This window comes from Kitasatospora sp. NPDC001309 (genome assembly GCF_042896295.1).
Classification (GTDB): Bacteria; Actinomycetota; Actinomycetes; order Streptomycetales; family Streptomycetaceae; genus Kitasatospora.
Genome location: NZ_JBIAXC010000056.1, coordinates 1 through 55,342 on the forward strand (window position 1 = coordinate 1; position 55,342 = coordinate 55,342).

Annotated in this window: 57 protein-coding genes (1 of these 57 cut by a window edge); 19 read left to right on the plus strand and 38 right to left on the minus strand. The window is 72.8% G+C overall.

What is annotated here, in order from left to right; all coding sequences use genetic code 11:
- Window positions 1–180 precede the first annotated feature (180 nt).
- Both ACFY2K_RS37370 and ACFY2K_RS37375 read right to left on the minus strand, forming a co-directional pair.
- Window positions 181–1,167 (minus strand): carbohydrate-binding protein, encoded by a 987-nt coding sequence (locus ACFY2K_RS37370; protein WP_375888717.1) that lies wholly within the window; start codon window positions 1,165–1,167, stop codon window positions 181–183.
- Window positions 1,168–1,365: 198 nt separating this feature from the next.
- Window positions 1,366–3,162: a diguanylate cyclase domain-containing protein gene (locus ACFY2K_RS37375; protein WP_375888720.1), complete on the minus strand. Its 1,797-nt coding sequence runs from the start codon at window positions 3,160–3,162 to the stop codon at window positions 1,366–1,368.
- Between the two features lie 368 nt (window positions 3,163–3,530).
- On the opposite strand from ACFY2K_RS37375, the gene ACFY2K_RS37380 reads away from it, so the two are divergent.
- Window positions 3,531–4,058, plus strand: a complete 528-nt coding sequence (locus tag ACFY2K_RS37380) for a flavin reductase family protein (protein ID WP_387717138.1) — start codon at window positions 3,531–3,533, stop codon at window positions 4,056–4,058.
- A gap of 36 nt (window positions 4,059–4,094) precedes the next feature.
- On the opposite strand, the gene arfB is transcribed toward ACFY2K_RS37380, so the two are convergent.
- A complete protein-coding gene (gene arfB, locus ACFY2K_RS37385) occupies window positions 4,095–4,526 on the minus strand; it encodes an alternative ribosome rescue aminoacyl-tRNA hydrolase ArfB (RefSeq protein ID WP_375888725.1) in 432 nt (143 codons plus the stop codon).
- Window positions 4,527–4,594: 68 nt separating this feature from the next.
- On the opposite strand from arfB, the gene ACFY2K_RS37390 reads away from it, so the two are divergent.
- Entirely contained in the window at window positions 4,595–5,092 is a 498-nt protein-coding gene (locus tag ACFY2K_RS37390; RefSeq protein WP_375888726.1) for a hypothetical protein, read from the plus strand.
- Between the two features lie 145 nt (window positions 5,093–5,237).
- Window positions 5,238–5,813, plus strand: a complete 576-nt coding sequence (locus ACFY2K_RS37395) for a TerD family protein (RefSeq protein ID WP_375888729.1) — start codon at window positions 5,238–5,240, stop codon at window positions 5,811–5,813.
- Between the two features lie 100 nt (window positions 5,814–5,913).
- Here the strand turns inward: ACFY2K_RS37395 and ACFY2K_RS37400 are convergent, their stop codons facing one another.
- The 7 genes from ACFY2K_RS37400 to ACFY2K_RS37430 form a co-directional block, all read right to left on the minus strand.
- A complete protein-coding gene (locus ACFY2K_RS37400) occupies window positions 5,914–7,143 on the minus strand; it encodes a hypothetical protein (RefSeq protein ID WP_387717141.1) in 1,230 nt (409 codons plus the stop codon).
- Between the two features lie 154 nt (window positions 7,144–7,297).
- Entirely contained in the window at window positions 7,298–7,786 is a 489-nt protein-coding gene (locus ACFY2K_RS37405) for a DUF3180 domain-containing protein (RefSeq protein ID WP_375888734.1), read from the minus strand.
- 190 nt (window positions 7,787–7,976) lie between these two features.
- Complete coding sequence (gene folK / locus ACFY2K_RS37410) at window positions 7,977–8,576, minus strand: 2-amino-4-hydroxy-6-hydroxymethyldihydropteridine diphosphokinase (RefSeq protein ID WP_375888736.1); 600 nt, start codon at window positions 8,574–8,576, stop codon at window positions 7,977–7,979.
- A 43-nt stretch (window positions 8,577–8,619) separates the two neighbouring features.
- Complete coding sequence (folB, locus tag ACFY2K_RS37415; protein WP_030288941.1) at window positions 8,620–8,979, minus strand: dihydroneopterin aldolase; 360 nt, start codon at window positions 8,977–8,979, stop codon at window positions 8,620–8,622.
- 248 nt (window positions 8,980–9,227) lie between these two features.
- On the minus strand, window positions 9,228–9,707 hold the full coding sequence (locus tag ACFY2K_RS37420; RefSeq protein ID WP_188309659.1) for a nuclear transport factor 2 family protein: 480 nt from the start codon (window positions 9,705–9,707) through the stop codon (window positions 9,228–9,230).
- 28 nt (window positions 9,708–9,735) lie between these two features.
- Complete coding sequence (gene folP, locus ACFY2K_RS37425) at window positions 9,736–10,623, minus strand: dihydropteroate synthase (protein WP_375888738.1); 888 nt, start codon at window positions 10,621–10,623, stop codon at window positions 9,736–9,738.
- 68 nt (window positions 10,624–10,691) lie between these two features.
- Window positions 10,692–12,533, minus strand: a complete 1,842-nt coding sequence (locus tag ACFY2K_RS37430; RefSeq protein ID WP_380525366.1) for a phosphatidylglycerol lysyltransferase domain-containing protein — start codon at window positions 12,531–12,533, stop codon at window positions 10,692–10,694.
- Between the two features lie 379 nt (window positions 12,534–12,912).
- Between ACFY2K_RS37430 and ACFY2K_RS37435 the strand changes: the two genes are divergently transcribed.
- Together ACFY2K_RS37435 and ACFY2K_RS37440 are read left to right on the plus strand one after the other, a co-directional pair.
- The gene (locus ACFY2K_RS37435; protein WP_375888743.1) at window positions 12,913–14,067 is read left to right on the plus strand and encodes an alpha/beta hydrolase; all 1,155 of its coding nucleotides are present in this window, start codon (window positions 12,913–12,915) and stop codon (window positions 14,065–14,067) included.
- 116 nt (window positions 14,068–14,183) lie between these two features.
- Entirely contained in the window at window positions 14,184–14,972 is a 789-nt protein-coding gene (locus ACFY2K_RS37440) for a ferritin-like domain-containing protein (protein WP_380525367.1), read from the plus strand.
- Between the two features lie 47 nt (window positions 14,973–15,019).
- On the opposite strand, the gene folE is transcribed toward ACFY2K_RS37440, so the two are convergent.
- From folE to dacB, 6 genes are all read right to left on the minus strand, one after another.
- Window positions 15,020–15,625 carry a GTP cyclohydrolase I FolE gene (gene folE / locus ACFY2K_RS37445; protein ID WP_350509225.1) on the minus strand — a complete coding sequence of 202 codons (606 nt, stop codon included), beginning with the start codon at window positions 15,623–15,625 and terminating at the stop codon, window positions 15,020–15,022.
- Between the two features lie 106 nt (window positions 15,626–15,731).
- Entirely contained in the window at window positions 15,732–17,786 is a 2,055-nt protein-coding gene (gene ftsH / locus ACFY2K_RS37450) for an ATP-dependent zinc metalloprotease FtsH (RefSeq protein ID WP_375888747.1), read from the minus strand.
- A gap of 227 nt (window positions 17,787–18,013) precedes the next feature.
- Window positions 18,014–18,568, minus strand: a complete 555-nt coding sequence (gene hpt / locus ACFY2K_RS37455) for a hypoxanthine phosphoribosyltransferase (RefSeq protein WP_363441651.1) — start codon at window positions 18,566–18,568, stop codon at window positions 18,014–18,016.
- 70 nt (window positions 18,569–18,638) lie between these two features.
- Window positions 18,639–19,766 (minus strand): tRNA lysidine(34) synthetase TilS, encoded by a 1,128-nt coding sequence (gene tilS / locus ACFY2K_RS37460; RefSeq protein WP_375888749.1) that lies wholly within the window; start codon window positions 19,764–19,766, stop codon window positions 18,639–18,641.
- Window positions 19,767–20,078: 312 nt separating this feature from the next.
- A complete protein-coding gene (locus ACFY2K_RS37465; protein WP_387717146.1) occupies window positions 20,079–21,263 on the minus strand; it encodes a zinc-dependent metalloprotease in 1,185 nt (394 codons plus the stop codon).
- Between the two features lie 194 nt (window positions 21,264–21,457).
- Window positions 21,458–22,741 (minus strand): D-alanyl-D-alanine carboxypeptidase/D-alanyl-D-alanine-endopeptidase, encoded by a 1,284-nt coding sequence (gene dacB / locus ACFY2K_RS37470; RefSeq protein ID WP_380642499.1) that lies wholly within the window; start codon window positions 22,739–22,741, stop codon window positions 21,458–21,460.
- Window positions 22,742–22,997: 256 nt separating this feature from the next.
- Between dacB and ACFY2K_RS37475 the strand changes: the two genes are divergently transcribed.
- Window positions 22,998–23,489, plus strand: coding sequence for an inorganic diphosphatase (locus ACFY2K_RS37475; protein WP_350517236.1), 492 nt, complete (start codon window positions 22,998–23,000; stop codon window positions 23,487–23,489).
- A 112-nt stretch (window positions 23,490–23,601) separates the two neighbouring features.
- Here ACFY2K_RS37475 and ACFY2K_RS37480 read toward each other — a convergent pair whose 3' ends face one another.
- From ACFY2K_RS37480 to ACFY2K_RS37490, 3 genes are all read right to left on the minus strand, one after another.
- On the minus strand, window positions 23,602–23,811 hold the full coding sequence (locus ACFY2K_RS37480) for a dodecin (protein ID WP_375888757.1): 210 nt from the start codon (window positions 23,809–23,811) through the stop codon (window positions 23,602–23,604).
- Window positions 23,812–24,103: 292 nt separating this feature from the next.
- A complete protein-coding gene (locus tag ACFY2K_RS37485; RefSeq protein ID WP_387717149.1) occupies window positions 24,104–25,063 on the minus strand; it encodes an asparaginase in 960 nt (319 codons plus the stop codon).
- 74 nt (window positions 25,064–25,137) lie between these two features.
- On the minus strand, window positions 25,138–25,755 hold the full coding sequence (locus ACFY2K_RS37490; RefSeq protein WP_375888762.1) for an ABC transporter substrate-binding protein: 618 nt from the start codon (window positions 25,753–25,755) through the stop codon (window positions 25,138–25,140).
- A gap of 482 nt (window positions 25,756–26,237) precedes the next feature.
- Between ACFY2K_RS37490 and dtd the strand changes: the two genes are divergently transcribed.
- Complete coding sequence (gene dtd, locus ACFY2K_RS37495) at window positions 26,238–26,678, plus strand: D-aminoacyl-tRNA deacylase (protein WP_375888765.1); 441 nt, start codon at window positions 26,238–26,240, stop codon at window positions 26,676–26,678.
- Window positions 26,679–26,760: 82 nt separating this feature from the next.
- Here dtd and ACFY2K_RS37500 read toward each other — a convergent pair whose 3' ends face one another.
- The 3 genes from ACFY2K_RS37500 to ACFY2K_RS37510 form a co-directional block, all read right to left on the minus strand.
- Entirely contained in the window at window positions 26,761–27,723 is a 963-nt protein-coding gene (locus ACFY2K_RS37500; protein WP_375888864.1) for a YgfZ/GcvT domain-containing protein, read from the minus strand.
- A gap of 19 nt (window positions 27,724–27,742) precedes the next feature.
- A complete protein-coding gene (locus tag ACFY2K_RS37505; RefSeq protein ID WP_375888768.1) occupies window positions 27,743–28,225 on the minus strand; it encodes a Fur family transcriptional regulator in 483 nt (160 codons plus the stop codon).
- Between the two features lie 79 nt (window positions 28,226–28,304).
- A complete protein-coding gene (locus ACFY2K_RS37510; RefSeq protein ID WP_380525370.1) occupies window positions 28,305–28,889 on the minus strand; it encodes an FABP family protein in 585 nt (194 codons plus the stop codon).
- Between the two features lie 370 nt (window positions 28,890–29,259).
- Here ACFY2K_RS37510 and ACFY2K_RS37515 point away from each other — a divergent pair, with 370 nt between their 5' ends.
- Window positions 29,260–29,622 (plus strand): DsrE family protein, encoded by a 363-nt coding sequence (locus ACFY2K_RS37515; protein ID WP_375888771.1) that lies wholly within the window; start codon window positions 29,260–29,262, stop codon window positions 29,620–29,622.
- Window positions 29,623–29,626: 4 nt separating this feature from the next.
- On the opposite strand, the gene ACFY2K_RS37520 is transcribed toward ACFY2K_RS37515, so the two are convergent.
- The 7 genes from ACFY2K_RS37520 to ACFY2K_RS37550 form a co-directional block, all read right to left on the minus strand.
- Window positions 29,627–29,878: a hypothetical protein gene (locus tag ACFY2K_RS37520; RefSeq protein WP_380592331.1), complete on the minus strand. Its 252-nt coding sequence runs from the start codon at window positions 29,876–29,878 to the stop codon at window positions 29,627–29,629.
- A 101-nt stretch (window positions 29,879–29,979) separates the two neighbouring features.
- The gene (locus ACFY2K_RS37525) at window positions 29,980–30,270 is read right to left on the minus strand and encodes a DUF1416 domain-containing protein (protein WP_030288989.1); all 291 of its coding nucleotides are present in this window, start codon (window positions 30,268–30,270) and stop codon (window positions 29,980–29,982) included.
- A gap of 38 nt (window positions 30,271–30,308) precedes the next feature.
- Entirely contained in the window at window positions 30,309–31,145 is an 837-nt protein-coding gene (locus tag ACFY2K_RS37530) for a sulfurtransferase (protein WP_375888776.1), read from the minus strand.
- Window positions 31,146–31,398: 253 nt separating this feature from the next.
- Window positions 31,399–31,479: an Ms5788A family Cys-rich leader peptide gene (locus tag ACFY2K_RS37535; RefSeq protein WP_350517234.1), complete on the minus strand. Its 81-nt coding sequence runs from the start codon at window positions 31,477–31,479 to the stop codon at window positions 31,399–31,401.
- A 257-nt stretch (window positions 31,480–31,736) separates the two neighbouring features.
- Entirely contained in the window at window positions 31,737–32,459 is a 723-nt protein-coding gene (locus tag ACFY2K_RS37540) for a DUF2993 domain-containing protein (RefSeq protein WP_387717151.1), read from the minus strand.
- A 132-nt stretch (window positions 32,460–32,591) separates the two neighbouring features.
- On the minus strand, window positions 32,592–34,070 hold the full coding sequence (locus tag ACFY2K_RS37545) for a hypothetical protein (RefSeq protein WP_387717153.1): 1,479 nt from the start codon (window positions 34,068–34,070) through the stop codon (window positions 32,592–32,594).
- 5 nt (window positions 34,071–34,075) lie between these two features.
- Entirely contained in the window at window positions 34,076–34,369 is a 294-nt protein-coding gene (locus ACFY2K_RS37550) for a MoaD/ThiS family protein (protein WP_375888782.1), read from the minus strand.
- Between the two features lie 655 nt (window positions 34,370–35,024).
- Between ACFY2K_RS37550 and ACFY2K_RS37555 the strand changes: the two genes are divergently transcribed.
- The 5 genes from ACFY2K_RS37555 (at window position 35,025) to ACFY2K_RS37575 (ending at window position 40,639) form a co-directional block, all read left to right on the plus strand.
- On the plus strand, window positions 35,025–35,756 hold the full coding sequence (locus tag ACFY2K_RS37555; RefSeq protein ID WP_375888784.1) for a winged-helix domain-containing protein: 732 nt from the start codon (window positions 35,025–35,027) through the stop codon (window positions 35,754–35,756).
- 137 nt (window positions 35,757–35,893) lie between these two features.
- A complete protein-coding gene (locus tag ACFY2K_RS37560; RefSeq protein WP_360241551.1) occupies window positions 35,894–36,952 on the plus strand; it encodes a LacI family DNA-binding transcriptional regulator in 1,059 nt (352 codons plus the stop codon).
- 129 nt (window positions 36,953–37,081) lie between these two features.
- Window positions 37,082–38,275, plus strand: a complete 1,194-nt coding sequence (locus tag ACFY2K_RS37565; RefSeq protein ID WP_380642497.1) for a S1C family serine protease — start codon at window positions 37,082–37,084, stop codon at window positions 38,273–38,275.
- Window positions 38,276–38,387: 112 nt separating this feature from the next.
- On the plus strand, window positions 38,388–39,158 hold the full coding sequence (locus ACFY2K_RS37570) for a response regulator transcription factor (RefSeq protein ID WP_375888789.1): 771 nt from the start codon (window positions 38,388–38,390) through the stop codon (window positions 39,156–39,158).
- A 59-nt stretch (window positions 39,159–39,217) separates the two neighbouring features.
- Window positions 39,218–40,639 carry an ATP-binding protein gene (locus ACFY2K_RS37575; RefSeq protein ID WP_375888791.1) on the plus strand — a complete coding sequence of 474 codons (1,422 nt, stop codon included), beginning with the start codon at window positions 39,218–39,220 and terminating at the stop codon, window positions 40,637–40,639.
- Window positions 40,640–40,728: 89 nt separating this feature from the next.
- Here the strand turns inward: ACFY2K_RS37575 and ACFY2K_RS37580 are convergent, their stop codons facing one another.
- From ACFY2K_RS37580 to ACFY2K_RS37605, 6 genes are all read right to left on the minus strand, one after another.
- Window positions 40,729–42,528 (minus strand): bifunctional metallophosphatase/5'-nucleotidase, encoded by a 1,800-nt coding sequence (locus ACFY2K_RS37580; protein WP_375888793.1) that lies wholly within the window; start codon window positions 42,526–42,528, stop codon window positions 40,729–40,731.
- A gap of 245 nt (window positions 42,529–42,773) precedes the next feature.
- Window positions 42,774–44,123, minus strand: a complete 1,350-nt coding sequence (locus ACFY2K_RS37585; RefSeq protein ID WP_375888796.1) for an ATP-binding protein — start codon at window positions 44,121–44,123, stop codon at window positions 42,774–42,776.
- Between the two features lie 117 nt (window positions 44,124–44,240).
- Window positions 44,241–45,815 carry an SCO6880 family protein gene (locus ACFY2K_RS37590; RefSeq protein ID WP_375888799.1) on the minus strand — a complete coding sequence of 525 codons (1,575 nt, stop codon included), beginning with the start codon at window positions 45,813–45,815 and terminating at the stop codon, window positions 44,241–44,243.
- Window positions 45,816–45,822: 7 nt separating this feature from the next.
- Entirely contained in the window at window positions 45,823–47,118 is a 1,296-nt protein-coding gene (locus tag ACFY2K_RS37595) for a hypothetical protein (protein ID WP_387717158.1), read from the minus strand.
- Window positions 47,108–47,923 (minus strand): hypothetical protein, encoded by an 816-nt coding sequence (locus ACFY2K_RS37600; protein WP_387717159.1) that lies wholly within the window; start codon window positions 47,921–47,923, stop codon window positions 47,108–47,110. The genes ACFY2K_RS37595 and ACFY2K_RS37600 overlap by 11 nt, the downstream gene beginning before the upstream one ends.
- A gap of 167 nt (window positions 47,924–48,090) precedes the next feature.
- A complete protein-coding gene (locus ACFY2K_RS37605) occupies window positions 48,091–48,441 on the minus strand; it encodes a hypothetical protein (RefSeq protein WP_375888806.1) in 351 nt (116 codons plus the stop codon).
- A 248-nt stretch (window positions 48,442–48,689) separates the two neighbouring features.
- Here ACFY2K_RS37605 and ACFY2K_RS37610 point away from each other — a divergent pair, with 248 nt between their 5' ends.
- Together ACFY2K_RS37610 and ACFY2K_RS37615 are read left to right on the plus strand one after the other, a co-directional pair.
- Entirely contained in the window at window positions 48,690–49,847 is a 1,158-nt protein-coding gene (locus ACFY2K_RS37610; RefSeq protein WP_380642490.1) for an NlpC/P60 family protein, read from the plus strand.
- Window positions 49,848–50,026: 179 nt separating this feature from the next.
- Entirely contained in the window at window positions 50,027–50,749 is a 723-nt protein-coding gene (locus ACFY2K_RS37615; protein ID WP_375888808.1) for a phosphatase PAP2 family protein, read from the plus strand.
- Between the two features lie 100 nt (window positions 50,750–50,849).
- On the opposite strand, the gene ACFY2K_RS37620 is transcribed toward ACFY2K_RS37615, so the two are convergent.
- Window positions 50,850–51,041, minus strand: a complete 192-nt coding sequence (locus ACFY2K_RS37620; RefSeq protein WP_375888811.1) for a hypothetical protein — start codon at window positions 51,039–51,041, stop codon at window positions 50,850–50,852.
- Between the two features lie 177 nt (window positions 51,042–51,218).
- Between ACFY2K_RS37620 and ACFY2K_RS37625 the strand changes: the two genes are divergently transcribed.
- Window positions 51,219–52,118, plus strand: a complete 900-nt coding sequence (locus ACFY2K_RS37625; protein ID WP_380525376.1) for a hypothetical protein — start codon at window positions 51,219–51,221, stop codon at window positions 52,116–52,118.
- Window positions 52,119–52,301: 183 nt separating this feature from the next.
- Window positions 52,302–52,490, plus strand: coding sequence for a hypothetical protein (locus ACFY2K_RS37630; RefSeq protein WP_375888817.1), 189 nt, complete (start codon window positions 52,302–52,304; stop codon window positions 52,488–52,490).
- A 13-nt stretch (window positions 52,491–52,503) separates the two neighbouring features.
- Here ACFY2K_RS37630 and ACFY2K_RS37635 read toward each other — a convergent pair whose 3' ends face one another.
- Window positions 52,504–52,920 carry a metal-sensitive transcriptional regulator gene (locus ACFY2K_RS37635; RefSeq protein WP_380642488.1) on the minus strand — a complete coding sequence of 139 codons (417 nt, stop codon included), beginning with the start codon at window positions 52,918–52,920 and terminating at the stop codon, window positions 52,504–52,506.
- 358 nt (window positions 52,921–53,278) lie between these two features.
- Here ACFY2K_RS37635 and ACFY2K_RS37640 point away from each other — a divergent pair, with 358 nt between their 5' ends.
- Together ACFY2K_RS37640 and ACFY2K_RS37645 are read left to right on the plus strand one after the other, a co-directional pair.
- On the plus strand, window positions 53,279–53,899 hold the full coding sequence (locus ACFY2K_RS37640) for a DUF47 family protein (protein WP_359914173.1): 621 nt from the start codon (window positions 53,279–53,281) through the stop codon (window positions 53,897–53,899).
- Window positions 53,900–53,904: 5 nt separating this feature from the next.
- Window positions 53,905–54,900, plus strand: a complete 996-nt coding sequence (locus tag ACFY2K_RS37645; protein ID WP_375888824.1) for an anion permease — start codon at window positions 53,905–53,907, stop codon at window positions 54,898–54,900.
- Between the two features lie 121 nt (window positions 54,901–55,021).
- Here the strand turns inward: ACFY2K_RS37645 and pstB are convergent, their stop codons facing one another.
- Window positions 55,022–55,342 carry the end of a phosphate ABC transporter ATP-binding protein PstB gene (gene pstB, locus ACFY2K_RS37650; RefSeq protein ID WP_375888826.1) on the minus strand. Its footprint extends 456 nt past the window's final position, so the window shows 321 of its 777 coding nt (coding positions 457–777); the start codon falls outside the window, past its right edge; it ends in the stop codon at window positions 55,022–55,024.

Consider the following 55,342-nt stretch of genomic DNA (forward strand, 5'->3'; position numbering starts at 1 on the left):
GGCAAGCTCGCCGACCTCGTCGTCCTCGACTCCGACACCTACGACCTGGTCGCCGTGATGCGCCGCGGCCGCTGGGCCGTCGGCGGCGACCGCTTCCCCACCGTCAGGTCGGCCTGAGCAACGGCGACGGCCGCCCTCCCCCGGCGGGGGAGGGCGGCCGTCCGCGTTCTCGACCGGGCCTCAGCTGCTCGGTTCGACGGTGATCTGGTCGATCAGGATCGGCCCGGAGGGCACCGTGAAGCTGACCGAGTTCGCCCCGGCCTGGAACTGCGGCAGTATCCAGGTGGTGTACCAGGACGACGCCGGGTCCTTGCCGGGCGAGTAGTTCCGGTACGTCAGCCCGTTCGGCCAGTCCTTGCCGTTGACCGCGGCCGCGCCCTTCACGTCCCCGCCGGCGTTGTTGTAGTGCACGGTGAGCTTGTACGTGCCGGCCGCGGCGATCTGGCCGTTCCAGGTGACGGTGCCGCCCTGCTGGAGCGTCAGGTAGCTGCCGTCGGCGGACTTGGCGCCCTTGACGCTGTTGCCGGACGGCGCGTTCTGCCCCTGCAACTGGCCGGCGTCCACGGTCGCCGGGCCGGCCGAGACCGTGGCGCTCGCCGAGGGCGAGGCCGAGCCGGTCCCGCTCGGCGTCGCGGCACCGCTGGGCGCCGGCGGGGCGGCGCTGGTGGTGCCGCCCTTGGCGGTCTTGTCCGCGTCCGGGTCACCGGTGGAGAGCGCGATCCCGGCACCGATCGCTATCGCCGCGACCACGGCGACCGCACCGATCACGGCGCCCTTGCTCCGGCCGCTGCTCGGCCGCTCGTCCCCCGGCTGCGGCCGGGAGTGCTCGGCGTAGCGGGTCTGCTGGGCGGGCGCGCCGTACTCGGCCTGCGGCGGCACACCGGGCTGGCCGTACTGGCCCTGCGGGGGCATCCCCTGCTGGCCGTAGGGCGGCTGCGCGGGACCGGGCTGGCCGTACGGCGGCTGCTGGGCGCGCGGCGCACCGTACTGCGCCCGGCCGACCTCCATCGGGCGGCTGTACGACGTCCGGGGAACCCCCTGCTGCGGCTCGGCCGGCTGCCCGGTGGAGCCGTCGGCCGGCCGGTAGAGGTAGCCGAACGGGTCGTCGTCCTGTGGGGCACCGCCCCCCTGGCCCTCGGGCAATCCGTTGTCGCCGGCGGTCGTCACGGTGGTCTGTTCCCCCATCCGGTGTGCGCCGCGCGCGGGCGGCGCAGATCATGGACGCTGTCGTACCGGGCACCCTACCTGCCGTACCTGACAGCAGGAAAAGAACCCTTGACAACCCGTGGGTAACCTGCGCGTTCCCGGGCGCCCGGCGCCCACCCCCTCCCGCCGGCCGCTGAGCAGGCGCCGCGAGCCCCGTCGTCAGCCCGCGCGCCGGTGCGAGCGCTCGCCGCGCGCGCCCCGCACGGCCCCGCCCCGGGCCCGCTTCTCGTCGTACATCCGCTCGTCCGCGGTGTGCAGCACCTCTTCGATGCTCATCCCGCAGCCGGCCCAGCCCACTCCGAGGCTCACCCCGACCCGCATCGCCCGGCCGTCGATCCGCATCGGCGGGATGATCGCGTTGCGCAGCCGGTGGGCCAGGTCCTTGGCCTCCTCGCGGCCGATGCCGTCGGCCAGCACCACGAACTCGTCGCCGCCCAGCCGGGCCACCGTGTCGCCGTCCCGGACCGCCCCGCTCAGCCGCCGGGCGACCTCGACCAGCACCGAGTCGCCCGCGTTGTGGCCGAACCGGTCGTTGATCGACTTGAAGCCGTCCAGGTCGCAGAAGAGTACCGCGAGCCCCTTGTCGGCCGGGGCCGCCGGGCCGGAGCGGAACGGCACCGACCAGGCCTCGCCGCTCGGCCCGTACTCGGCCGGCACCACGGCGTGCACGTGCTCCCCGTACCCCGCGCCGAGCCCGGGCGCCGGCCCGCCCTCCAGCGCGCCGTAGCCGTGCACCGGCCCCGGGTAAGGGTCCACGCCCTCCAGGCCCTCGTACGCCGCGTGCGCGCTGTAGGTGTCGGCCGGGTAGGCGTACGGCTGCGGGTAGCCGACCTCGGCGGTCAGCGCGGGGGCGGCGGCGCCGACCGGCTGCGGCTCGGCGCAGAGCCGGCGGGCCAGCCGGGCCTTGAGCTCGGCGCCGTTGGGCAGGCCGGTGAGCGCGTCGTGGCTGGCCCGGTGGGCGAGCTGGAGTTCGTGGCGCTTGCGGTCCTCGATGTCCTCGACGTGGGTGAGCAGGAAGCTCGGGCCCTCGGCCGCGTCCGCCACGATCGAGTTGCGCAGGCAGACCCACTGGTAGCCGCCGTCCCGCCGGGACAGCCTCAGCTCCGCCCGGCCGCTCTCGGCGCTGGTGCGTTCCAACAGGGCCCGGTCCTCGGGGTGCACGAGGTCGGCGAAGCTCTGCTGGCGCAGCACCGCGCGGGGGCGGCCGAGCAGTCGACAGAGCGCGTCGTTGACCCTGGTCAGCTGGCCGCGCCCGGCGCCGTGGAGTTCGGTGATGGCCATCCCGCTGGGCGCGTACTCGAAGGCCTGCCGGAAGCTCTCCTCGCTGGCCCGCAGGGCCTGCTGCTCCTTCTCCAGCCGGGCCAGCGCGCGCTGCATCTCGGCCCGCAGCCGGGCGTTGCCGATCGCGATGGAGGCCTGCAGCGAGAACATCTCCAGGGCCTCGCGGGTCCACGCCCCGGGCCGCTTGCCGCTGCGCGGGCGGTCCACCGAGAGCACGCCGAGCAGGTCCCCGCCCGCGCTGTACATCGGGGCGAGCAGTCCGTCGGCGGGGTGCCAGTCGTTGGCGTAGACGGGCAGCGGTCCGTCGCCGATCCAGCGCGGGATGTCGCTGGCGACGGCCCAGCCGCGGTCGTACGGCAGGAAGCGCAGGGTGCCCCAGTGGTCGCTGACCCCGAGCAGCCGGTCCCAGGACTCCCGCGAGCCGACCTGGCCGAGCAGCACCGAGGGCCCGCCCATCGGGCTCTCCTCCAGCTCCCAGACTGCTGCCACCACCAGGTCGCCGTCCGGCCGGACCAGGCTGACCGCGGCGGCGTCGAAGCCGAGTCCGTGCACCGCGCCCTCGACGACGGCCTGCAGCGTGCCCGCCAGGCTGCGGGCAGCGTTGAGGTCCGCCACGACCCGGTGCAAGGTGCGGAGGGTCGCGAGACGGACGTACGGCTCCGACTCGGCTTCCATGCGGGGGCTCCCCGGCTGCTTCGGATAGTTCTTGATTGGTTATCGTCCGATTGCCAGAAGAACTGAATCACAGGGAGCACAGCGTTCGGCACGCTCGGTCAGCAATAGGCCACCACTTGTGACTTAAATCACACAAGACTAATGCGCCCTTAATCAGTTCATCCGCCCCATAGCGGGACATAAACCGCCATCGGAACATTCCTGGTGGTCGACCACGGGGGCCGCGGACTCAAGCGGACTGCACCCGCCGGTACCCGCGCTTCACCCCTGGGAGTGACCGCGGCCCGCGGCGGGCACCACCCCCCGGCCGTGGTCCTACGACCACGGCCCGATGCCGTCACCCGGGAGCGACGACTACCGTGCGGTACGTGTATCCGTCCCCGCAGCCCGAAGCTGCCCCCCACGCCACGCCCGACGAGTTCCGGGCAGCCCTCTCCCAGCTCGCCGCCGGCGTGAGCCTGGTGACCGTCCACGACGAGGAGGACGGCGAGGACGTCGGCATGACCGCCACGTCCTTCCTCTCGGTGTCCCTGGACCCGCCGCTGGTGCTGGTCTCGGTCCGCGAGGACTCCCGGATGGACGAGGTGCTCTCCCGGAACGACACCTGGGCGGTCTCGGTGCTCACCGAGGGGCAGAAGACGCTCGGCTCCCGCTTCGCCATGAAGGGCCGGCTCAGCGACCGGCTGCTGTTCGCGGACACCCCGCACCACCGCGGCGCCCGCACCGGGGCCCCGCTGATCGAGGGCGCGCTGGCCACCGTCGAGTGCCGCACCGAACAGCGGATACCCGCGGGCGACCACACCCTGCTGATCGGCCGCGTGCTGGAAGCCGTGGTCCCCACCCCCGGCGGCCGCCCGCTGCTCTACTTCCGCGGCGGCTACCGCACGCTGGGCTGAAACGGTTCGGCAGGCGGCACCACCCGGCGGTCCGCCCTACTCGCCGCGCGGCGACCGCCGGCCCTGCTTGAGGTCGGAACGGTGCCGCTTGTTCTCCAGCCGCCGCTCCACCATCCCCCGGCTCGGCCTGGTCGCCCGGCGGGCCTTCGGCGGCGGCGCGCACGCCTCGCTCAGCACCACCCCCAGCCGCACCGCGGCCGCCTCCCGGTTGCGCCACTGCGAGCGGAACTCCGAGGCCTGGATCACCAGCACCCGGCCGTCCACCAGGCGGTGCGCCAGCCGCTCCAGGGCGCGCGTGCGCCACACCTCGGGCAGCGCCTTCGAGGCGACCAGGTCGAACCGCAGCTCCGCCTTGGAGTCGGAGGTGTTGACGTGCTGGCCACCGGGGCCGGAGGAACGCGAGAAGCGCCAGACGAGCTCGGCGTCGGGGACGACCACCGACCCCCGTACGCGGATGGGCTCGGACATGCGCCCATCATCCCGCGCGACCCCCGCCGAGGTCACCCGGTTATCGGTTACCCGCCCACTCCCCGACAATGGCCTACGTGATCGAGCTCGGCTACTCCCTCTCCAACCGCTTCCCCGACCCCCCGCAGACCGACTACCGCACCGCCCCCGTGCGCGCCCTGCGGTACGACCTGTTCTGCGGCGACGTCTACCTGGACGCCGAGGGCGCCGAACTCTCCACCCGCTGGGCCTGGGTCCCGGTGCTGGACTTCGCCTGGGCGCTGTGCGACATCGTCGAGCAGCTCGACCGCGACCCGGACGGCTCCCGGGCCGCCCGGGTGCAGACCGCCGACCTCGACTTCACCCAGAACACCGAGCTGCTGCGCTTCGCCCGCCGGTTCAACTGGGTCGAGGTCACCGCGACCTGGCTGCGCGACGAGCCCCCGGCCGTGGTCCGGCACAGCGAGCTGCGGCGTGAGGCCCGGGACTTCCTCCAGGACACCCTCGCCGACCTGTTCGACATGCACCCCGACCTGGCCGACAACCCGAACATCTGGACGCTGCAGGGCCGCTTCCCCCGGGTCTGACATCCGGACCCGACCGACCCTGCCAAGGCTTTGCCCGTCCTTTGCCCGGCTTTGACGCCCACGAAGAATTCACGGGTTCCCCGGAACCAAGGCGACCGAGTACCGCGTTGTCCCGGGAAAAGCGAACGAAGGGACTGCAATCGCCATGCCAGTGAGCCTCTCCAAGGGTGGCAACGTCTCGCTGACCAAGGAGGCCCCCGGCCTGTCCGCGGTCAGCATCGGCCTGGGCTGGGACACCCGCACCACCACCGGCGCCGAATTCGACCTCGACGCCAGCGCGATCGTCCTGAACGCGGACGGCAAGGTGCTGTCCAACGCGCACTTCGTGTTCTTCAACAACACCAGCACGCCGGACAACACCGTCGTGCACACCGGCGACAACCGGACCGGCGAGGGCGCGGGCGACGACGAGTCGATCAACGTCAACCTGGCCGGCCTGCCCGCCGAGGCCGTCAAGATCACCTTCCCGGTCACCATCTACGACGGCACCGCCCGCGGCCAGAACTTCGGCCAGGTCCGGAACGCCTACATCCGCGTGGTGAACGCGGCCGGCGGCGCCGAGATCGCCCGGTACGACCTCTCCGAGGACGCCGCCACCGAGACCGCGATGATCTTCGGCGAGCTCTACCGCAACGGCGGCGAGTGGAAGTTCCGCGCGGTCGGCCAGGGCTACGCCTCCGGCCTGGCCGGCATCGCCCAGGACTTCGGCGTCCAGATCTGACGCAGCAGGGGCGGCAACGCCGAGGGGCGGGAAGTCGGTCGACTTCCCGCCCCTCGGCGTCGGTGTCCTTCGGCGTCGGTGTCCTTCGGCGGCGGGCCGCTCAGCGCGAGGCGCGCAGCTCCGGGAGCTCGATCAGTTCGGTCTCGTCCTCGGGCGTCAGGTCCACCACGGTCACCCCGCCCGGCTCGGCGCCCCCGGCGCGCACCGGCTGCGCCAGGTGCTCCGGGTGCTCGACCGACACCTCTGGAACAGCCTCCCGGGCCTCCTGCGCCTCGGCCTTCGCCTTCGCGGCGACCGCCTCGTCGCCCACCACGTCCGCCAGGTCCGCCCGCTCCCCCAGCTCGGCGACGCTGCCCACCGCCGGCGCCGGAACGGCCGCCCGGACCGCCGCGCCCTGGCCGCGGCCGAAGAAGCTGAACCCCTGCCCGCGCACCTGCCCGGACTGGACCGGACGCGGCCGTTGCCGCTCCGCCGGCGCGGGCGCCGACCCGACGGCCGGGGCGCCGGGCGCCCCGCCCAGCTGACCGACCGTCGCGGTCAGCGCCGGGCGCAGCGGCGTGGGCTGCACCGGGGTCCGCCCGGCCGGCGCCTGCGCCGGGGTCGGCACCGAGGGCGCCACCGGGGCGGGCACGGACACCGCACCCGGAACCGGAGCGGCCTCCACGGCCGGACGGGCCTGAGCGGCCCGAGCGGACGGCGCGGCCTGGACCGACGAAGCGGCCGGAGCGGCCGGAGCCGTCCGCGCCCGCAGCGCGACCTCCGCGCCCGCCGTGCGCTCCCGCTCGGCCTCCTGCTCGGCGGCGCGCCGCTCCAGCAGCCGCAGCACGGACGCGGCGCGCACGAACGCGGCCGGACTGGCCGGGTACTTGGGGCGGCTCGCGGCGAGCGCCCGCTGGGCCGCCTCGGCCTCCTTGAGCGCCTGCTCGGCGACCGCCACGGCCCGCTCCCGGAGCAGCCGGGCGATCTCGGTCTCGGCCTTGGCCAGCCGCGACTTCTCCGCCGTCAGCCGCCGGCCGAAGCGGGTGGCCCGCTCCTCGGCGACCTCGGCCGCGTACTCGGCCTCGGCGAGCTGCTCCTCGAAGCGCTCCTCGGCCCGCAGCCGCTGCGCCGCGGACATCTCGGCGGCCGCCCGGGCCGCCTTGTCGCGCTGACGCAGCAGCACCGCGAAGCCGAGGGTGGCGATCAGTGCGGCGACACCCACCGAGCGCACCAGGACGGTGTCCTGACTGAAGACCAGAGCGGCCAGTGCGGCGACCAGCAGCACGCCGGCGGCGGTGGGGGGAAAGACCCGGCCGAGGACGGAGGAATGACGGTGGCGTCCGCGAGACATGCCAAGAAACTAGCGTGCGAATTGGGGCCGTGTCAGCCCAGGGTCCCCTTCCACCCTTGACAGTGGGCATTTTTTACCGCATGTGCCCGGCTTTTCACTCAAGATCACGAAAAAGGGCCTGCTCAGCGCCGTCCGACCGGATCCGGCCGATCCGTCAGCGGTGCGAGGCCGCCGGACCGCCCGGGTCGTCGTGGTCCTCCGGCAGCTTGCACACGTGCTGCAGCCAGAGCGCCGCCGCGATCACCGCGGCGCCCGCCAGCACGGCGAGCCCGGCGGTCACCGCCTGGTCCTTGCGCGCCGACACGTCCAGTTCGCCGAGCAGGTAGATCCCGGCCCCGGCGTAGATGCCGGTGACCACCGCGGAGACCAGCGCGCTGGCCTGGCCGAGCACCACCGCCCGGGCCGCCAGCAGCGGGTCGACCCCCTTCGCGCCGGGCTGCCGCTCGCGCACCGCCTTCAACCGGGCCCGCAGCGAGAGCGCGGTCGCCAGCAGGACCACCGCCACCGCCGCCAGCACCACCGGGGCCGCCGCCGGTACGGCCGGCAGCGTGTCCAGGGACGCCCACAGCTTGGACCCGGCCCAGGACAGCGCCGTCGTCGCGGCGGTGATGCCGATCAGCAGACGGAGGCGAAGCAGCTTCACTCGGAGGTGGTCCTTCCCGGGGTTGCCAGAGCCGACCGCCCGCCCGGTGGCCCGGTGCGGCGGCGTCAGGCCACCGTACCGGGACGGGACGGGCGGACATCTACTCGTACGGCCGGGCCCGGTCGCCGAGTTCCCGGCCGATCCGGCGGCCCCGGCCGACCCGGCCGCGGGGGCCGGGTCCTGCGCGGTGCTACTCCGGCAGCGTCAGCCGGATGTCGTCGCGGCGCTTCACGCCCTGCGCGTCCGGGCCGCCGAGCGCCTCCAGCAGCGCGCCGACCAGCCCGTGCCCCGGCACCTCGGCCTCGGGCTGGGCGTCCAGCCAGGGGGCGAGCACGAAGGCACGCTCGTGCGAGCGCGGGTGCGGCAGCAGCAGCTGCGGGTCCTCGCTGACCACGCCCTCGTAGGCCAGGATGTCGACGTCCAGGGTGCGCGGGCCCCAGCGGACCTCCCGGACCCGTCCGAAGGCGTCCTCGATCGCGTTGCCGCGCTCCAGCAGGTCCCGCGGGGGCAGCGAGGTGCGCAGCACCACGACCGCGTTGTAGTAGTTGGGCTGTTCCTCCGGGCCGCCGACGGCCTCGGTCTCGTAGATCGCCGAAACGGCCTTGATCCTCAGCCCGGGGGTGTCCGCGAGCGCGTCGACGGCACCCTGGAGGGTGTCCAGCCGGTTGCCCAGGTTGCTGCCGAGCGCGATCACCGCACACCGCTGGCTGTGCAGCGTGGTGTCGGCGGAGTCCACCCGGCTCTCCAGGTCGAACGCGTTCGGCTCGGCGATCGGGTCACTGCTGTTCATCGAAGAAATCCCTCTGCATCGGAAACCAGGCGCGCGGTGGGGGTCATGCGCGGCCCCGGTGGATGGTCACGGTCACGTCGTCGAACGGCACGGTGATCGGGGCGTCCGGCTTGTGCACGGTGACCTCGACCTCCTCGACCGCGTCGTGCTTGAGGCACTGGTCGGCGATCCGCTGCGCCAGGGTCTCGATCAGGTCGACCGGCTCGCCGGCGATGATCGCGGTGACCTCCTCGGCCACGATGCCGTAGTGCGCCGTGCGGGTGAGGTCGTCTCCGGACGCGGCGGGGCGGGTGTCCAGGTACAGCACGAGATCGACCACGAAGGTCTGGCCCTCGACGCGCTCGCGCTCGAAGACGCCGTGGTGGCCCCGGGCTCGCAGCCCCCGCAGGGTGACGCGGTCCAGCAAACGAATCACTGCTCCCAGTCGGACGGGCCCCGCCCTGGGGGAAGGCATGGACGGGCAGGGCGAAGACGGGCATCACGCCCGCCACTCCGTTTCGAATCTACCCGCGAGCGCGGACAACGCCTGACCGTCCTACCCGGCACGAACCGTCGCCACGCGCACCGAAATGGCGATTGACGTGAACGTTCGGTGACCACCCGGAAATTCCCCGGCGACCGCCCGGCACCGAATTCCCGCGACCCCCGGAATCAGTCCTCGTCGTCCTCGTCACCGCTGGTCAGAACGGGTGAACCGTGGTGCGACCAGAGCTTCCACCCGGCCGGGGTGCGACGGAACAGATTGCTCGACACGACCTTTCCGCCGACCAGCGGCCCGAGTTCCCCCTCCTCCTCGGCCTCGCCCCCGGAGAGGATGTTCTCGGTGCACGTGACAAGGGCCACATCCCCGTGCACCTCGGCCTCGACATCGGTCAGGAAGAACTGGATGTACTCCGTGTTCATCATGATCAGCATGTACGAGCGGGTCACCTGCGCCCGCCCGCGCAGCACCGGCCAGCCGGGGTGGACGCAGACCACGCCGCCCTTGTCGTCGGCGTGCTCGGGCCCCAGCCAGGCCTCCTCGACCGCCTCGACGTCCCCCCGCTCCAGCGCCTCGTAGAACGCCCGGTTCGCCGCGAGCACCGCCTCCAGGTCCACCTCCCGGGCCTTCCCGGCCGTCCCGCCGCTCACCCTGCCGTCACCTGTCACAGACCCTCCCTCACCCCAGCCGCGCCGCGCGCTGCCAGGCCGCGACCACGCGGACGGCGTCCGCCGTACCGGACACGTCGTGCACCCGGACCGCCCAGGCGCCGGCCCGGGCCGACAGCACCGACACCGCGGCGGTCGCGTCGTCCCGCTCGCGGGCCGGGCGCAGTTCCCCGGTTTCCGGGTCGGCGAGCAGCGTACCCAGGAACCGCTTGCGCGAAGCCGCGACGAGGACGGGACGGCCGAGCGCGGTCAGCGCGTCCAGCCGGCCGAGCAGCGCCCAGTTGTGCTCGGCGGTCTTGGCGAAGCCCAGCCCCGGGTCGAGGACCAGCTGGTCCTCCTTGACCCCGGCAGCCAGCAGCGCGTCCATCCGCCCGGTCAGTTCCCCGACCACGTCCCGCACGACGTCCCGGTAGACGGCCAGCCGCTCCATGTCGGCGGACTGCCCGCGCCAGTGCATGACCACGAAGGGCGCGCCGGTCTCGGCGACCACCCGGGCCATCGCCGGGTCGGCGAGCCCGCCGGAGACGTCGTTGACGATCGCGGCACCGGCCTCCACGGCCCGCTCGGCGACCGAGGCCCGCATGGTGTCGACCGACACCACCACCCCGGCGGCGGCCAGCTCGCGCACCACCGGCAGCACCCGGCGCAGCTCCTCGTCCTCGGGCACCCGCTGGGTGCCCGGCCGGGTGGACTCGCCGCCGACGTCCACCAGGTCCGCGCCGCGGGCCCGCAGGGCCAGCCCGTGCGCGATCGCCTTGGCGGCGTCGAACCAGAGCCCGCCGTCCGAGAAGGAGTCGGGCGTGACGTTGACCACGCCCATCACGGCGCAGCGGTCGAGCCGCGGCAGTCCGGCCGGCAACGAGAAGGACGGCATATCGCTGGTGGGCCCATTGCTCATGCCCCCATTATCGAACGGGGCCCCCGCCGGTGGTTCCCGGCGGGGGCCCCGAAGGGTGCGGGCCGGCCTCAGGCCGCCTCGCCGACCTCGCGGGTCGACGGGACGGGCATCAGGCCCTCGCGCTGGCGCTTGCGGCCGAAGCGCGGCATCCCGAGGGTGATGAAGGCCTCCGCCTGCATCGCGGCGAAGCCGATCCGCGGCAGGTCCCGGGTGCTCGGGAAGACCAGGAAGCGCGGCTCCCACTCGGGCTGGAACTTGGCGTTGAACTTGTACAGCGACTCGATCTGGAACCAGCGCGACAGGAACACCAGCAGTCCGCGCCAGGCGCGCAGCACCGGGCCCGCGCCGATCCGCTCGCCGCGGGCGAGCGCGGAGCGGAACATCGCGAAGTTGAGCGACACCCGGCGGATGCCCAGGGCACCCACCTCCTGGAGGGCGGCGACGATCAGCAGCTCGTTCAGGCCCGGGTCGGCGGCGCGGTCGCGGCGCATCAGCTCCAGCGAGATGCCGTCCGGCCCCCAGGGCACGAAGTGCAGCACGGCCTTGAGGTCGTCGCCGCTCTCGCCCTCCTCGGGGGCCTTGTGGGCGGTGACCACCACGCAGTCGTCGTCCAGCGGGTCGCCGAAGCGCCCCAGGGCCATCGAGAAGCCGCGCTCGGTGTCGGTGCCGCGCCAGCGGGCGGCGGCGTCGGCGATCCGGTACTTCTCCTCGACGGTGAGGTCGGAGACCCGGCGCACCTTGCAGGAGTAGCCGTTGCGCTCGATCCGCTTGACCATCTGGCGGACGTTGCGCATGGCCCGGCCGGCGAGCGAGAAGGTCGCGGTGTCGACGATCGCCTCGTCGCCCAGCTCCAGCGCGTCCAGGCCCGCCTCGCGGGTCCAGACCTCGCCGCCGACCTCGCTGCAGCCCATCACGGCCGGCACCCAGGCGTGCTCGCGGGCCTCGGCCATGAACACCTTGATCGCGCCCGGCCAGGCCTCCACGTCGCCGACCGGGTCCCCGGAGGCGAGCATCACGCCGGAGACCACCCGGTAGGAGATCGCGGCCTTGCCGGTGGGCGAGAACAGCACGCTCTTGTCGCGGCGCAGCGCGAAGTAGCCGAGCGAGTCGCGCTCGCCGTGCCGCTTGAGCAGCTCGCGGACCTTCTCCTCGTCCTCGGCGGTGAGCTCCGGCTTGGGCTTGCCCGGGCGCAGCGCCAGGTAGGCGGTGGTGAAGGCGGTCAGCAGGCCGAGGCCGCCGAGCAGGTAGGCGACCAGGTCGGACATCCGCGCGTTGTTGTAGCGGACCGGGCCCTCGAAGCCGAACAGCCCGTACCCGACGTGCTGCAGCCGCTCCAGCAGGGCGGGGTGCCCGACCTCGTACTTGGTGCGGGTGCTCACGATCAGCAGGCCGAGCAGCACGCTGAGGACGCCCATGACGACCAGGTTGACCACCGCGCCCCAGCGGGTGCGCGGGTCGGCCTTGGCGTAGAACTCGCGCTGGTGCACCAGCATCACGGCGAGGACCACCAGCGAGACGACCGCCGGGCCGATCTGGTGCCAGCGCACGATGTGCAGCGAGGCGCTGAGCGGCAGCAGCACGCAGACCGCCCGCCAGGCCCGCCGCTTGCGCCGGCGCAGCGCGTGCGCCAGCGGCACCAGCAGGATGCCGACCATCAGCGTGCCGACCGCGGCCAGGCTGGTGGTGCCGCCCGGCAGCTGCCCGGCGAAGGTGTGCATCTTGGTGTGCCGGAGCTTGGGGAACACCGCGCTGGCGATGTCCACCAGCCCGATCAGCAGACAGGCGTAGCCGACGGCACCGGGGAGCCAGGCCCTCGGGACGGCGGCCGCCTGGTTGCGCAGCGTCTGCAGGCCGCGCCGACGGCGCGGCGGCTGCTCGGGGCTCGGCTCAACGGACACGGGAACGCTCATGGAAGCTCAGCGTAGAGGCTGCGGGGCGGTGTCCGTTCACTCCGGGGGAGCACGTGTGATGGACCTTCATGCGTATTCCTTCATCGGGCAATGCGCATACCAAGGATCCGGAAACGGACGGTAATCCGGTGCCGTGGGCGCGCTGCGGGTTGAGCCGGGGGTGGGAGCCGTGGGTCCGCCGCCGCGTGGCGGGGCAGGGCCCTCCGGTACGTCGTACGTACGGTGGACGCCGCATTCTAGGGCGCCGGTTGCCCCGGACCTCCCCCCACCCTCCCGACCCAGCCGGGACGTCCGGACAGCCTAGCTGCGGTGGCCCGGCCTGACGGCCCGCCAGACGATGAAGCCTGCATCGACAGTGTCCCACCGGAAGGCCGACGGCATGGAACTGACCAGCAACGTGCTGGTGAACGCGCTGCTCGCACTCGGGGCCGCGGCCCTGCTCACCACTTTGTGGATCTGGCCCCGGCTGGCCCGGCAGCGCCCGCTCCCGGTGCTCGGCAGGATCGGGCTGCTGACCGTCGTTCAGGTTTCGATCCTCGCGGTGCTGGCGCTGTCGGTGAACAACTCCTTCGGCTTCTACACCTCCTGGGACGACCTGCTCAGCCCCGGCGGCGCCAAGCTCGCGCTGGCCGGCAACGAGAACCACAAGGGCGGCACCCCGGTCTCCGACCAGCTGGTCCGGCCGACCAACGAGGGCGGCATGGAGAGCGCCCCCAACCTCCCCAAGGGCCCGCCGGAGGAGGTCGGGAAGATCGAGTCGGTCCGGGTCAACGGCAAGGAGACCGGTTTCTCCGACCAGATGTTCGTCTACCTGCCGCCCGAGTACTTCGACCCGAAGTTCGCCCTGGTCCGCTTCCCCGCCGTGGTGGCCCTGGCCGGCTTCCCGGGCACCACCCTGAACCTGCTCAAGGAGCTGCCGCTGGTGCAGACCGCGGTGGAGCTGCAGCGCTCCGGCAAGATGCCGCCGACCGTCCTGGTGCTGGCCCGCCCGTCGGTGGTCCCGGCCCGGGACACCGAGTGCGTGGACGTCCCCGGCGGGCCGCGCAGCGAGACCTGGTTCGTCAAGGACGTGCCCGAGGCCCTGCAGAGCGCGTACCGGCTCGGCCGCTCGGCCGCCTCCTGGGGCCTGTTCGGCTACTCCACCGGCGGCAGCTGCGCGATGCGGCTGTCGATGCGCTTCCCGAACGTCTACGGCAGCGCCGCGGGCCTGCACGGCGACTTCGCGGTGCGCCAGGACCAGTACACCGGCGGCGACCTCTTCAACGGCGACAAGGCCCTGACCCAGCAGCACGACCTCGGCTGGCGGCTGCAGAACCTCCCGGCCCCGCCGCTCAACCTGCTGGTGGTCTCCACCCGCAAGGAGTCGGACTACCCGCAGACCGTCCAGTTCGTCGACCAGGCCACCCAGGTCGCGGCGGCCAATCCGCAGTTCAAGGTGGAGTCGCTGTACCTGGACGACGGCGGCCACAACTTCGACAGCTGGACGCGGGAGCTGCCGGCCTCGCTGGAGTGGCTGGGCTCCCACCTCGGCTGAGGCGTGCGGGTGATTACCCGCCGGTCGGCCCGGCCGGCCGGCGGTTCGGGGGGACGTATCGCGGCCGCCCGCCCGACCACCGGCGGGCGCCGCCCCGGATCCGCGCAGGAGGCGCCGTGCTGAGCACCAGATCGCTCTTCAACGAGATCTACCGGAACGACCAGGCCTACCAGCTGTTCTGCAGCATCGCGGCCGGCGGCGAGGACCAGGGCGGCTGGGAGAACGAGCGGATCACCGCCCTCACCCCGGACCCGGTGCTCGCCCCGAAGGTCGCCCGGCACGGCGCGGACGAGCGCAAGCACGGCCGGATCTTCACCCAGCTGCTGAACAAGCGCGGACTGCCCAAGGTGCCCGTCCCGGACGAGGCCGACTACTGCATGCTGCTGGAGCGCCAGGGCGTCGGCCTGTCCCACGAGCGGCTGCTCGGCGACGCCCCGCTGACCGACCGCGAGATCATCACCTACCTCGCGCACAGCCGGGTCACCGAGCAGCGCGCCGCCGAGCAGATGCGCCAGCTGGTCAAGGTGTACGGGGACAACCCCGACCTCGGCCGGGCGATGCGGATGATCTCCGCCGACGAGGACAACCACCTCGCCTACTGCCACGAGGAGCTGCTGCGGCTGGTCGCCGACGGCCACGGACCGTACGTCCGGCACACCCTGGAGACCTGCGCCCGCGGCGAGATCCGCACCCACCGGGACGTCGGCCTCGCCGTCACCGCCCGGATGGCGCGGATCCTGCGCTGGCCCCGCTGGCAGCTGGCCGTGGTCACCCTCGGGGTGCACGCCCTCTACCTGTACGACCGGGCCTTCGGCTGGCGCCGGATGGTCACGCTGCGGATGCCGGAGCGCCGCAACGCACTGGGCACCCCGGCCCCGCCGCACGCGGAGCCCGAGGTGCCCTGAGCCGGGACCGGTCGCCGCCTGGCGACCGATGCCCCTACTGCCTGCCGCTACCTGCCGATGATGAGGCTCATCGCCTCGGCCCGGGTGGCCGGGTCGCGCAGCTGGCCGCGCACGCAGGAGGTGATGGTCTTGGCGCCGGGCTTGCGGATGCCGCGCATCGACATGCACATGTGCTCGCACTCGACCACGACGATCGCCCCGCGCGGCTCCAGGATCCGCATCAGCGCGTCGGCCACCTGGCTGGTCAGCCGCTCCTGCACCTGCGGCCGGCGGGCGTAGACGTCGACCAGCCGGGCCAGCTTGGACAGCCCGGTGATCTTGCCGCTGGGGGACGGGATGTACCCGACGTGCGCGACGCCGCGGAACGGCACCAGGTGGTGCTCGCAGACCGAGGTCAGCTCGATGTCCTTGACCAGCACCATCTCGTCGTGGCCGAGGTCGAAGGTGGTGGTCAGGACGTCCTCGGGCTCCTGCCACAGGCCCGCGAATATCTCCTTGTAGGCCCGCGCGACCCGGGCCGGCGTCTCCAGCAGGCCCTCGCGGTCGGGATCCTCCCCGACCGCGAGCAACAGCTCACGGATGGCGTTCTCGGCCCGCTTCTGGTCGAAGGCACCGACGGCGGGCGGACCGTCGAGCGTCACCGGGTCGATCATGCGGGCCTCGCTTACTCGTGGGAAGACTCTGGCTGAACAGCACGGATGCCGCGCCTCCAGGGTACAAACCCTGGTGACGCGGCATCCATTCCTACCGGAGTGCGGCTCAGCCCTCGGTCGGCGGCTCGGCCGCCGGCAGCGGCGGGAGCTTCACGATGTCGACCGGAGCGGTGTCGGAGGCGGCGGCGCCGTTGGTGAGCGCCAGCTCCTTCGGCGACTGCACCGGCGGCCGGGTGGACGGCGTGCGACGGGCGGAGCCCGTCCAGGCCGGCCGGGCCGGGCGCTTGACGATCGGGGCGAAGATCTCGGCGATCTGCTCCTTGTTCAGGGTCTCCTTCTCCAGGAGCTCCAGAACCAGGTTGTCGAGCACGTCGCGGTTCTCGACCAGGATCTCCCAGGCCTCGTTGTGCGCGCTCTCGATGAGCTTCTTGACCTCTTCGTCGACCAGCCCGGCGACCTCTTCCGAGTAGTCGCGCTGGTGGCCCATCTCACGGCCGAGGAAGGGCTCCGAAGCGTCGTTGCCGAACTTGATCGCGCCCAGGCGCTCGGTCATGCCGTACTGGGTGACCATGGCCCGCGCCGTGGCGGTGGCCTTCTCGATGTCGTTCGAGGCACCGGTGGTCGGGTCGTGGAAGACCAGCTCCTCCGCCGCGCGCCCGCCCAGCATGTAGGCCAGCTGGTCGAGCATCTCGTTGCGGGTGGTGGAGTACTTGTCCTCCTCCGGCAGCACCATGGTGTAGCCGAGGGCCCGACCGCGGGACAGGATCGTGATCTTGTGCACCGGGTCGCTGTACTGGCAGGCCGCCGCGACCAGGGCGTGACCGCCCTCGTGGTACGCGGTGATCTTCTTCTCCTTGTCGGACATGATCCGCGTGCGCTTCTGCGGACCGGCCACGACGCGGTCGATCGCCTCGTCCAGGATGCCGTTGTCGATCAGCTTCTTGTCCGAGCGGGCGGTCAGCAGCGCGGCCTCGTTGAGCACGTTCGAGAGGTCGGCGCCGGTGAAGCCGGGGGTGCGCTTGGCGACGGCCGACATGTCGACGTCGGGCGCGATCGGCTTGCCCTTCTGGTGCACCTTGAGGATGTCCAGACGGCCCTGGAGGTCGGGACGCTCGACCGCGATCTGCCGGTCGAAGCGGCCCGGGCGCAGCAGCGCCGGGTCCAGGATGTCGGGGCGGTTGGTCGCCGCGATCAGGATCACGCCGCCCTTGACGTCGAAGCCGTCCATCTCGACCAGCAGCTGGTTGAGGGTCTGCTCGCGCTCGTCGTGGCCGCCGCCGAGACCCGCACCGCGGTGCCGGCCGACGGCGTCGATCTCGTCGACGAAGATGATCGCCGGAGCGTTCGCCTTGGCCTGCTCGAAGAGGTCGCGGACGCGGCTGGCGCCGACACCCACGAACATCTCGACGAAGTCGGAGCCGGAGATCGAGTAGAACGGCACCCCGGCCTCGCCCGCGACGGCACGCGCCAGCAGGGTCTTGCCGGTCCCGGGCGGGCCGTAGAGCAGCACACCCTTGGGGATCTTGGCGCCGACGGCCTGGAACTTGGCCGGCTCCTGGAGGAACTCCTTGATCTCGTGGAGCTCCTCGACCGCCTCGTCGGCACCCGCGACGTCCGAGAAGGTGGTCTTCGGGGTGTCCTTGGTGAGCAGCTTGGCCTTGGACTTGCCGAACTGCATGACGCGCGAGCCGCCGCCCTGCATCTGGTTCATCAGGAACAGGAAGACCAGGACGATGATCACGATCGGCAGCATCGACAGCAGCAGGCTGACGAAGGTGCTCTGCTTCTCGGGACTGACCGTGTAGCCCTCGGCGAGGGTGTTCGGGTCCTTGTCGTTGATCTGGGCCTGCAGCTTGTCGGCGATCGCCACACCCTGGTCACCGATGTACGAGGCCTGGAACTTGTTGCCGGACGGGACCTTGCCCGTACCGGCGTTGGACAGCGTGGCGCCGTCCTTCAACTGGATCTTGATCGTGTTCGAGTCACCGGTGGTGATCTGCGCCGACTTGACGTTGTGCGCATCGATCGCTGCGACGACCTGCCCGGTGTCCACCGTCTTGTAGCCGTTCGAGTCCGAAACGACCTGCATCAGTACGATGACGGCGAGGACAGCCAGCACGATCCACATGATCGGCGCACGGAAGTATCGCTTGACGTCCATCCATGCGGAGCGTTGCCGCCCCGTCCCTCCTGCCACTCAGCGGCGCCGGGAGGCTTTGGGCCGCGGCGCAATCCGAATCGATGCTCATGTGAAGAGCGGTTTATTGGACCGTACCGCAGTCGCACCCACCCATGGCGGGAGCACGGCGACACGGCTCAGCTTCTTTGTCCCCCGGTCCAACGGGCGGGAACAACCCTCTGTTCCCGCCCATAGCCCGAACGGAGCCCTCAACCGCCGTAGACGTGCGGGGCGAGGGTCCCGATGAAGGGGAGGTTACGCAGCTTCTCCGCGTAGTCCAGGCCGTAGCCGACCACGAACTCGTTGGGAATGTCGAAGCCGACGTACTTCACGTCGATCTCGACCTTGGCCGCGTCCGGCTTGCGCAGCAGGGTGCAGACCTCCAGCGAGGCCGGGCCGCGCGAGCCCAGGTTGCCCAGCAGCCAGGACAGCGTCAGACCGGAGTCGATGATGTCCTCGACGATCAGGACGTCCCGACCGGCGATGTCGGTGTCCAGGTCCTTCAGGATGCGCACCACACCGGAGGACTTGGTCCCCATGCCGTACGAGGAGACGGCCATCCAGTCCATCGTGACCTGCGAGTGCAGGGTCCGGGCCAGATCGGCCATCACCATGACGGCCCCCTTGAGGACGCCGACGATCAGCAGGTCCTTGCCTGCGTAGTCCCGGTCGATTCGCTCGGCCAGCTCCTGGAGCTTGGCGTCGATCTCGTCCTTGCTGATGAGCACCTTCGCGAGGTCAGCGCCCATGTCGTTCTGGTCCACCGGGGATACGTCCTCAAACGTTCGGGGTCTGTGTGGCCGGCGGCCGGCTCCCCCGGGACGTGCCTCGCCCTCAGTCGCCCTGCCGCCGAAAGACCAGCGTGCCACACCTACGGGTGGCCTCGACGCCCCCGGGTAGGTGCAGCGGCCCCTGGCCGCGCCATCCGGTGACCAGCAGGTCCACCGTCTCCAGGTGCCGGGCGAAGAGGTCCCCGGCCGGACAGCCCGCCCGCAGCGCCGCCCGCCGCAGCACCCGGCGCCGGACGGCGGGCGGCAGTTCGGCCAGTTTCACGGCGTCCAGGGTGCCTTCGCCCGTACGGAGGTCGCGCTCGGCCAGCGAGGCCCACTGGTCGAGGGCGTCGGCGTCGTCCCGGAACAGCCGGGCGGTGCGGGCCAGCGCCTCGACCACGCCGCCGCCGAGGTGCTTCTCCAGCACCGGCAGCACCTCGTGGCGGACCCGGGAGCGGGTGTAGGCGGGATCACAGTTGTGCGGGTCGTCCCAGACCGGGATCGCCTGGGCGGAGCAGGCCTGCAGGGTGGCCGCCCGGTCCAGCTCCAGCAGCGGGCGGCGGTAGCGGCCCTTCTGGGCCGGCATCCCGGCCAACGAGCGGGAGCCGGAGCCGCGGGCCAGGCCCAGCAGCACGGTCTCGGCCTGGTCGTCCCGGGTGTGGCCGAGCAGCACCGCGATCGCGCCGTGGCGCTCGGCGGCCTCGTCCAGGGCGGCGTAGCGGGCGTCCCGGGCGGCGGCCTCGGGGCCGCCGGCCCGGCCGACCCGCACCGGGACGGCCTCGACCGGGTCCAGGCCCAGCGAGCGCAGGCGCTCGGCGACCTGGGCGGCGCGGTCGGCGGAGCCGTCCTGGAGGCCGTGGTCGACGGTGACGGCGCCGACCCGCAGACCGATCTTGGGGGCCTCGAAGGCGGTAGCGATGGCCAGCGCCATCGAGTCCGCGCCGCCGCTGACGGCGACCAGGACCAGCGGCGAGCCGGGGGCGGCCGGGGTGCGCGGCAGCCCGGAGGGGTGGCGGGCGGCGTTGCCGATCAGGGTGGTGCCGACGGCGGCACCGACCAGCGGCGCCCCGGCGGGGCGCCCGCGGGGTTCGCGCACGGGCGCGGTGAAGGTGGTACCGGCCTCGGCGGCGAGGTCGGTGAGCGTACGGCGAACGGCCAGGCGTATCGCGGCGACGGCGGGGTGAGGGCCCACGGCGGACGACTCCTCGACGGAGGGGACAGGGCTGCGGCGGGCGGCCGGAACCGCGCACCAGGATAGCGCCGCGTTACCGGGCGCTCACAGATGGTGGCAGAAAGTGGCGGGCCGCTACGCCACCCGCGCCACCGGTACGACCACCGTCCCACGTACGGGTGAATGGAGAAACGTATCTTCACCCATCATCTGCCCGATTGGACCACTCGTACGAGCGGGTTTGACCGCCGCCGACCGACGGCGGTCTCCCGGTACTCCGGGAATGCCCGATCGGGGCCTCCCGAGGGCCTCCCGAGGGCCTCCCCGAGGGCCTCAGCGGCCGACCCGGGCGACCCAGGCGGCCGGGTCGTGGATCTCGTCCTTGGTCGGCAGGGTGTTCGGGGACGTCCACACCCGGTTGAAGCCCTCCATGCCGACCTGCTCCACCACCGCCCGGACGAACACCGCGCCGTCCTGGTACTGCCGCAGCTTGGCGTCCATGCCCAGCAGCCGGCGCAGCATCAGGTCCAGCCGGTTCGCCCCCCGGTCACGGCGCTGCTGGAACTTCTCCCGGATCTCCGCCACCGTCGGCACCACGGCCGGGCCGACGCCGTCCATCACCACGTCCGCGTGACCCTCCAGCAGCGACATCACCGCCGTCAGCCGGCCGAGGATCTCGCGCTGCGCGGGCGACTGGACGATCTCCAGCAGGTTCCCGCCGGAGGCGCTGTCCCGGCCCTCCCGGGCGCCGGTGCCCGGCAGGCCCGCGCCGAGCGAGCCCGCCGCGTCGCGCAGCCGCTCCAGCAGCGCGCCCGGGTCCACGTCCGTCTCGGCCAGGAAGGACTGCACCTCGGACTGGATGTGGTCGCGCAGCCACGGCACCGCGGTGAACTGGGTGCGGTGGGTCTCCTCGTGCAGGCAGACCCAGAGCCGGAAGTCGGACGGGTCGACGTCCAGCTCGCGCTCGACGTGCACGATGTTCGGCGCCACCAGCAGCAGCCGGCCCGGCCCCGGGCCCTCCGGGCCCAGCCGCGGCTTGTCGAACAGCGCCGCCGGGCTGTCCGGCGCCTCCAGCGAGGGCCCGGCCGGGGCGAAGGTCTCGTACTGGCCCAGCACCTTGGTGGACAGGAACGCCAGCAGCGCGCCGACCTCGATCCCGGTGGCCTTCTCCCCCACCGCCCCGAAGACGCCCGCCGCCGCGCCGGTGGCCCGCCGCGCCTGGAGCTTCTCCACCAGCGGCTGGACCACCGTGCGGAAGCCCGCCACGTTCGCCCGGACCCAGCCCGGGCGGTCCACCACCAGCACCGGCGTCGCGGCGGCCGCGGCCAGACTGCTCGACCGCATCCCGGTGAACACCCGCACGTGCTCCTCGGCCTCCAGCGCGTGCCGGCGCAGCTCGGCGACGACCGCCGCCGCCTCGGCCCGGCTCACCTCCGGCCCCGGCCGCACCAACCTGGTCGCAGTAGCGACCGCGAGATTCCAGTCGACCATGTCAGCCCCGCCGCTCGCGCTCGTCATGCCCTCACCGTACGTGCTCCCCACCATCAACGGCAGCCACCCGCCACGAACACCCTGCCCGCCTCCGGGCCCGCTCGAACCCGCCCTCCACGGGCCCCCTACGGCCCGGCGGGCGCCGCCCCGGCCGCCCCTCCGGCCGACCTCCGCCGGGCGGTCGGCCGGGCGGCGGACGGGGGGAACGGAACCGGGGTCGGTCAGTGGCAGCCGCAGGAGGCGAGGCGGGCGGCGATCCGGTCCATCGCGGCGCGGGCGGTGTCCGCCGGCGCGGTGGTGCGGGTCATCACGGCGAAGGCCAGCAGGCGGCCGTCGGCGTCCACCACGGTGCCCGCGAGGGTGTTGACCCCGCTGAGGCTGCCGGTCTTGGCGCGGATCAGGCCGGCCGCGTCGGCGGCGCCGGAGCCCGAGCCGTAGCGCTTGGCCAGGGTGCCGGTGAAACCGGCCACCGGGAGGCCGGTGAGGACCGGGCGCAGCGCGGGGTGCTGGTCGGAGGAGGCCAACGCGAGGATCCGGACCAGGACGGCGGGCGGGATCCGGTTGTCCGTGTTCAGGCCGCTGCCGTCGTTGAGGACCACGCCGGTCATCGGCACGCCGAGCCTGCCGAGTTCCTTGACGACGGCGGTCGCCGCGCCCTCGTAGCCGGCCGGCTGGTGCCCGGCGAGGGCGACCTGACGGGCGATCGCCTCGGCGAGCTGGTTGTCCGAGGTGGTGAGCAGGCGCTCGACCAGCCGGGCGACGGTCGGTGAGTCGACCTTGCCGAGGACGGGGGCGTCCGCGGCGGCCGGGGAGGCGGCCGGCTTGGCCCTGCCCTCGACGGTGACGCCCTGGGCGGCGAGCATCGTGGCGAAGGCCGTGGCGGCCGCGCCCGCCGGGTCGGCGACCCGGAGCGGGGCCTCGTCCTTGCTCTTCGGGTCGACCTTGGCCTCGTCCGCCATCAGCGGGACGACCAGGGCGAGGTTCTCGTTGTCGGGCTTCCGCTGCTGGGTGCTGTCGGGGTACAGCGACAGGTCGTAGCCCAGCCGGACCGTCGTGGTCCCGGCCGCCTTGAGGGCGGTGGCGGTCTGTCGGGCGAGCTCCTCCAGCGAGGCGGGCGCGGTGTCGGCGTCGACGGGCCGGCCGCCGACCTGCACCTGGTCGGCGGGCAGCGCGGTGAGCGTCGGGTCCCCGCCGCCGACCAGGGTGATGCTGCCCGGGTCCGCGCCGCGGACCACCCGGGTGGTGAGCCGGGTGTCGGCGGGGATCAGCGACAGGGCCGCGACCGAGGTGGCCAGCTTGGTGGTGGAGGCCGGGGTGACCGGGGTGTTCTCGTCGGAGCCGTACAGGAGTTGCCCGCCGGCGGCGTCCGCGACGGCGAGGGTCACGGTGCCCAGGCTCCTGTCGGCGAGTGCGGGGGCCAGCGCCTGCTGGAGGCCCTGCGCGGTGGGGACGGCGGCCTCCGGGCCGTCCCCGGCGACGGCCAGCACGGCGCCCGCGGCGGGCACCGGGCGCGCGACCGGCGTACCGCTGACACCGCCGGCACCATCGCCACCGCCCGGCGAGGGGGACGGCTGCGCGTACGCACCGCCCCCGCCCAGCACCGCCCCGGCGACCAGAAGGGCCGCTCCGCACAGCCCCGCGGCCGTCCCCCCGCGGCGCCGCGCCGCCCCCGCCCCAGCTCCCACCGACCGGCCCCTTTCCCCAGCACTCACTCCCGTAGGAGACACTTGGATTCTGTCAGTCCCTACCTTGGAGGAACCGTTGGAATTCGACGTCCTTATCGAAATCCCGAAGGGCTCTCGTAACAAGTACGAGGTCGACCACGAGACCGGCCGTCTGCGGCTCGACCGGATGCTCTTCACGTCGACCCGTTACCCGGCCGACTACGGCTACGTCGAGGGCACGCTCGGCGAGGACGGCGACCCGCTGGACGCCCTGGTCATCCTGGACGAGCCGACCTTCCCCGGCTGCCTCATCAAGTGCCGTGCCATCGGCATGTTCCACATGACCGACGAGGCCGGCGGCGACGACAAGCTGCTGTGCGTCCCGGCCACCGACCCGCGCTGGGAGCACCTGCGCGACATCCACCACGTGTCGGAGTTCGACCGCCTGGAGATCCAGCACTTCTTCGAGGTCTACAAGGACCTGGAGCCGGGCAAGTCGGTCGAGGGCGCCAACTGGGTCGGCCGTGTCGAGGCCGAGGCCGAGGTCACCGCTTCGGTCAAGCGTCTCGCGGAGCAGGGCGGCCACTGATCCGTCGTTCCGATCTAGGTCGGGACAGCCAGGGGGCCGGGGCCCGCGGACCGATCCGCGGGCCCCGGCCCCTGCCGTTCCGGGAGGCGTTCGAGGAGACGTTCGGGGAGGCTCAGTCCTCCAGCCGGAAGCCGACCTTCAACCCGACCTGGTAGTGCTTCACCTGGCCCTCCTCGATGTGGCCGCGGATCTCCGTGACTTCGAACCAGTCGAGGTTGCGCAGCGTCCGGGAGGCCCGCTCCACCCCGTTGCGGATGGCCGAGGCGACGCTCTCGGTCGAGGACCCGACGATCTCGGTCACCCGGTACACGTGGTCGGTCATGGCGGACTCCCTCAGCTGTGCGACGGCCCCCGTCCACCGTGCACCGCCCCCGCCCCGCCCGCACCCCGACGACGGCCGACCGAAGGCCGGCCGGAAGCCGGCCGGAAGCCGGAGCCGCCGAGGCGCTTCCCAGGGCGTGTCTGACAATTCCCGCCGGGCGTGCGACGCCGGGGCACGCACCTCGCCGCGTTGTCGTCGGTCGCCAATGCGCTGCATTGGGCTCCCTCCTCCGCCTTGCGATGCACGCACCCCAACGCCGCGCGCTGATCCGACGCGAATGGTCAGACACGCCCTAGAAGGCCGCGCGGACCTCGCCGACCGGGGCGCCGCCGCCGAACAGCGGGGCCGCGCCGATCCGCTCGACCGCGTCGTCCGCGCCGGTCACCCCGAGCCGGCGCAGCGCCGCCGCCAGCACCGGGCCGCGGGCCCGCTCGGAGCCGTCGTCGATCTTGAAGGCGAGGGCCCGGCCGTCCGCCAGCGCGACCACCTGGACGGCCTCGGCGCCCATCTTGGAGAGCGCGCCCGGAACGGACCGCATCAGCAGGGTGTCGGGCCGGCGGGTGCCGGCCACGTACTCGGGGTGGGCGCGCATCGCGTCGGCCACCCGCCGCTGCGCGGTGCCCTCCCCGGCCAGCACCAGGCGGCGGTAGCCGCGGGCCAGGCCGGTCAGCGTGACGGCGAGCAGCGGGGCGCCGCAGCCGTCCACCCCGGTGTGCGCCGGGGTCTCGCCGGTGCCCTCGGCGAGGGCCTCGCGGGCCAGCTCCTGGATCGGGTGCGCCGGGTCGAGGTACGTCTCGGTGTCCCAGCCGTTGGCGACGCACGCGGCCAGCCAGCCGGCGTGCTTGCCGGAGCAGTCCATCAGGATCGGGGCGCGCCGTCCGCCGGCGGCGAGCAGCAGCTCCGCCTCGGTCTCGTCCAGGGGCAGGTCGGCCGGGGTGCGCAGGGCGGACTCGTCGAGGCCGGCGGAGCTCAGGATGGCCCGTACGCCGTCGAGGTGAAACGATTCCGCGGAATGGCTGGAGGCCGCCAGGGCCAGCAGCTCGCCCTCGATCGCCAGCCCGGCCCGCAGGGTCGCCATCGCCTGGAACGGCTTGGCCGTCGAGCGGGGGAAGACCGGCGCGTCGGGGTCGCCGAGTGCGAACTCCACCGAACCGTCGGCGGCCAGCAGGACCAGGGAGCCGTGGTGCCGGCCCTCGGTGAAGCCCGAGCGTATGACCTCGGCGAGCACGGGCGGGGTGGCGGACTGGGACATCGCGGAGCCTTCCGGGGGCGAGGGTGGGCCGGGAGGAAGCCGGACCCCACCCACCCCGCGACGACTCACCCGGTCTAGAGCGGCCTCTCCGAGAGCAGGTCGTCGACCCGTGCTTCCCCATCACGGTACCTGCGGGTGATCTCGGCGTTGCAACCGTCCGCCGTCCGCAGCAACCGCTGGCGGCGGCCGGACACCTCGCGCTCGTGGGCGCGCAGCCGCTCCAGGGCGGCCAGCAGCTCCTCCGCCGGGTGGGCCGCCAGGTCGGCGAGCTGGACGTCGCCCATCAGCGCGTCCGCCTCCAGCTGGGACTCCTGGGTGCGCGGCGGGCCGAGGGTGACGTGCCGGGCCGAGCGCCGCACCGTGGAGGGCGCGTCGGTCAGGATGGCCGGCAGCCGGTCCAGCAGGTCGCCGCCGGGCTCCTCGCCGGCCGCCGGGGACGGGTGGGCGGGGCCGCCGCCGGGGCGCCGGTCGAGCTCGGCGCGCAGGATGTCCATCCGCCCGTGCAGCAGCCGCCGCAGGTAGGACAGGTCGGCCTCCTGCGCCAGGGTCTCCCGGCGCAGGATCCGCAGCTGGTCCAGGCCCAGCGCCTCCAGGTCCGGCTCGCCGTCCCGGACGGCCGTCCAGGACCGGTCCCCGGCGGCCTGCGCCACCGGTCCGGAACGGCTCCACGCCGCGCTGCTCGCGTCCATCATCCAGCCCACCTGCCGTCGTCCGATCCCGCCCGCTCGCGGCACCCCGTCCCTGCCGCCGGCCCGGCCCGTCCCCCGACGGGCTCGTGCGTCCCGTCCGTTGGCACGCCCGGGGGCCCCGAAGGGTTCCACTCCCCGGCCGAGACCACCCGCCGGGGCGACCCCGACAGAACGCCTGACCTACCGGCTCGACCGCCCGGCCGAACCCGGCCCGGTGCGGCGGACCTCCAGGCGCGCCGGGCCTTCGTGCGGTCCCCCAGCGTGCCACCCCACCCGGCGCGCGCGCACCGCCCGTGCACCCGAACGGCCCCCTGGCGAACGGGGGTGGCTGATATGACCGGGCCTTTCCGCAGCAGGAGCAGCGCCCGAACCTGCGCAGGCGCGCGCTGCACGGCGTGCGCCACCCTTGTGCGCGCCCCGGGTGCACGCCCCCGGATTCCCCCGGGACCCCACGGGGCGCCCCGGTGCTCCGGCACAATGGCGGCATGCGAGCAGTGGTGCAGCGAGTGACCGAGGCCCGGGTGACCGTGGCCGGAGAGACCGTCGGCGCGATCGAGGGGCCCGGGCTCTGCGTCCTGGTCGGCGTGACCCACGAGGACACCCCGGCCAAGGCGGCCCAACTGGCCCGCAAACTCTGGACGCTGCGGATCCTGCCGGTCGACGGCGAGGGCGTGGAGCAGAGTTGCTCGGACATCGGCGGCCCGCTGCTGGTGATCAGCCAGTTCACCCTCTACGGCGACGCCCGCAAGGGCCGCCGGCCCACCTGGACCGCCGCCGCCCCCGGGCCGGTCGCCGAGCCGCTGGTGGACGAGGTGGTGGCCCAACTGCGCGCGCTGGGCGCCAAGGTGGAGACGGGCCGGTTCGGCGCCGACATGCAGGTGGCGCTGGTGAACGACGGCCCGTTCACCGTCCTCGTCGAGGTCTGAGGCCCCGGAGCGCCCGAGGGCCGGGCCCCGGGCCGGTGTGCCGTGAGGCCCCAGCCCCGCCCCGCCCCGGCCCCTGCCCGGCCTACTGCGGGACGATCACGTCCTGGGTGCCCGGCACCGTGCCGGCCAGCAGCACCGCGTCCACCGGCACGTTCCGCTTGACGACCGCCAGCGCGATCGGCCCCAGCTCGTGGTGCCGGGCCGAGGAGGTCACGAGGCCCAGCGCCCGGCCGTCCGGGTCGGAGGCCAGCCGCACCTCGGTGCCGTGCGGGGGCAGCGTCTCCTCGGTGCCGTCCAGGTGCAGGAAGACCAGCCGGCGCGGCGGGCGGCCCAGGTTGTGCACCCGGGCGACGGTCTCCTGGCCGCGGTAGCAGCCCTTCTGCAGGTGGACGGCGGTGCGCAGCCAGTCCACCTCGTGCGGGATGGTCCGGTGGTCGGTCTCGAAGCCGAGCCGGGGCCGGTGGCCCTCGATCCGCAGCGCCTCGTAGGCCCAGACGCCGGCCGCCGGGCCGTACCCGGCGGTGCGCTCCGCCAGCTCGGCGCGCGGCACGAACAGGTCGCGGCCGTACGGGAGTTCGCGGACGGCGGCGGCGCCCTCGACGGAGCCGGTGGAGCCGGCCGGCAGGTGGACCACGGCGTAGTCGGCGGTCGCGTCGACGACCTCCACCCGGTAGAAGAACTTCATGCTCTCCAGGTAGCCGATCAGTGCCTCCTGGGTGCCGGGCTCGACGTGCGCCCAGGTGGTGGTGCCGTCGTCGACCAGGTAGAGGGCGTGCTCGACGTGCCCGTTCGGGGAGAGCACCAGCGCCTCGGTGGCGTGCTGCGGCTCCAGCCCGCTGACGTGCTGGGTGAGCAGCAGGTGCAGCCAGGCGAGGCGGTCCGCACCGGTGACGGTGAGCACACCGCGGTGCGAGAGGTCGACGAAGCCGGTGCCCCGGGACAGGTTCCGTTGCTCGCGGAAGATGTCGCCGTAGTGGGCGGCGACGCCTTCGTCGGCCCCCTCGGCGGGGACGGCTCCGGGCAGGGCAAGCAGCGGGCTCTTCACACCGGTCATACCGGCCAGCTTACGACCGCTCGTCGGCCCGCCCGGCGGCGCAGTCGGCGCAGCGGCCGAAGATGGCGAAATGCTTGAGGTCGGTGTCGAAGCCGTGCTGCTCGCGCAGCCGGTCGACCAGCGGCTGGGCGATCTCGGTGTCGGTCTCGGTGACCTTCTCGCAGTCCCGGCAGACCAGGTGGAGGTGGTGGTGGCGGCCGGCCAGGTGGTAGGTCGGGGCGCCGTGGCCGAGGTGGGCGTGCGAGACCAGGCCCAGCTCCTCCAGCAGCTCCAGGGTCCGGTAGACGGTGGAGATGTTGATGCCGCTGGCGGTCTTGCGGACGTGGCAGAGGATGTCGTCGGGGGTGGCGTGGTCGAGGGCGTCCACGGCCTCCAGCACCAGCTGCCGCTGCGGCGTGAGGCGGTAGCCGCGCTCGCGCAGGTCGGTCTTCCAGTCGCCCGAGAGCTGCCAGTCGGTGGTGCCGGTGTCCGCCACGGTTTCTGTCCCTGCCAAGGTCGGGGGTCCTGGGACAAGTGTAGGGACCGGCCGGCGGCCGGTCCCTACCTCGTGCGCAGAACGTCCCGGGACGGGCCTACTTGAAGAAGGCGATGCCGTCGTCCGGCAGGTCGTTGATGTCCTTGATCAGCTGGGCCGGGCTGAGCACCTTCTTGAGCTGCGCGGACATGTACGGGCGCAGCGGCACGTTCGGGGCGGCCTTCTCGCCGACCCAGAGCAGCTCGCCGTTGACGAAGCCGTACAGCCGCTTGCCGCCGGAGTACTCCGGGGAGCCCTCGATCCGGGCCACCGCGTCGGTCGAGACGTCGACCTGCGGCTTGCCGTCGGCCAGCTCGCCGTACCAGATCTCGACCGTGCCGTCGTCGCGGACCGAGGAGATCTCGATCCCGCGGACGCCGCTGGTGCCGTCGTGGTTGCTGGTGATGCGCCAGAAGGCGTGCTCGTTCTCCAGCGGACGGACCTTCTCGCCCTCCTCGTCCAGCACCCAGGTACGGGAGCGGAACTCCAGGAAGGGGCGGCCGTCGTGGCGGATCACGATCTCCTGGCCGAAGTTGCACTTCTCCGTGCCGGGGAAGTCATAGACGCCCGCGCCCTCCCAGGTACCGAGGAGGAAGGCGAGCGGGACGACGTCCCTGTGGAGGTCAGAGGGGATCTCGATCATGTTCCTGGTCGCTGTCGTGGTCGGTGCGGTCTGCCTCAACCGTACGGCAGGGTCAGCGCTGGCCCTGGTACAGCTTCATCACCGAGAAGATGGCGAACCAGGTGATCAGCACGGCCATCAGGGCCAGCAGACCGTCGAAGAAGATTTCCAGACCGGACACGGGGGGCTCCCAGGCGGCGACAGTGTGGTGGATTTTGCTCGCGCCCACTCTATCCGGAGGGCTACGGTCGGTCGCGGTGAGCCCCACCACGTCGGCTTCCGCGCCGCAGCGTAGCCGCCGCGCCGCCTCCCCCGGGGCGCCGTTCAAGGTTTGCCCACGGGATTCCACGATGACGGCGGACGGGGGCGGCGGGACCTCTAAGGTGGCGCCATGTCGAAGAAGCTCGTCATCAAGGTGACCGCCGGTGCGGACGCGCCCGAGCGGTGCTCACAGGCCTTCACGGTGGCGGCCGTGGCCGTCGCCAGCGGGATCGACGTCTCGCTGTGGCTGACCGGGGAGTCCTCCTGGTTCGCGGTGCCGGGGAGGGCCGCCGAGTTCGAGCTGCCGCACGCCGCACCGCTGCCGGACCTGCTGGAGTCGATCCTGGCCTCCGGCTCGGTGACGCTGTGCACCCAGTGCGCGGCCCGGCGCGGGATCACCCAGAAGGACACCGTCGAGGGCGTCCGGATCGCGGGGGCGCAGGTCTTCGTCAGCGAGATCATGGCGGACAACGTCCAGGCGCTCGTCTACTGACGCCCTACGGGCGTTCCTCGCGGTCGGGGCGGTCCCGGTCGGGGCGGTCCCGGTCGTGGCCGGGCTCGTCCCACTTCGGGTCCTCCCAGCGCGGGTCGTTCCACCAGTCGTCGTCCGGGTCCCGCTTGTTGGCGAACACCGCAGCGGCCGGCGGGATGACCATCGCGACCACGCACAGTCCCACCGCGGCTCCCACCGAGAAGAACCGCACCACGCCCCAGGCCAGGACGAACAGGCCCAGGCACACGCCCATCATGGCGTAGTAGTAGCGCCGCCGGCGCCTCGTCTGCACGTCTTCCACGGTACGACCGAGGGCCCCCGCGCGGCAGGGGCCCTCGGCGTGATCGTCCGTGCCGGTCAGACCGCGATCGCGACCTCGACGGCGGTGCCCTGGGAGGCCACCACCTGACGGTCCACGGTCTGGCCCGGGACCAGCGCCCGCAGGGTCCACTTGCCCGGGCGGGCGAAGAACCGGAACTGGCCGGTCGCCGAGGTGGGCACCTCGGCCGTGAACTCGTTGTTCTCGTCCAGCAGCCGGACGTAGCCGTTGACCGGCTCACCGTCGCGGGTCACCGAACCCTGGATGATCGTCTCGTTCGCCACGTCAACTCCTGCCAGGTCCGGCCCGCCGGCCTTCGCACCGCACATGTCTGTCTCCTTCTGACTTACGGGTCGAGCCGGGGGGCTCAGTTGCTGCCGAGCTCGATCGGCACGCCGACCAGGCTGCCGTACTCGGTCCACGAGCCGTCGTAGTTCTTCACGTTCTCCTGGCCGAGCAGCTCGTGCAGCACGAACCAGGTGAGCGCGGAGCGCTCGCCGATCCGGCAGTAGGCGATGGTGTCCTTCGCCAGGTCGATGCCCTCGGCCTCGTAGAGGGCCTTGAGCTCGTCGTCGCTCTTGAAGGTGCCGTCGTCGTTGGCGTTCTTCGCCCACGGGATGTTGCGGGCGCTCGGCACGTGGCCGGGGCGCTGCGACTGCTCCTGCGGGAGGTGGGCCGGGGCGAGCAGCTTGCCGGAGAACTCGTCGGGCGAGCGGACGTCGACCAGGTTGAGGGTGCCGATGGCGGCGATCACGTCGTCGCGGAAGGCGCGGATCGAGGAGTCCACGGCCTGCGCCTGGTACGCGGTGGCCGGGCGGGCCGGGACCTCGGCGACCAGGTCGCGGGAGTCCAGCTCCCACTTCTTGCGGCCGCCGTCCAGCAGGCGGACGTCGCCGTGGCCGTACAGCTTGAAGTACCAGTAGGCGTACGAGGCGAACCAGTTGTTGTTGCCGCCGTACAGGACGACGGTGTCGTCGTTGGCGATGCCCTTGGCGCTGAGCAGCGCCTCGAAGCCGGCCTGGTCGATGAAGTCGCGGCGGACCGGGTCCTGGAGGTCCTGCTTCCAGTCGATCCGGACGGCGTTGCGGATGTGGTTCTTGTCGTACGCGGAGGTGTCCTCGTCGACCTCGACGATGACGACCTTCGGGTCGTCCAGGCGGGCCTGGACCCAGTCGGCGTCGACCAGGACGTCGCTGCGGCTCATGGTGGTGTTCTCCATCCGAGGGCGGTTTGCGGAAGGTGCTGCTCAGCTGCTCAGCGGGGGTGCTGCCGGGGTACTGCCGGGGTGCCCGAACGGAGGCGGTCCGAAATCCTGTCCGAATGATGGGACGGAGGAGGAGAACCGGGACGACCGGGCGGAGGACTGCGGAGCACGGCGGGGACCATCGGCCCCGAGGGCCGGACGAGGTCACCGGAAGGTCGGCGGCGGGCACGAACTGCCCTGCCAGGATGCCGACTCAGCGCATTCGACACAGACAGGCGGCCACGCGGCACAGGTCGACCGCCCGCCGCTTCGTGAGATCCGTCTGTCGCTTCATGCCGACGATGCTAAGGACACCGGAGGCCCGCTGTCATCAGCGTATCGAATCCCGAGACCAGAACGACCGGATACTGGGATTCGCCCTGGGCGCGGCCCGCCGGGCGCCGGGCGGGCCCCCGCCGACGGCCCACAACGGGCGGAAACGACACCGCCCCGCGGTCCGCGCTGGACAGCGCGTCTCGCGGAGCGGAACGGGGGGTGCCCCTTCGGAACGGCCGGCGGCGGCCGGCGGACGGGCAGCGGACGGGCAGCGGGTCAGCCCAGCAGCTTGACGTCCTTGCCCTCGAAGGACAGCTGGAGGCCCTCCGGCAGCGGCGCCACGCCGTCCTTCGCGGCCAGCTGGAGGCCGGCCGGCATCGAGTCCAGGGTGAAGCTCGCCGGCTCGATCTTCCGGTTGCCCAGCCCGGCGACCATCTCGGCCAGCGAGCTCAGCTTGAGACCGTCCACGGTGATGGTGTTGCCCGTGTTGTGCACGGTGGCCTCACCCACCGAGACCGGACCCAGCGAGGCCTTGACCTTGCCCGGGCCGCCGTACGACAGGCTCAACCGGGCGTTGCCGCCGACCGGCAGCGAGGCGCCGCCCATCAGCTGGGAGGCCGGGGGCAGCAGCTGGGCGAGGTCCTGGTAGCTGATCACTCCGCTGCCGGCGCCGCTGTCCACGGTGGCGCTGTTCAGGCTGTCGCTCACCTCGACCCCGGACAGCTTCGCCTTGAAGGAGTGCAGCGCCACCTGCTGCCCGTTGTTCCGGACGGTCAGCCCGTCCGAGGAGATCCGGACGTCGTCCAGCTTCTTCGAGACCACCTGGGTGAGGAACGGGAAGCCCTCGATCGTGACGTCCGGGCGCTGGCTCATCCGGCCGTTCTTCACCAGCTGGTCGGCGGCCTCGTCCTCGGCCACGCCGACCGCGATCCGGTCCGCGCCCACCAGCAGCCCGGAGATCACCACCAGGCCGATCGTCGCCTTCAGCCATCCGCGCATCGTGTCCCCCGTCGTCGCCGGTCGCCGTCGTCCGCCCCGGAGCCGCGCCGGGCGCGACCCTCCCGCACGACCGTACGACGTCCCGCCCCGGACGGTGGTTCCGGGACGGGACGCGGTCGTGACGTACCCGACTCAGCCGGCCAGCAGCCCGGTGGCCATCCAGATCAGCGGCGCGGCCACCGCCAGCGGCAGCGCCACGCCCGCCGTCATGTGCACGAAGCGGGACGGGAAGTCGTACGCCGCGACCCGGCGGCCGACCAGCGCCCCCAGGCCGGCGAGCACGCCCAGCGCCGGCGGCGCACCCACCAGCAGGCCCAGCAGCACCGCGGCGACCACACCCAGCACCGGACCCAGCTGCTTCGGCCCGGGCAGCGGAGCCGCCGCCAGCACGGTGGCCAGCGCGACCGCGCCCACCCCCGCCGGCACCCAGTCGGCCAGCAGCAGCGTGGTGCACAGCGCCGTCACCACGGTGGCCGAACCCAGCACCGTCAGCGCGTAGAACCGCTCCTTCGGGTCCGACGGACGGAACGTCTGGAGCACCAGCACCAGCAGGAAGAACCCGCCCAGGGCGCCCACCACGGCCGCCGCACCGCTGTCGGCGTCCGCCAGCAGCACCGCCACGTCGGCGGTGAGCCCGGACAGCGCGGCCAGCAGGATGCCCTGCCGGGCCGGCCACATGCCGTTCAGCCGGAACCAGCCGGCCGCCGTGAGCAGCTGCAGCGCCGCCACCACCAGGGCCAGCGCCACCTGGCCCAGCGCGGCACCGCCGGCCAGCAGCGCGGCCACGGCGGCGGTGATCAGGGCGGGCTGGAGGCCCGGGTCGATGATCGGCGAACCGGTCCGACCGCCCGGGGCCGCGGCCGCCGCCGGGGGCTGGGAACCCGGGAACGGGAGGCCCGGCACCGGCTGCGCCGGGACGGCGCCGTACGCCGGGGCGGCGGGCAGGTCCGGGCGCTTGAGCGTCATGGTCGGCGGGTCGAAGCCCGGCCCGGCGCCGGGCGCCCCGACGGGCGGCGCGGGCGGCATGCCGCCGGGCGGCACCGCGGCCGCGGGATGCCCGACCGGCGCGCCCTGCGGGGCACCGTGCTGCGGGAAACCCTGCTGCGGGGCGGTCCGCGGCGCCGGGGCGGGCGCCCCGGCCGGGGCCGCGTGCCGCGCCCGGGAGGGCGGCGGCGGGGCCTGCGGCGGGTACGACTGCGGGTACGGCTGCGCGGCCGGGGGCTGCTGCACCGGCGGCCGGCCGTACTGCGGCGGCGGGGCGACCGGCATCGCGCCGGAGACCGTCACCGGCGGCAGCAGCGTGGTGGCCGCCGCGTCGTCCAGCGGCGGGACGGGCGGGAGCAGCGTGGTCGCCGCGTCGTCCATCGGGGGCACCGGCGGCAGCAGGGTGGTCGCGGCCGCGTCGTCCAGCGCGGGCACCGGCGGCAGCACGGTGGTGGCGTCGGCGTAGTCCACCGGATAGCCGTACGGGTGCTGCGGCTGCTGCGGGTGCCGCGGCGCGTGCTGCTGCTGGTACTGCTGCGGATGCGGATAGGGCTGCTGCGGCTGCTGCGGCTGCTGCGGCCAGTTGCCGTGGCCGCCGCCGTGGTTCGGGTCGTTCATGTCCGTCACGCCGCTCAGCCTCCCGCGAACGGCGGGAGGATCTCGACCGTCCCGCCCTCGGTCAGGGCCACCGTCGCGTGGTCCCGGCCGCCGACCTGCGCGCCGTCGACCAGGTACGAGCAGTGCCCGAGCAGCTGGACGAGCTTCGGCCGGTCGGCGTGCCGCTGCCGGGCCGCGGCCAGCGCCTCCGCCAGGGTCGCCGCCTCGTACGGCTCCTCGGCCAGCCCGGCCTCGGACTTCGCCGCCGCCCAGTAGCGGATCGTCCCGCGCGCCCGGGCGCCGCTCGCGGGCTCGGTGGTCGCGCCCATCGGGCCACCCCATTCCGTTCGTCCTCGCCCGGCCCCGGTGACCCGGTCCGGCTCGCCACCGGAGCGTGCCCCGACCACCCGAACGATGGACCCGGGCAGCGCCGCCGATGTGCGTCCCATGATGGCGTGTCCGCCGGTGCGAGCGGCAATCGCCCTGGCCCGACCGGCCCGCAGCGGCGCTCGAAGCTGTGGCCAGGCTCACCCGGCGCACGCCCGGATTGGGCGAACCGTCGGATTCGCGCACTCCCGGCACGCGGAGCGGTCGGCTATCCTCGACCTCCAAGAGGGATCCGGGCAGAGTCGCCCCCGGGTCCTTTTGTGCTTTCAGGACGCCAGTACGGACGTTCGTGCGATTCGTCGGCCCACCCCCGGCGCTTCGCGGGAACCGCCCCGCTCTCGCGGCACAAGGACGTGCCGGGCCTGCCGGGGTGTCGCCACCCGGCACCGGGCCGCCACCCGGGACCGGACCAGACCGGAGGGTTCGCGGGATGAACAGGGCAGAAACGGTGCGCCGCGGGTTGCGGGACCCCCGGTGCGCCGAGTGCTCCCACGAGACCCCCGGGGCGTCCTTCCCCCTCCCCTCAGCACCTGCGCCCACCGGCTGCGGCGGCAGCCTGGGCGCGACCGCGACGACCCGGAAAGGGGACCCCCGGGTATGAGTTCACTCCTCCTCCTCACCAACGCACTGCAGCCGTCCGCCGAAGTGCTACCGGCCCTCGGCCTGCTGCTGCACAACGTCCGGGTGGCCCCCGCCGAGGGATCCGCCCTGGTCGACACCCCCAGCGCGGACGTCATCCTGGTCGACGGCCGGCGCGACCTGCCGCAGATCCGCAGCCTGTGCCAGCTGCTGCGCTCCACCGGCATCGGCTCCCCGCTGATCCTGGTGGTCACCGAGGGCGGCCTGGCCGCCGTGACCGCCGAGTGGGGCATCGACGACGTCCTGCTGGACACCGCCGGCCCGGCCGAGGTCGAGGCCCGGCTGCGGCTCGCACTGGGCCGCCTCCAGGTCGCCGCCGACGACAGCCCGATGGAGATCCGCAACGGCGACCTCTCGGTCGACGAGGCCACCTACTCCGCCAAGCTCAAGGGCCGGGCGCTCGACCTCACCTTCAAGGAGTTCGAGCTGCTCAAGTACCTCGCCCAGCACCCCGGCCGGGTCTTCACCCGGGCCCAGCTGCTCCAGGAGGTGTGGGGCTACGACTACTTCGGCGGCACCCGCACGGTGGACGTGCACGTCCGGCGGCTGCGCGCCAAGCTCGGCGTGGAGAACGAACAGCTGATCGGCACCGTGCGCAACGTCGGCTACCGCTTCGTCGTCCCGGAGAAGGCCGACAAGAGCGAGCGTCCGGACCTCGCCCAGCGCCCCTCGGCCCCGCTGGAGGCCTGACGGGGACCGGCCCGGGGAGCCGGGCGGGCCGGGCGGGCCGTCGGCCCGTCCGGCTCGTCCGGATTGCTCCCGGTCCCGCCCCGGAACGGCCCCAGCTCCCACTGCCGCCCCGGGGACCACACGCGTAGACTCCCCCCGTGGCCAAGGTGACGCGCGACGATGTAGCCCGACTGGCTGGGACCTCGACCGCGGTCGTCAGCTACGTGATCAACAACGGGCCGCGCCCGGTCGCGCCCGCGACCCGGGAGAAGGTCCTCGCGGCGATCGAACAGCTCGGCTACCGGCCGAACAGCGTCGCCCAGGCGATGGCCTCCCGCCGGACCAACCTGATCGGCATGGTCGTCCCGGACGCCCGCCAGCCCTTCTTCGCCGAGATGGCCCACGCCGTCGAACGGGCCGCCTCCGAGCGCGGCAAGCTCGTCCTGATCGGCAACTCCGACTACGTCGACGACCGCGAGGTCCACTACGTCCGCGCCTTCCTCGGCATGCGGGTCTCCGGGCTGATCCTGGTCAGCCAGGGCCCCTCCCAGCGCGCCGCCGAGGAGTTCGCCGCGATGGAGGGCGCGAAGGTGGTGCTGCTGCACCGCCGCCCCGAGGCGATCGACGACGTCGCGGTGGTCACCGACGACGTGGGCGGCGCCGAGGCCGTCGTGCGCCACCTGCTGGAGGTGCACGGGCACCCGTACGTGGCCTGCTTCGGCGGCCCGGTGGAGTCCCCCGCCCCCGGCGACCCGGTCATCGACCACGTCGAGGGCTGGCAGCGCGCCATGGACGCCCACGGCATCCCCACCGAACCGCACCTGATCGACGCCCCCTTCCACCGCTACGGCGCGTACGACGTCGCCCTGCGGCTGCTGCGCTCGCCCGACCGGCCGCGGGCCGTCTTCTGCTCCACCGACGACCAGGCGATCGGCGTGCTGCGGGCCGCCCGCGAGGTCGGCCTGCGCGTCCCCGAGGACCTCGCGGTGGCCGGCTTCGACGACGTGCCCGAGGCCGCGCTCGCCGACCCGCCGCTGACCACCGTCGCCTCCGACCGCGACGCGATGGCCCGGGCCGCCGTGGACCTGGTGCTGGACGACTCGCTGATGGTGCCCGGTTCGGACACCGAGCGGGTCCGCAAGTTCCCGTCCCGCCTGGTCATCCGCCGTTCCTGCGGCTGCGACGGGGCCGCACCCGACCGGGCCCCGCTGGACTAGCCGGAGCGGAACCGCCGGTTCCGCTCCAAGAGCTGCCTGACCAGGCTTTATGAGAAGTCAACGGGCTTCTCGCCGCGTTCTGAGCCGCTTCTCATCCCGTCCTCATCCACCGGGCGGAACTTGGTCGGCATGAGCGAACAGCGGCACAACCCCAGCGAGCAGTACGGTCCGTACGAGCCCCGCGTCATCGAGGGCACCGTGCTGGGCTCCGACACCGACGGCACCGACCCGCGCACCGGGTACGGCCACCACCAGGACGGCACCGACCCGTACTCCGGGTACGGCCAGCACCAGGACCACTCCGGTGCCGCCTTCGGCGCGACGCCCCCGCCGCCGCCGATGCCGCCCGAGCCCCCGACGCTGCTCGGCCACCCCTCCGACTCCGAGGGCCCCGGCCGCCACGGCGGCCGGGCCCGGCGCGGACTGCTGCGCGGGCGGCTCGCCCTGGTGACCGCCGTCGCCGCGATCGCCGCCGTCATCGGCGGGGTCACCGGCGGGGTCATCGCCGCCGACCGGCAGTCCTCCGACAACCGGGTCGGAACGATCGCCAGCCCCGTCTCCGCCCGCACCGACGGCACCGCCAACGTGCCCGCCATCGCCGCCGCCGTCTCGCCCAGCGTCGTCCAGATCACCGTCAAGGAGAGCAACGGCACCGCCACCGGCACCGGCGTCGTCCTCAACGCCGACGGCCAGATCCTCACCAACTTCCACGTGATCGACGGCGCGTCGGCCGGCGGCCGGATCACCGTCACCTTCAAGGACGGCTCCACCGCCCCCGCCACCGTGACCGGCACCGACAAGAACCTCGACGTCGCCGTGATCACCGCCGGCGGAGCCAAGAACCTCACCCCCGCCGTCCTCGGCGACTCCTCCACCGTCGCCATCGGCGACCCGGTCGTCGCCATCGGCAACCCCGACGGCCTCACCGGCACCGTCACCTCCGGCATCATCAGCGCCGAGAACCGCGACGTCACCGTCCAGCTCGACGAGGGCTCCACCAGCGGCAACGGCGGCTTCGGCCTCCCGTTCCTGCCCGGCGTGCCCGGCCTGCGCGGCGGCGGCGCCCAGCAGCAGCAGAACAGCGGCAGCAGCACCACCTACAAGGCCTTCCAGACCGACGCCGCCCTCAACCCCGGCAACTCCGGCGGCCCGCTGATCAACGCCAACGGCCAGGTCATCGCCATCAACTCGGCGATGTACGCGCCCAGCGGCTCCGGCTCCTCGGGCAGCAGCGGCGCCGGCAGCGTCGGCCTCGGCTTCGCCATCCCGATGAACGACATCAAGCAGGTCCTGCCGAAGCTCGAATCCGGCCAGAGCCTGTGAGCCACAATCCGTAGGAACCGGTGAACGTCCGCGAGGCGGACAATTGCCACCAGCAGCAGACCCAGCAGACCCGACAGCGGGCCCTCCACCCGACGAGAAAGGGCAGCAGCCCATGACCCCGTCCGCCGACGACCGCACCCCCGCCGAGGCCGGCCACCCCTCCGCCCGGCTCCTCGTGGTCGACGACGAACCCGCCCTCCGGGACGCCCTGGAGAGCAGCCTCGCCTTCGAGGGCTACGAGGTCGCCACCGCCACCGACGGCTACGAGGCCCTGGAGTCCGTCGAGCGCGACAAGCCCGATCTCGTCCTGCTGGACATCATGATGCCCCGGATGGACGGCCTCACCGCCGTCCGCCGGATGCGCTCCCGCGGCGACACCGTCCCCGTCCTGATGCTCACCGCCCGCGACGCCGTCGGCGACCGCGTCACCGGGCTCGACGTCGGCGCCGACGACTACCTCGCCAAGCCCTTCGAACTCGACGAACTCCTCGCCCGCGTCCGCGCCCTGCTGCGCCGCAACGCCCTCGCCACCGAGGCCGCCGCCCGCGCCGCCGCCGAGGACGACAGCGAGGTCCTCGCCTTCGCCGACCTGCGGATGAACACCGCCACCCGCGAGGTCACCCGCGGCGGCAAGCCCGTCGAACTCACCCGCACCGAGTTCATGCTGCTGGAGATGTTCCTCTCCCACCCCCGGCAGGTCCTCACCCGCGAACAGATCCTCAAGGCGGTCTGGGGCTTCGACTTCGAGCCCTCCTCCAACTCCCTGGACGTGTACGTCATGTACCTGCGCCGCAAGACCGAGCAGGGCGGCATGCCGCGCCTCATCCAGACCGTCCGCGGCGTCGGCTACGCCCTCCGCCCGGCCGCCGGCACCAGCGCGTGAACGCTGTTCCGCCCCCGCCGCTGGCCCCGCCCCGGGTGGTGCCCGGCAGACGCCAGCGCGTGGTCCAGTGGTACCGCTCCCGCTCGCTGCGCGGCCGCCTCACCTTCATGAGCGCGGCCGCGGTGGCCGTGGCCATCGCGCTGTCGGCGCTGGCCTGCTGGTTCATCGTGGACAAGCAGCTGTACAGCCAGGTCAAGACCGACCTGGTCAGCGCACCCCCCGCCATGGTCGGGAAGAACCTCAACCTGTACGCGAACCCGGAAGCCGCGCTCGCCGCCAACCAACCCCGCCCTGGCACACCGGAGTTCAGCGGTGCGGCACCCCGCGACACCCAGTTCGTGACCCCGAACGGCGTGGGCCTGCCCCCCGGCTCGAACCGGGCGATCGTGATCAAGCCGGAGGACGCCGCCGCGTTCCAGCTCAAGCCCGGCCAGTACATCGTCCGGGACGGGCACTACACGAACGGCGACCCGGCGCTCGTCCGGCTCAGCTCCGTGCAGCACGTCTCGCAGCCCACCGTCGCCATGGTCGCGACCCCGACCCAGCCCATCGAGGAATCCCTCCAGGGCCTCGCCATCCTCCTCGGCGCCGTCTCCCTCGGCGGCATCCTGCTCGCCGCCGTCGCGGGCCGCCTGGTCGCCCACTCCTCCCTCAAGCCGGTCGACCAACTCACCGACGCCGTCGAGCACATCGCCCGCACCGAGGAGGTCGGCAGCACCATCCCCGTGAACGGGGACGACGAGATCGCCCGGCTCTCCACGTCCTTCAACTCGATGAGCACCGCCCTCGCCAACTCCCGCGAGCGCCAGACCCGGCTGATCGCCGACGCGGGCCACGAGCTGCGGACGCCGCTCACCTCCCTGCGCACCAACGTCGACCTGCTGATCCGCAGCAACGACACCGGCCGCCCGCTGCCCCCGGCGACCAAAACCAAGCTGCTGGGCAACATGAAGGCCCAGATGCAGGAACTCACCGTGCTGATCGGCGACCTGCTCCAGCTCTCCCGCCCCGACACCCCGAAGGCCGGCCCGAACCTGACCGTGGTCGCCCTGCACGAGATCGCCGGGCGCGCGGTCGAGCGGGCGAAGCTCCGCGGCCCGGGGCTGGTCTTCGAGACGACCGTCGAGCCCTGGTACGCGCACGGCGACGCGGCGGGCCTGGAGCGGGCCGTGATCAACCTGCTGGACAACGCGGTGAAGTACAGCCCGCCCGCCGGCACCATCGAGGTCCGGCTCCAGCAAGGCGTGCTGACCGTCCGCGACCACGGTCCCGGCATTCCGCCGGACGAGCTCCAGTACGTCTTCGACCGGTTCTGGCGCTCCCCGTCCTCGCGTCAACTCCCCGGCTCCGGCCTGGGGTTGTCGATCGTCGCGCAGAGCGTCCGGGAGGCGGGCGGCGAGGTCACACTGGGCCCGGCCCAGGACGGCGGCCCCGGCGCGCTGGCGACCGTACGACTTCCCGGCGGCCCCGCCCCCGAGTAGCCGCCGGGAACGGCAGGACGGGCGGGGCGCCCCGACAGCGCCCCGCCCGTCCCAGGGCCCCGTCACCGGGGCCGGTGTCCGGCTCTCGGTCAGTCGATGTCGCTGCCCGGGCCGAGGACCTTGACCCGGTCCTGCGCCGGCGGCTTCAACGGCGAGGCCGCCGAGCTGTGGGCCGTCAGGTAGGCCGTGAAGACGTCCAGGTCGGAGGCGCCGACGAGCTTGTCGGTGCCGGCCGCGAAGGCCGGGAAGCCGTCGCCGCCGCCGGCCAGGAACTCGTTGGCGGCGACCCGGTACTTGGCGGCCGGGTCGACCGGTGCGCCGTTCAGCCGGATCGAGTCCAGGACCACCCGGGCCGCGCCGGTCCTGCGCATGTCCAGGGTGTAGTGGAGGTTCGAGGAGGCCTGGAGGATCTTCGGCGCCGCGTCGTTGAGACCGCTCACCTGCTGCTGCAGCAGCTGGACCAGCTGGGCGCCGGTCAGCGTCTTGACCTGCATCATGTTGGTGAACGGCTGGACGGTGAACGCCTCGCCGTAGGTCACCACGCCGTCGCCCTCACTGCCCGAGGCCTTGTAGACCAGGTCGGAGCGCAGCCCGCCCGGGTTCATGAAGGCCACCTGGGCGCCGCCCTTGTCGGCCGGGGCGAGCCCCTCCAGCTGCGCGTCGGCGATCACGTCGCCGAGCGGCTTCTCCAGGTCGCTGCTGCCCCGGCCGTTGATGTCCGAGGCGATGTAGCCGATCGGCCGGTTGGCCTTCGGGGCGGCCAGCTTGGAGTAGTGGTCGATCAGCGCCGTCATGTCCGGGGCCTTCTCGACCGTGCGCCGCACCACGTGGTTCTCGGCCTTGACCGACGGGCGGACGATCTCGCCGGTGGTCTTGTCCAGCTTCATGTCGATCTCGGTGAACAGCCGGCCGAAGGAGGCGGCACTGGTCACCGAGCGCGGCACGCCGTTGGGGTCGGGGATGCTGCAGGCGTACGCGTTGTGGGTGTGGCCGGTGACGATGGCGCCGACCGCCGGGTCGATCTTCTTCGCGATGTCGACGATCGGGCCGGAGATGCCCTGACCGGCCGCGCCGCAGTCGTAGTTGTAGACGCCGCTGGCCGGGTAGCCGCCCTCGTGGATCAGCGCGACGATCGAGTTGACGCCCTTGGCCTTGAGCTCCGCGGCGTACTTGTTGATCGTGGTGACCTCGTTGGCGAACTTGAGGCCCTTGACGCCCTCGGCGGTGACGATGTTCGGCGTGCCCTCCAGGGTGACGCCGATGAAGCCGATCTTGACGCCCTGCGACTTGGTCACCCAGTACGGCGGCAGCAGCGGCTTGCCGGACTGCTCGTCGGTGACGTTGGCCGACAGGTAGTTGAAGTTGGCGCCCTTGAAGGTCCGGCCGGGCTCGTAGCAGCCGTCGGTCGGGTGGCAGCCGCCCTCCTGCTTGCGCAGCAGCTCCGTCGCGCCCTGGTCGAACTCGTGGTTGCCGACCGAGGTGACGTCCAGTCCGAGCTTGTCCATCGCCTCGATGGTCGGCTCGTCGTGGAACAGCGCCGAGGTGAGCGGGCTGGCACCGACGATGTCGCCGGCCGCGACGGTGATCGAGTCGTCGGCCGGGATCCGCGCCTTGCGCAGCTCGGTGGCCAGGTACTCGATGCCGCCGGCCGGGGTCGAGACCTCCTTGCCGGTGGCCGGGTCGATCTCCTTGATCGTGCCGGAGGAGCCCGCCGGGGGCTCCAGGTTGCCGTGGAAGTCGTTGATCGCCAGCAGCTGGAGGTTGACGGTCTTGTGACGCTTGGCGTTGGCGTCGGCGGCCTGGGCGGCCGTCGGCACGACCACCGTGCCGAACAGACCTGCGGCGGCGACGACGGCGAACGCCGCCCGTCGGGATCTGACGGTGAGCATGAGGGATCCCCTGCACCTCGGAGGAGCACGCGGGCGGCGGAGCGCGCCGGCGCGTGGGCAATGTGTTGCGCGAGTGCAGCCTAGGGTCAACGCGCGTAGCTGTCAGGATGTCGAACGTAACGAGAGGATTACCTGCTGACGAACCACCGCCGTCAGACCGGGACGGACCGCCTGCACACGATCCCCCCGACCCCGCCCGACGCCCGCGGCCCGGTCCCCGGCCCGCCCCCGGCGGCGGCGCCTGCTCAGACCCCCGGCTCGGCCGCCAAGTGCCGCTCGGCCCGCACCCGTTCGGCCACCGCGTCCTCGGTCATCGCGCGGTCGGTGTACACCAGCGGCCGCTCGGTGTCGGTGATGATGTGCTTCACCACCTGCACGTTGCCGTTGACGTCCCAGACCGCGATGCCCGGCGACAGGGTCGGGATGATCTCCACCGCCCAGCGCGGCAGGCCCAGCACCCGGCCGGTGGCCCGCGCCTCCTCGGCCTTCTGCATGTAGATCGTCCGGGTGGAGGCCATCTTCAGGATCGCCGACGCCTCCTTGGCCGCCGCGCCGTCCACCACGTCCGACAGGTGGTGCACCACCGCCACGAAGGAGAGCCCGAGCCGGCGGCCGAACTTCAACAGCCGCTGGAACAGCTGGGCCACGAACGGGCTGTTGATGATGTGCCAGGCCTCCTCGACCAGGAAGATGCGCTTCTTCCGGTCCGGCCGGATCCAGGTGTGCTCCAGCCACACCCCGACGATCGCCATCAGGATCGGCATCGCGATCGAGTTGCGGTCGATGTGCGAGAGGTCGAAGACGATCAGCGGCGCGTCCAGGTCGATGCCGTCCGTGGTCGGGCCGTCGAACATGCCGCGCAGGTCGCCGTCGACCAGCCGGTCCAGCACCAGCGCCACGTCCAGGCCCCAGGACTGCACCTCGTCCACCGCCACGCCCAGCGACTCCACCGAGGACAGCTCGGGGCTGCGCAGGGTGTCGATGATGTCGTCCAGCACCGGCTGGCGGTCCGTCACCGAGGCGACCACATGGGCGTGCGCGGCCTTCAACGCGAAGCCCGCCCGCTCCTCCAGACCGCGCCCCATCGCCACCTCGATGATGGTGCGCAGCAGCGACAGCTGACCGGTCTGGGTGATCGCCGGATCCAGCGGGTTGAGCTTCACCCCGCCGTCCCTGGCCGCCATCGGGTCCAGCCGGATCGACTTTATGCCCAGCGCGTTGGCGATCAGGTTCCACTCACCGACGCCGTCCTCGCCCTGCGCGTCCAGCACCACGACCTGCCGGTCGCGGAACCTCAACTGCCGCAGCACGTACGTCTTCTCCAGCGCCGACTTGCCGTTGCCGGACTCCCCCAGCACCAGCCAGTGCGGGGCGGGCAGCTGCTGCCCGTACAGCTGGAAGGGGTCGTAGACGTACCCCTTGCCGCTGTACACCTCACGCCCGATGATCACTCCCGAGTCGCCCAACCCCGGTGCGGCGGTGGGCAGGTAGACCGCCTGCGCCTGACCGGTGGAGGTACGCACCGGCAGCCGGGTGGTCTCCACCTTGCCGAACATCAGGCTGGTGAACGCGTCGGTGAGGTTGCCGATCGCCATGGGTGGCCTCCTGGTGCCGGCGAGGGGTGGACGGGCGCGGTGGGTGGACGGGGTGGCGCGGTGGGTGGACGGGCGCGGTGGGTGGACGGGCCCGGTCCCGGAGGACCGGCGCGGGGGTCAGCGGCGGATGCCGGTGGCGAACGGCAGGGTGTTGACGAAGGCCCGGTGGTGCTCGCGGTCGCACCACTCCAGCTTGAGGTAGCTCTTGCCCGCCGAGGCCCGGATGGTCCGCTTGTCGCGGGCCAGCGCGTCGGGGTTGCGCGAGGAGACCGTGATGTAGCCGACCAGGTTCACCCCGGCCGCGCCGGAGGCCAGGTCGTCACCGCGCTGGTCCACCCGGCCGGTGTGGGCCAGGTCGCGCGGGTCGACCGTGCGGTTCATCTTGGCCGCGCGACTGGCCTCCGCCTCGTCGTTGGTCTTCTCGGTCAGCATCCGCTCGATCGCGACGTCGGTGGGTTCCAGGTCCATCGTCACCGCCACCGTCCGGATCACGTCCGGGGTGTGCACCAGCAGCGGCGCCAGGAAGTTGACGCCCACCGGGGTGAGCGGCCACTCCTTGACCCAGGCAGTGGCGTGGCACCACGGCTCCCGGGTCACCGACTCCCGGGTCTTCGCCGTCAGGTACTGGGGGTGGGTCGCGTCCAGCTCGGCCGGCCAGGCGTTGCGCCGGGACATCGCCTGGATGTGGTCGATCGGGTGGTCCGGGTCGTACATCGAGTGCAGCAGCGAGGACAGCCGGGCCTGGCCCAGCGGCTGGCGCACCCGGATGTCCGCCTCGGCCAGCCGGGCGCAGATGTCGGTCAGCTCGCGGGCCATCACGGCCGCCAGCCCGTCGTCGTCCCGGGCCCGCCCGCCGGTCGCGGTGCGGCCCATCGCGTGTGCCTCGGCGGCCAGGTCCCGGGTGTAGTGCATGCACGCCACCAGGTACGCCCGGTGCTGCTCCGAGGAGGTCGACACCATCGACTGCAGCTGGTCGTACGAGTCCTGCAGCCAGCGCGGCGCGTCGTGGTCGCCGCGGCGCTCGACGTCCTTGGCGTGGGCGTCCGGGTCGGCCGGCAGGGTGCGGGCCAGGATCTGCAGCCGGGTCACGAAGCCGTCCCCGTTGGCGACGTGCTTCAACAGCGTGCCGAACCGGTCGACCAGCGCCTCCTGGTCCTCCGAGTCGCGCAGCCCGACGCCCGGGCCCTCGATCTCGATCGCGGCCGTCACCGTCCGCCGCTCCAGGTGCATCAGCACCCCGACCTCGTCCGGCCCGAACGGCGCGGTCAGCCAGCGCAGCCGCCCCACCCCGGGCGGCGGACCGACCTCCACCTCCCGGCCGTCCATCCGGGTGCCCGCGTCCATCGCGTCCGAACGCCACAGCCCGCGCCCGCTGCGGACCGTCCGGCGGTAGGTGCGGTTGATCTCCACCCACCGGTAGAACGTCCGCTTGCGGTACGGCACGTAGACCGCCGCGATGGCCAGCAGCGGCAGGCCGATCAGACCGGCGATCCGCAGCGCCAGGACCGGCATCAGCAGGCCCCAGAGCATCCCGAGGAACGCCCCGAAGATGATCAGGATGATCTCCCCGGACTCCCGGTTGCGGCCGATCACCGCGTTCGGGCGGGCCTTGCCGATCAGGTAGGTGCGGCGCTGGTGCACGTACGGCTGGGCGTACTGGGCCCCGTACTGGCCGAGCGGTTCGCTGCTCACTTACCCGTCACCCTCCCTTCGCTGGATTGCTGTCGCGGTTCGGAACCGAGGCCTGCGGCGGCGGCCCGGCCTGCGGCGGCGGGGACGGCGTCCGGCCGGCGTGCGCGGCGATGCCGGGCGCGACCGAGCCGCCGCCCGCACCCCCGCCGCCCCCGGCCCCCTGCGGACCGCGGTCGCCGTGGGTGGAGATGCCCTGCTTCATCAGGTTCGCGGTCCCGTTGATCATCGCCGAACCGGCCTGCACCGCACTGGCCCGGGCCCCGCGCATGTTCAGCATCTCGTCGCCGAAGGTCGGGACGAAGCGGTACACCGCGGCGCTCGCGAAGATCGACAGGAACAGGATCGCCAACCCGGACAGCACCCGGGCGAAGTCGTCGTTGGCCCCGGCCCCGGTCGCCACCGCGCCCGCCAGACCCAGGATGATCACGATGATCGGCTTCGCCAGGTCCACCGCCAGCATCATCCCGGCCCACCGGCGCACGTGCTTCCACAACTGCCGGTCCACCAGCCCCGCGTACACCGCCGTCCCCAGCAGCGCCCCCACGTACAGCATCGCCGCCCGGATCACCAGCTCGATCCAGAGCACCGCCGCCGCCAGCACCGCGACCAGCGACACCAGCACCAGGATCAGCGGGCCGCCGCCGACGTTCCCCTTCTCCAGGGTGTCGGCGAACCCGCCCAGGTACGTCCCCGTGTCCGACTTCGTCCCGACCGCGATCGCCTTCGTCAGCCCGTCCGTCACGCTCACCACGGTGAACAGGATCAACGGCGTGAACGCCGAGGCCACCACCGTCAGCCACAGGAAGCCGACCGCCTCCGAGATCGCCGTCGTCAACGACGCCCCGCGCACCGCCCGCTTGGTCACCGCCAGCAGCCACAGCACCAGCGTGATCACCGTCGACACGGCGAACACCACGGCGTACTGCTGCAGGAACGACTGGTTGGTGAAGTCCACCGACGTCGTCCCGTCGATCGCCCCCGACAGGTTCCGCACCACCCACGCCGCCGCCTGCGCACACCCCTTGGCGAGCGACCCGAGCGGATCGGTCACGTTGCTGACGCCGCCGCCGGGAATGACGACGGCCCCGTTGGGAGCACACCCGGCGTCGCTGCCGGGGATCGGGAGATCGACCTTCTGACAGGTGGGAGTCGCGGTCGGCGACGGCGACGGCTCGGCGAACACCCTCTGGGCGGCCAGCATCGCCGTCAACTGCACGGCGGCGAGGACGCCGGCCAGCGTCCCCGCTCTGCGCGCGGTCGTACGACGTGCGGTCGTTCGGCTTGTGCTCTGGTCAACGGGCATAGCGGAACCCCCCGAACTGCTGGACGGCGCCGGTGATCTCCTCGGCGGTGGCGGCCTGCTGGTCTCCGGGCATCGGCGCGGGGCCCTGCCTGCTGGTGAAGTCGGTCAGCTTCCAGTCGCTCCCCGTCCAGTGGAGCGAGAGCGTGAGGGTGAACCAGTTGGCGGTCACCGGTTGGACGGAGCTCTGGCCGGCGAGGCCGGTGAGGCCGGTGCACCACACCTCGACCTTGGCGTCCTGGTCGGCGTAGGCCGTCGGCTTGGTGCCGACGGGGACGGTGCGGCTGACGAAGGTGAGGCCCTTGGGCGCGTGGCCCTGGGCGTCGAGGCCGTAGCGGGCGACGGTGTCGCCGCCGAAGCCCTGGTCCAGCCGGCTCTGCAGGGCCGCGGCGGAGCCCGGGTCGGCGATGGTGGCGACGATGGTGTGGCGGCTGTCGGCGCGGAACATGTCCGCGGAGCCGATCGCCACCGCGTAGTTGGCGGCGGCGGACTGGGCGCCCTGGTCGCTGTGCGGGTAGCCGGAGGCGATGCCGTTGACGGTGGTGCCGACGGGCTGGTCGCCGCTGGGCGCGGGGCCTGCGCCGGAGCCGGCGCTGGGGGCAGCCCGGTCGGCGGAGCTGCCGCCGCTGCCGGGGTCCGGTTTGCCGCGGTTGGCGACGGAGATGGCGACGACGAGCAGGGTGACGACGACGAGGACGGTCAGCAGGGTGCGCAGCGGCCTGGACTGACGGCTGGTCGGCAGTGCGGAGGGCTGTTCGTCGACCGGCAGCCGCGTACGGGTGTGCGGCTGGTCGTCGGACAACGGCACGGCGGCCCTCCTGGTGCGGGGAGCCGGGCGGCTCCGGGGGCCCTCCGTCCGGGGGCGGGCGCGGACGGGGGGTGGGAACGGGGGGTGGACTCCTGGCGGGTCGGCCCTCTGGGGAGGTCCGGGCGGGAACCTGTCGTCAGGCGGGCCGGGTCACTGCTGTCCGATCGTCAGATAGCCATGCCGTAGACAATGGTGAACAGAGTGCCGAGTGATCCAATGATGAACACGCCGGTCAGCCCGGCGATGATCAGCCCCTTGCCCTGTTCGGCTCCGAAGCTGTCCCGCATCGCGGTCGCGCCGATCCGCTGTTTGGCCGCACCCCACACCGCGAGGCCGAGGCAGACGAGGATGGCGACGGCCATGATGACCTCGACCATCACCCGGGCCTCCGACCCGAGGCTGGCGAAGGGGCCCCAGTCCGGGGCGATCCCGCCGATGATGGTGTCGATATTCGGCTTCTTGGGAGGGTCCTCGGCCAGGTGGCCGACCGCATAGGTGTGCACGCTGCTCAGGTTCATTTCCATCTCACCGCCCGATCAGGCAAATTCAAGGGCCCGGACCCCGCCCGCGCGAAGGGTCGGTGCCTATTCTTGGCCAGATCTGATGTCGACTTGGCTACTTCTCGCGGATTGGTCGTGAGGCATCGGACACGTACGCGAGGATGTCCACCGTACGAAGGATAGCGCTCACTCTTTGTATCTCTGATGATTGCGGTGAGCAACGCCTTCCGGGACACTTCGACTGACGATTCGTCGGGATGGTGCTGATGGTACTCCGGAAGGCCGGTACGGCCGCCGCTGCGGCGGGAGTTGTCGCGTTCGGGTTCCTCGGTCTGGTGACGATGGGGACGTATGCGGCGGGTGGGACACCGCAACTGGCGGCGAATCGTTCCGCCCTCTCCCCCGGCACCGTTCCGGCGGCCTACCAGGACGCGATCCAGAAGTGGGGCTCGCTCTGCCCGGAGATCTCCCCGCCGATGCTCGCGGCGCAGCTGTACCAGGAAAGCGGTTTCGACCCCAAGGCCCAATCCGGCGTCGGGGCACAGGGAATGGCGCAGTTCATGCCGGGCACCTGGCCGATGTACGCCACGGACGGTGACGGGGACGGCAAGAAGGACGTCTGGAACCCGTACGACGCGATCGCCACCGCGGCGGTCTACGACTGCGCGCTCGCCAAGGACGTGGCCGGCGTGCCGGGCGATCCGCAGGCCAACATGCTGGCCGCCTACAACGCCGGCCCGTACGCGGTGACGTCGAACCGGGGCGTCCCGCCGTACAGGGAGACCCAGGGGTACGTGCGGAACATCCAGGCGATGGCCCGGAGCTTCGCCGCGCCGACCGCGCCGGTGGAGGTGTCCGCGCAGTCGGCCGCCGCGATCTACTTCGCGCAGACCAAGCTCGGCACGCCGTACCTGTGGGGCGGGGACGGGGCGGCCTGGCAGAACGGGCGGTTCGACTGCTCCGGGCTCACCGTGGCCGCGTTCGCCACCGTGGGCATCGCCCTGCCCCGGGTGGCCAACGACCAGTGGTACGCCGGACCGCACCCGTCACGGGATCAGCTCCGGCCGGGCGACCTGGTGTTCTTCGCGACCGACCTGAGCGATCCGCGGAGCATCCACCACGTGGGGATCTACGTCGGCGGCGGCTACATGATCAACGCGCCGCACACCGGGGCGGTGATCCGCTACGACAAGATCGACACCAAGGAGTACATCGGGGCGACCCGGGTCACCACGGACGGCGCCCAGGCGCTGCCGACGCGCAACAACACCAGCGGCGCGGTCAACGCCCCGAGCCGCCCGGGCACGACGGCCCCGACCCCGACCCCGACCGCCCCCGGCAGCCGGCCCGCGGCCGCCGCACCGGCCGCCCCGACGGCCGCGGGGCGGGTCAACGGAGCCACCGCAACCGGTGGGACCGGCTGAGTCGTCCACCGATCTGTGTGCGGCCTGTGGACGCTGAGTCAAGTTTCCATAACCGCGCGTTTCCGTGGAACGCTGGGTCCCGGCGATGACGTTGGGTCCGGTGGTCCCTCGTCAGCTTCGCCCGCCGGGCGGGCCCCGGCGGGATCGAACAGGTGCAGCGGACCAGAAGGAGGTGCGGCGTGTCGACGCCGCTTGCCGACACGACCAACCCCGACCTCGGTCTGCTCTACGCCGTCAACGGCCTGGCCAAGCGCTCCCCGCAGTGGCTGGACCACGCGGTGTCGTGGATCGGCGAGTACGGCATCCTGATCGGCCTCGCGCTGCTCGGGCTGGTGGGCTGGCTGCAGGCCAGACGCCGCCCGGACGCGCCGGTGGCGATCGCCGGGCTGCTCTGGGTGCCGCTCTCGGTGGCCGTCGCCGAGCTGGCCAACCTGCCGATCGCCGCGATCGTGGACCGGCCGCGGCCCTTCGTCGACCACCCGGGGCTGCTGGTGCTGGTGGACGGCAAGGCCGGCACCCACTCCTTCGTCAGCGACCACTCGACCATGACGATGGCCGTGGCGGTGGCGCTGTTCCTGGTGAACCGGAAGCTGGGCTGGATCGCCGGGGGCCTGGCCCTGCTCCAGGGCTTCTGCCGGATGTTCATGGGCGTCCACTACCCGACGGACGTGATCGGCGGCTTCGCGCTGGCCGTCGCCGTGGTGCTGCTGCTGGCGCCGATCGCGATGGCGGTGCTGGTCCCGTTCTGCCACGCGCTGACCCGGACGGCGGTGGCCCCGCTGGTCCGGGCCCCGGAGCGCGGGGCCGCCGCCGGCCGGGGCACCGAGCGGCGCGGCCGGCGCCGCGGGCGGGGAGCGGTGCGCCGGGAGGAGCAGCCGCCGGAGTCCGACCTCGCGGCCTGAGGGCCCGGGGTACCCCGCCGCACCGAACGGTCCGAACGGTCCGGACGGGTCCGGACGGGTCCGGACGGGTCCGGACGGGTCCGGACGGGTCCGGACGCCCCTAGGGTGCGTCGGCCCCGTACTCGGCGAGGTGGTCGGCCCCCTCGCGGCGGGCCAGGTCCCGGGAGCGGCGGGCAGCGGAGTACCAGCCGCAGCTGCAGGTCGCGAAGGCGAAGGAACCGCGTTCGCTGAGCGCGACGCGGTGCTCTGGCATCGGGGTGGTGCCGGGGGCGACCGGCAGCTCACTGTGCACGGGATTCACCGTAACGCGCCGGGCGACCCTCACGCGACACCCGCCGGTTCCCGCCGGACCCGTAACCCTTCGCGAGCCAACTCGTTTGCCCGGAAAGAGCTCTGCCCTCCCGGCGCCCCAGCCGGTGCCGCAGTCGGCGGGGCAGTCGGTCCCGAGGGGGTTGTCGCGAGGATGAAGATGACCGACCAGCAGCGAACCGGGCGGCCGGCGCGCCGTCCGGGGCCGCGCCTGCGCGCGGCGGCCGGCGCCGCCGTGCTCGCCGCCGCGCTGGCCGCGGGGGCGGCCGGGTGCTCGGCCCACTCCGGTGGCGGCTCCTCCGACCAGCAGTCGAACGCGCCCGACCAGCTGGCCGCCGACCCGGTGGCGGCGGTGCGCGGCGCGGCGGACATCACCGGTCGCACCGGCTCCGCGCACGCGGCCACCGAGCTGGTAACGGAGTCCGCGGACAAGAAGGCGTCCTTCTCCGGCACCGGCGGCTACGACTACGTGAAGCGGATCGGCCGGCTGGAGGTCCAGGTGCCGCCGGGGGCGGCGACCACCGGGAAGATCGTCGAGGTGGTCCTGCCGGGCACCGTCTACCTGCAGAACAGCGGTGCCAAGGTGCCCGAGGGCAAGTGGGTGAAGCTGGACGTGCGCCAGCTGCCGGACGGCAACCTGGTCAGCAGCGGCGCCACCGATCCGGCCACGGCGGCGGGGGCGCTGCGCGGGGTGCAGAAGGCCGACCTGGTCGGCACCGAGACGGTGGACGGCACCCCGCTGCACCACTACCGCGGCACCCTGGACCTGGCCAAGGCGGCCGACGCCACCGGCGGCCGGGGCGGGGACGGCCTGCGGATGGGCGGGCAGACCTTCACCGTCAAGGAGGTCCCGTACGACGCCTGGCTGGACGACCAGGGGCGGCTGCACAGGGTGGTGGAGGTGTTCACCTTCGCCGGGGTGGCCGGCTCGAAGGAGGCCAAGGACCAGGTGAAGGTCACGTCGACCACCGCCCTGTCGGACTTCGGCAAGCCGGTCGAGGCGGCCGAGCCGCCGGCCTCGGACATCTACCAGATGAAGCCGACGGAGAGCCCGAAGTAGCGCCCCGGCGCCGGGGCGGAACGGGGCGCCGCCGGCGCGGGTGGCCGTCCGGGGAGCGACGGTCACCCGTTTCGGCGGCGCCGAGATGGCCCGTCCGTGCCATGTGGACGGGCCCCGGAGTGCCTAGGCTGGACGTCGGGTGGCTGCCGCCCGGGCTGGCGAGGCACTGAAGGGGTGGTGCAGGTGGTGTCGTCCACGGGCGGCCGCAGCGGCGGCCACGACGACGCGGCCCTCGACGAGATCGAGCTGGCCGGCGAGCTGATGATCGCCGCGACGGCCAGCGCCGGTGACCGGCTGCCGACCGAGCGGATCGACGAGGTGCTGCTGGACCGGGTGGACCCGGCCCGGACCGAGCGGGAGGGCGAGGGCTGACGGCCCCCGGGGGTCAGCTGCGCAGCAGTCGGCCGATCGCGGCCGAGGCCTCCGCGACCTTGGCGTCCAGCTCGGTGCCGCCCTGTTCGGCGGCCGCGGCGACGCAGTGCCGCAGGTGCTCCTCCAGCAGGGAGAGCGCGAAGGACTGCAGGGCCTTGGTGCCGGCCGAGACCTGGGTGAGCACGTCGATGCAGTAGACGTCCTCGTCCACCATCCGCTGGAGGCCGCGGATCTGGCCCTCGATCCGGCGCAGCCGCTTGAGGTGGGCGTCCTTCTGCGCGCTGTAGCCGTGCGGGCCGTGCGGGCTGTGCCCGCCGTGCTCCGCGTCGCCGTGGTCCGCGGCGCCGTGGCCCTCGGCGGCGGGGGTGTCGGCCCCGGGGCCGGTCCCGGGCGCGTGGTCCGGCTCGGTGCGCGCTTGCGTCGTGGTCATCGGCCCGCCTTCGTCTGGGTGCCTGGTGGCTGCGTCGGCCTCCAGTGTCCAACACCGGGGCCCCGCGTGGTGTTCCGACGGCCCACCCGGCATGTGCCGAACGGCCTGGTCGGGGTCGCGGCGGGGTTAACCCGTCTGAGCGGCGCCCCGGTCTTCCGCACGCGGGACGGGGCAAACGCGTCGAGGTTCCGTCAGACTGAGTCCTTGCGTCCGCCCCTGGCGGCGCGGTCCGGGACAGCCCGTGCGGCAGCCGAACGGAAGGGGAGGTTCCGCCTCCCAGGTCACCACCCCGTTTGCGCGATCGCGCTCGGTTGCACCTAGCATCGTTCAGTCCGTACCCCGCACATCGGAGAATTCCGTGCGTTTTAGCCTGACCCCGAAGGAGACGAGTTTCTACGACATGTTCGCCGCCGCCGCGGAGAACCTCGTCGTCGGATCGAAGCTCCTGCTCGAACTGCTGGGATCAGACGTGTCGGCCCGCGCGGAGATCGTCGAGCGCATGCGCGCCGCCGAGCACGCCGGGGACGACACCACCCATGCCGTCTTCCACCAGCTGAACTCCTCCTTCATCACGCCCTTCGACCGCGAGGACATCTACAGCCTCGCCTCGTCGCTGGACGACATCATGGACTTCATGGAGGAGGCCGTCGACCTGGTCGTCCTCTACGACATCCAGACCCTGCCGAAGGGCGTCGAGCAGCAGATCGAGGTGCTGGCGCGCGCCGCGGAGCTCACCGCCGAGGCGATGCCCAACCTGCGCAGCATGTCGAACCTGACCGAGTACTGGATCGAGGTCAACCGGCTGGAGAACCAGGCCGACCAGATCCACCGCAAGCTGCTCGCCCACCTGTTCTCCGGTCAGTACGACGCCATCGAGGTCCTCAAGCTCAAGCAGGTCGTGGACGTCCTTGAGGAGGCGGCGGACGCGTTCGAGCACGTCGCCAACACGGTGGAGACCATCGCCGTCAAGGAGTCCTGACCCTCGTGGACATGGCTGCACTCATCGCCGTCATCGGCGTTGCGTTCTTCTTCACGTACACCAACGGCTTCCACGACTCGGCGAACGCGATCGCCACGTCGGTCTCCACCCGGGCGCTGACCCCGAGGGCCGCGCTCGCGATGGCCGCCGTGATGAACCTGGCCGGTGCCTTCCTGGGCAGCGGGGTGGCGCACACCGTCTCCAGCGGGATCATCGAGACGCCGACCGGCAACCAGGGGATGGCGATCCTCTTCGCGGCCCTGGTCGGGGCGATCACCTGGAACCTGGTCACCTGGTACTTCGGTCTGCCGTCCTCCTCCTCGCACGCGCTGTTCGGCGGCCTGGTGGGTGCGGCCCTGGCCGGCGGCACCGAGGTGATCTGGAGCGGCGTGATCGACAAGATCGTCGTCCCGATGATCGTCTCGCCGGTGGTCGGCCTGGTCGGCGGCTTCATCGTGATGCTGGCGATCCTGTGGATCTTCCGCCGGGCCAACCCGCACAAGGCCAAGCGCAACTTCCGGGTCGCCCAGACCGCCTCGGCCGCCGCGATGGCGCTGGCCCACGGTCTGCAGGACGCCCAGAAGACCATGGGCATCGTGGTCATGGCGCTCACCATCTCGGGCCACCAGACCACCGGTGACATCCCGGTCTGGGTGAAGATCTCCTGCGCGACCATGCTCTCGCTGGGCACCTACGCGGGCGGCTGGCGGATTATGCGGACCCTCGGCCGGAAGATCATCGAGCTGGACCCGCCGCAGGGCTTCGCGGCCGAGGCCACCTCCTCGGTGATCATGTACATCACCTCGTTCGTCTTCAAGGCGCCGATCTCCACCACCCACGTGATCACCGCGGCGATCATGGGCGCGGGGGCCACCAAGCGGATCCGCGCGGTGCGCTGGGGCGTCGCCAAGAACATCGTGCTCGGCTGGTTCATCACGATGCCGGCGGCCGCCGTCGTCGCAGCGCTGATGTACTGGTTCGTCCACCTCTTCTGGGGCTGACCGCCGACGCTCCGCCCCGGCCGACAACTGACAGGGCCCGCCCCCACATCTCGGGGGCGGGCCCTTCTTCATGTCCCGCGGCGGCACCGCCATGCAGCACCGCGGGACAGCTGGGGTCGGTCTAGCCGAAGCGGCCGGAGATGTAGTCCTCGGTCGCCTGCACCGACGGGTTGGAGAAGATCCGCTGGGTGTCGTCCAGCTCGATCAGCTTGCCCGGCTGGCCGACGCCGGCCAGGTTGAAGAAGGCGGTGCGGTCGCTGACGCGGGCCGCCTGCTGCATGTTGTGGGTCACGATGACGATGGTGAACTGCGACTTCAACTCGCCGATCAGGTCCTCGATGGCGAGGGTGGAGATCGGGTCGAGCGCGGAGCAGGGCTCGTCCATCAGCAGGACCTGCGGCTCGACCGCGATCGCGCGGGCGATGCACAGGCGCTGCTGCTG

Excerpts from the sequence above, each read along its gene's own strand:
- ACFY2K_RS37375 (WP_375888720.1), bottom strand. The coding sequence starts at position 3,162 with ATGGAAGCCGAGTCGGAGCCGTACGTCCGTCTCGCGACCCTCCGCACC.
- arfB (WP_375888725.1), bottom strand. The coding sequence starts at position 4,526 with ATGTCCGAGCCCATCCGCGTACGGGGGTCGGTGGTCGTCCCCGACGCC.
- ACFY2K_RS37390 (WP_375888726.1), top strand. The coding sequence starts at position 4,595 with ATGGCCTACGTGATCGAGCTCGGCTACTCCCTCTCCAACCGCTTCCCC.
- ACFY2K_RS37395 (WP_375888729.1), top strand. The coding sequence starts at position 5,238 with ATGCCAGTGAGCCTCTCCAAGGGTGGCAACGTCTCGCTGACCAAGGAG.
- ACFY2K_RS37400 (WP_387717141.1), bottom strand. The coding sequence starts at position 7,143 with ATGTCTCGCGGACGCCACCGTCATTCCTCCGTCCTCGGCCGGGTCTTT.
- folK (WP_375888736.1), bottom strand. The coding sequence starts at position 8,576 with ATGAACAGCAGTGACCCGATCGCCGAGCCGAACGCGTTCGACCTGGAG.
- folP (WP_375888738.1), bottom strand. The coding sequence starts at position 10,623 with ATGAGCAATGGGCCCACCAGCGATATGCCGTCCTTCTCGTTGCCGGCC.
- ACFY2K_RS37430 (WP_380525366.1), bottom strand. The coding sequence starts at position 12,533 with ATGAGCGTTCCCGTGTCCGTTGAGCCGAGCCCCGAGCAGCCGCCGCGC.
- ACFY2K_RS37435 (WP_375888743.1), top strand. The coding sequence starts at position 12,913 with ATGGAACTGACCAGCAACGTGCTGGTGAACGCGCTGCTCGCACTCGGG.
- folE (WP_350509225.1), bottom strand. The coding sequence starts at position 15,625 with ATGATCGACCCGGTGACGCTCGACGGTCCGCCCGCCGTCGGTGCCTTC.
- ftsH (WP_375888747.1), bottom strand. The coding sequence starts at position 17,786 with ATGGACGTCAAGCGATACTTCCGTGCGCCGATCATGTGGATCGTGCTG.
- ACFY2K_RS37465 (WP_387717146.1), bottom strand. The coding sequence starts at position 21,263 with ATGACGAGCGCGAGCGGCGGGGCTGACATGGTCGACTGGAATCTCGCG.
- ACFY2K_RS37480 (WP_375888757.1), bottom strand. The coding sequence starts at position 23,811 with ATGACCGACCACGTGTACCGGGTGACCGAGATCGTCGGGTCCTCGACC.
- ACFY2K_RS37485 (WP_387717149.1), bottom strand. The coding sequence starts at position 25,063 with ATGTCCCAGTCCGCCACCCCGCCCGTGCTCGCCGAGGTCATACGCTCG.
- ACFY2K_RS37490 (WP_375888762.1), bottom strand. The coding sequence starts at position 25,755 with ATGATGGACGCGAGCAGCGCGGCGTGGAGCCGTTCCGGACCGGTGGCG.
- dtd (WP_375888765.1), top strand. The coding sequence starts at position 26,238 with ATGCGAGCAGTGGTGCAGCGAGTGACCGAGGCCCGGGTGACCGTGGCC.
- ACFY2K_RS37510 (WP_380525370.1), bottom strand. The coding sequence starts at position 28,889 with ATGATCGAGATCCCCTCTGACCTCCACAGGGACGTCGTCCCGCTCGCC.
- ACFY2K_RS37515 (WP_375888771.1), top strand. The coding sequence starts at position 29,260 with ATGTCGAAGAAGCTCGTCATCAAGGTGACCGCCGGTGCGGACGCGCCC.
- ACFY2K_RS37520 (WP_380592331.1), bottom strand. The coding sequence starts at position 29,878 with ATGATGGGCGTGTGCCTGGGCCTGTTCGTCCTGGCCTGGGGCGTGGTG.
- ACFY2K_RS37525 (WP_030288989.1), bottom strand. The coding sequence starts at position 30,270 with ATGTGCGGTGCGAAGGCCGGCGGGCCGGACCTGGCAGGAGTTGACGTG.
- ACFY2K_RS37530 (WP_375888776.1), bottom strand. The coding sequence starts at position 31,145 with ATGAGCCGCAGCGACGTCCTGGTCGACGCCGACTGGGTCCAGGCCCGC.
- ACFY2K_RS37535 (WP_350517234.1), bottom strand. The coding sequence starts at position 31,479 with ATGAAGCGACAGACGGATCTCACGAAGCGGCGGGCGGTCGACCTGTGC.
- ACFY2K_RS37540 (WP_387717151.1), bottom strand. The coding sequence starts at position 32,459 with ATGCGCGGATGGCTGAAGGCGACGATCGGCCTGGTGGTGATCTCCGGG.
- ACFY2K_RS37550 (WP_375888782.1), bottom strand. The coding sequence starts at position 34,369 with ATGGGCGCGACCACCGAGCCCGCGAGCGGCGCCCGGGCGCGCGGGACG.
- ACFY2K_RS37555 (WP_375888784.1), top strand. The coding sequence starts at position 35,025 with ATGAGTTCACTCCTCCTCCTCACCAACGCACTGCAGCCGTCCGCCGAA.
- ACFY2K_RS37565 (WP_380642497.1), top strand. The coding sequence starts at position 37,082 with ATGAGCGAACAGCGGCACAACCCCAGCGAGCAGTACGGTCCGTACGAG.
- ACFY2K_RS37570 (WP_375888789.1), top strand. The coding sequence starts at position 38,388 with ATGACCCCGTCCGCCGACGACCGCACCCCCGCCGAGGCCGGCCACCCC.
- ACFY2K_RS37580 (WP_375888793.1), bottom strand. The coding sequence starts at position 42,528 with ATGCTCACCGTCAGATCCCGACGGGCGGCGTTCGCCGTCGTCGCCGCC.
- ACFY2K_RS37585 (WP_375888796.1), bottom strand. The coding sequence starts at position 44,123 with ATGGCGATCGGCAACCTCACCGACGCGTTCACCAGCCTGATGTTCGGC.
- ACFY2K_RS37595 (WP_387717158.1), bottom strand. The coding sequence starts at position 47,118 with ATGCCCGTTGACCAGAGCACAAGCCGAACGACCGCACGTCGTACGACC.
- ACFY2K_RS37605 (WP_375888806.1), bottom strand. The coding sequence starts at position 48,441 with ATGAACCTGAGCAGCGTGCACACCTATGCGGTCGGCCACCTGGCCGAG.
- ACFY2K_RS37610 (WP_380642490.1), top strand. The coding sequence starts at position 48,690 with ATGGTACTCCGGAAGGCCGGTACGGCCGCCGCTGCGGCGGGAGTTGTC.
- ACFY2K_RS37625 (WP_380525376.1), top strand. The coding sequence starts at position 51,219 with ATGACCGACCAGCAGCGAACCGGGCGGCCGGCGCGCCGTCCGGGGCCG.
- ACFY2K_RS37635 (WP_380642488.1), bottom strand. The coding sequence starts at position 52,920 with ATGACCACGACGCAAGCGCGCACCGAGCCGGACCACGCGCCCGGGACC.